This is a genomic window from bacterium, from assembly GCA_029210965.1.
GTDB lineage: Bacteria > BMS3Abin14 > BMS3Abin14 > BMS3Abin14 > BMS3Abin14 > JALHUC01.
This window is the reverse complement of sequence record JARGFZ010000023.1, coordinates 1-44,098: the sequence shown is the minus strand read 5'-3', so window position 1 is coordinate 44,098 and position 44,098 is coordinate 1. Positions and strand designations below refer to the sequence as shown.

The following is a 44,098-nucleotide window of genomic DNA, read 5'->3' as shown; positions in this document are numbered from 1 at the left end:
AACGAAGCTACGATTCGAAACTATGTTCGCATGCAAGGTGAAGAAGACAGCGGGCAAGCGAAGCTTGGCCTTTAAGGGTGCCACGGGCGTAAGCCCGTGGTAGTTCACCAAAAACCCCCCTGAAAAATCCTTCCAGTCCAATTTCAGACCGCTAGTGAGAACTCGGGCCATATAAACTGACTAAACTGATATAAAAGTCGGTTTTTAAGCAAAATTGGATTACATTTTTGTGCTTAGCGTATGAACTTTTTTCCCCTTTTCCCTTCGCAAATATATTGAATCCTTATTTATCAAACAGTTACAGAGTCAAAAATCAGGCATTGTTCTTGCTTATCTAATCCCGTGAAGATGTTTAATTAAATAAATTAACCGGTTAACCTGATTCGGGAGGGAAATGAGATGAAAAGCTTATCGAGTAGGATGAAGGTTTTGTTGGTACTGGCGATTTGTGCGGCGTTTATTGTGCCGTCGGTAGTATCAGCCGGAGAAGTGGAGAATCCTCTTTTAAAAGGACTGACGTTTGAAAAGGGGGATTATTCGGTACCCGCCCCATATGCCAGATCTGCTGCAAGTCTGGTGCTTAATAAGAAAACCAGCAAAATTGAATTCATGGTTGAAAACGGAGACAGCAATGGTAAAAACAGGGTTTCAAGTGTGAAGATCGTCCTGCTGGATGAAAACGGTAAAGAAAGAGCGGTGGCCATCACTCCGGACCAGTTCAACCAGAAAGTCGGCAGTGCGGTAGGAACCCTCGGTAAAGAGGCGATAGAGGGCCTGACAAACCTGAACCTTGATATCAAGGTGAGAGGCCCCAAGGGTGGTTTCATGGTACTGGATGTAACAGAGTACTATGAAGCTGACGTTGTATGCCCATGGTATAGTCCTTTCTGCAACGATTAATTTTGCATATTTCCGGGTTTTAGATCCGGTCAGGTTTAAATAGAAAATACAACGTTAAGGGGCGCTCTTCAGGGCGCCCCTTACTGTTGAAAAAAGAAGAGGAGCAGCTGAATAAGACAGGTTACAGCTTTTAGTTGATCCCGCCATCGGCGGAACTGACAGCTGCTTTTAAACGGGAGCATTCAATGGCTAGAAAAGTCATAAATACCGACCGTGCGCCGGCCGCCATCGGGCCCTACAGCCAGGGTATATCGTGGAATAATACCATATTTTGCGCCGGGCAGATCCCACTGGATCCGTCAACCGGGAAACTGGTTGACGGGGACATTGGAAAACAGGTTAACAGAATCCTGGATAACCTCATAGCGGTCCTCGAGGAAGGGGGGAGCAGTCTGGAAAGTATCCTTCGCCTGGATGTTTACCTGACAGACCTGTCACTATTTCCTGAGGTAAACGAGTGTCTAGCCCAGGTGTTCAACAACAACCCCCCTGCCAGGGTAACAGTGGAAGTTTCGGGACTGCCCATGGGGGCACAGATCGAGATGGCGGCAATAGCCGCCATCGAGTGACAAGTAGAAGGTGGCAAGTAGAAAGGGTAAATCAAATCTGCTTTTAGAATATCCATCTTTCTACTTTCAACATGTTACTTTCTACCAGCTCAAAAAAACAGGCCCCCCATAGGGGGCCTAAAAAACCTCCGGAATCTTTATCAGGGAAGATGTATTAAGACCTCCCGGAGGATATAGCTTATAATCAGTGTCTAGTGTCTAGTGTCTAGTGTCTAGTGTCTGGGACTTCTTCTGCGTTCCCGATTTCAGGGTCTAGGATCTGGTCTCAAGCACATAACACCTGATTTATACCGCCTTCTCGAATTTGCCGGTTCGGATGCAGCGAGTGCAGACAGTAGCTTTTTTCACGCCTCCGCCTTCCTTGATCCTGACGGTTTGCAGGTTCGGAAGGTATCGGCGTTTGGTTTTGTTGTGGGCGTGGCTGACATTGTTCCCCACCATGGGGCCTTTTCCACATAATTCGCATGTGCGGGACATATTTGCCTCCTGGTTGATTTTGGTCTGGCCCGCTTCACGGCTTTTGTGTTGCGGTAAAAGACTTGGATTGCTAACATAAACACGGACAAAATGCAAGTGGACCAGTTCAGTGCTGAGGTAAACCGGGTTTGTAGTTTGAGGTTTTAAGTTTGATGGACTCGCAAAAAGTCCATCAATGCGCCCCGCGCGGGGCGCCCAAATCAATGACTCTCACTGTAAGTCATTGATTTGTAAGGAAAGGGAAAACGACGCTTTTCCCTTTCCGTGGAGCGAAAAGTCCCGGATTGGATTTTTTGCGACTTTATCAAGTTTGGAATCTGCACTCTACACTTTGCACTCTACACTCATCTATAAGGAAACCCCATGGCTAAAATAAACAAGGATATGATTTTTAATGAAGTTCTCAGAAAATATCCGGATTCCGTCAAGGTTTTTAAGAAATTCGGCATGAACTGTTTCGGGTGCCTGGGCGCCGAGGCTGAGTCCCTGGAGTACGGGGCGATTGCACACGGTGTTGACCTGGATTCTCTTCTCAAGGACCTCAACGAGGCCCTGAAGCGCTGATTGAATTGGGTGGCATCTAAGGTGGAAGCTGGTAAATCCGAAGGGATGCAGCTGACTGAACTGCCGGGTATCGGGAACAGGATTGCTGCCAGGTTCGAGAGCCTTGGTATTTACAACGCTCGGGATCTGATCTTTCTCTTACCGAGGGCCTATCAGGACCGAACTCATCCCCAGCTTATACCCGCCGTTAATGAAGGGCAGTTCGCTACTATACGCGGACAGATAATGTCCATCAGCGAAAGAGGGTACCGGTCCAGAAAGACCCTGGAGGTTATGATATCCGACGGACACGGTGTTATTTTGTTGAAGTGGTTCAGGTTCGGCCGATGGCTAAAAGCAAACATTGAAAAAAAATATCCTCCCGGCACCCAGGTGTTGGCCAGCGGAAGAGTTAGCAGTTTCTCAGGCAGCCTGGAAATGCATCATCCGGATCTTAGCGAGGCATCCAAAAACTCTGGTGGGGGGATCGTCCCTGTTTATCCGTTGGCTGATGGTATTTCCCAGCAGACTGTTCGAAAGGCGGTCCAGACAGCGGTATCGCAGCTTTTAAACACTGTCAGTGACGAAATCCCGGAAAATATTCGCAAAGAATACAATCTTCCCGATCTGAAAGAGTCTCTTGCCGGCCTGCATGAACCACCGGATACTGACGATGTCCAGGCTTTGAACCTGGGGGCAAGCTGTTGGCACAGACGCCTTAAGTTTGGTGAACTGCTTACCTTCCAGTTGGGGCTTCTCACAAGGAGGAGAGCCCTGGACAGCAGGAGAAGCCATCCAGTAACTCCGGTGAGTTCCCTTGAGAAAAAGTTGATCCGGGTTCTTCCCTTTGACCTGACAAGATCCCAGCTCGATGCTCTCCAGGATGTGGGCAGGGATATGGCGGCGAAGGTTCCCATGCACCGTCTCCTTCAGGGAGATGTTGGCTGCGGCAAGACCCTGGTGGCTTTCATCTCCATGCTGAGGGTTTGCGAGGCAGGCTACCAGGCCGTCCTTATGGCTCCTACAGAGGTTCTGGCCGAGCAGCACTACAGGACCATATCAAAGTGGTGCGAGCTACTAGGTGTACCTGTGGCCCTTTTAACAGGAAACGTTGACGGCAAACAGCGGAAAGAAGTGCTGATGAAAGCCATCAGCGGTGAGACGAAACTTTTCATAGGTACCCACGCTCTCATTCAGGAAGGCGTCCAATTCAAGAACCTTAACCTGGCGATTGTTGATGAACAGCATCGTTTCGGTGTCCTTCAGCGTCTGGCACTGGGCAGGAAAGGGGCCAGCCCTCATTTCCTGGTGATGACAGCCACGCCCATTCCACGTAGTCTGTCCATGGTTATATATGGAGATCTGGATATTACCACTATCAATGAAATGCCAGCTGGCCGTACTCCGGTGGAAACCGTTATCTTCAAGGAATCGGATCGCTCCAGGATGCACCTTTCCGTAGCGAGGGAAGTTGAAGCCGGCCGACAGGTCTATATTGTCTATCCTCTGGTAGAAGAGACTGAAAAGTTGGAGCTCCTCGCTGCCAGGGAAATGGCCGAAAATTACAGACAAAGGATCTTCCCACATCTCAGCATTGGCCTTCTCACCGGCAGGATGACCTCCCGTGAAAAGGATTCCGTCATGGAGCAGTTCAGAGCGGGGGATTACCAGGTCCTCGTTTCAACAACAGTTATCGAGGTGGGTGTTGATGTCCCCAATGCAAACCTCATGGTCATAGAGCACGCCGAGCGCTTCGGTTTGTTCCAGCTGCACCAGTTAAGAGGCCGCGTGGGAAGGGGTACAAACAGATCCACATGCATCCTTATGGAGGGGGCCAAAAGTTCCGATGAAGCCAGACAGAGGCTTCAGATCATTTCGAAGACCAATTCAGGGTTTGAGATAGCTGAGGCGGACCTGGACATCCGGGGGCCGGGGGATTTCCTCGGAGTCAGACAGGCCGGTATGCCTGAATTTCGCTTTGCTCATCCTTTCAGGGAAGGAGAATTGATGTCAGGAGCAAGGGAAGCGGCGTTTAAAATGCTTCCTGAGGGTGCCCAACTACCCACCGGTATGCTTGAGGAGGTTCGCAGGATGTGGTCGGAGGAGGTTTCCACAACAACTTCTGGTTAAAGCTTTATCAACAGGCGTTTTTGTGGAATATTTGGATTTATGCTTCCTTTTTTGTAGTTCTACCGGAAGTTTACTTCGAATCAATGAGTTTGGGTAAAAAGCCTGTAAGTGTTTGTAAAATGAACAAAATATCTTATGATTAAAATTTATGCAGATAGGAAAAACCCCTTTTAGGCCGTTCATGAAGTAAGGTTGTGCACAGGGTATTCCACCACCTTTCCACATTTTCTGTGGAAAAGGATGATCAACCATTATTTTTCGGTAGTTTATGGTGCCGGTCAGCGGTGCCAGACTCCCGACAAAGGAGTGAAAGAGAGGTTCTTACATGGCACGGATCGAACAAACACTTTCCATCATCAAGCCCGACGGTGTTAAAAAAAATGTCATCGGCGATGTGCTGTCCAGATTTGAGTCTGCAGGGCTCAGGGTCGCAGCTATAAAAATGGTACACATGACACCGGAACAGGCAGGTGGATTCTACATCGTACATAAGGAAAGGCCTTTCTATGGGGAGTTAATGGAGTACATGTCCTCCGGACCAGTCGTGGTCCTGGTGCTCGAGGGTAACGATGCCATTTCCAGGAACCGTGATATTATGGGTGCTACCAACCCGAAAGAGGCTGTACCCGGGACCATCAGGGCCGATCATGCCGAGAGCATTGAAAAAAACATTGTTCACGGTTCCGATTCTCCGGAATCGGCTGTTGTTGAGATCGCCTGTTTTTTCGATGATGAGGAAATATTTTAGAACGACACGTGCTTGCGTGACTGCGCGGGGCGTGCGTGCGTAACAACATACGCACATACGCACGTACGCTATACGCACATACGGATATATATACCCATGGTTAATTTTTTTGATCTGTCATTTGAGGAACTCGAGGAGCTATTAGCTGGTCTCGATCCCCGTCCTTTTCGAACGGCCCAGGTGCTGCGCTGGGTTTACACGCTGGGCGCAGCTGATTTCAGGAATATGACCGATATGCCGGTATCAATGAGGAAATCACTTGCCGGTCTTTGCGATCTATTGCCTCTGAGGGAGATCGAGAGGAGCGAAACCTGCGACCAAACAGTGAAGTTCCTCCATATGCTGGAGGACGGAGAGATGATAGAATCCGTTCTCATCCCGGAGGACGGTCACAATACATTGTGTATATCCACCCAGTCCGGATGCAACATGTCATGCGCCTTTTGTGAGACGGGCAGGAACCCTGGCGGCAGGAACCTCACTACAGGGGAGATCCTGGCTCAGATCGTGTACGCCATACGGTTTACCGGTGACAGGCTGAATGTGAGAAATCTTGTGTTTATGGGAATGGGAGAGCCCCTTCTTAATCTCGAGTCCCTGCAGCCGGCCCTGGAGGTGATCCTTTCGGACAGGGGGTTGAATTTCAGCCCGCGGAGGGTAACAGTCTCCACCTGTGGTTGGGTTCCCGGTATCATACGGCTGGCAACAGAGGGACCGGAAATCAATCTGGCCGTATCTCTTAATGCCACCGATGACAAAACCAGATCAAGGATAATGCCGGTTAACAGGCAATATCCCATTGGATCTCTAATGGAAGCCGTCGGCAGGTTCCCGCTGAAGGCCAGGAGCAGGATAACATTCGAGTATGTGCTCATTGAGGGTGTCAACGATACACAAGAGGATGTCCGGCGTTTACAGAAGCTCCTCAAGGGGCTTCCCGCCAAGGTCAATCTAATCCCGTGCAACGAGAACTTTTCAGGCCTCAGGGCGCCTTCTGAGGACAAAACCAGGGCTTTTCAGGACAGTCTATTTGATCACGGTGTTCTGGCAACGATGAGAAGGAGCCGAGGGCAGGAGATCGGCGCTGCATGTGGTCAATTAAAGGCGGGATCCGCCGGGAATCAACATGACTGATAAGAAGAAAACCACAGTCCAAACCAGGTCCGGGTCCAAATTGGCGCCGGAGGCCAGGCCCAAGGCTAGGGACAGTACCAGTACTAAGATTAAGGCCAGGATTAAGCCTAAGCCTAAGACCCGGATAAAGTCTAAAGCCGATCCTGCTCCCCGAGATAAAGCCAGCCAGCAAACTCCGGAAGAGGTGGTTTCCCCCGATGAGATCATCCTTTCGGAGTCAGAAATTCTCCCTGAAAATGAACCGGCGGATCTCAAAGGAACAAATGTTGTAAGTGATTCCTCCTCCAGACCGGCCATATACGATCCGGTCTCCGCCTATTATCAGACACTTCGCCATTACCCTGTCCTGACTCGGGAGGAGGAAAAGGAAGTGGCTATCAGGTACCTGGAAACAGAGGATATCGATTCTGCTTATACCCTCGTAACGTCGAACCTCAAACTTGTCATAAAGATCGCTCTTGAGTACAGGCGCCTGTGGAGGGAGATTGTAGACCTTATTCAGGAAGGGAATGTGGGGCTGATGCAGGCAGTCAAAAAATATGACCCCTATCGAGGTGTACGCTTTTCTTCCTATGCCGCCTGGTGGGTCAGAGCCTATATCATACGTTACATCATGAATAACACGAGGATGGTGAAGATAGGGACGACCCAGGCCCAGAGGACCCTCTATTTCCAGCTGGGGAAAGAGCGTGAACGGCTAAGACGGATGGGGATCGAACCTGATTCCAAGGCTATCGCAAAATCCCTCAAGGTAAAAAAATCGGAAGTGGATGAGATGACCATGCGCCTGAGCACAGGAGATCTTTCCCTGGAGGCCAAGCGCGGACATGATGGAGATTTCTCCCTTTACGATACGATCCCCGCTCTTGAACCGGATACAGAGACCAGGGTTGCGGATGCCGAAACAAGGTTAATTTATCTTGAAAAGTTGTCCGAATTTGTGGCGACACTTGCTGACCGGGATCGGAAGATCTTTACAATGAGATGGATGAGAGATGATCCATATACGCTGCAGGTCGTTGGTGAAAAGCTGGGGATAACCAGAGAAAGGGTCAGGCAGCTGGAGGCCAGGATCATCAAAAACCTGAGGGAGTATCTTGAAAAAGAGGGACTCAGTGCCTCGGATTTTTTCAGCTAGCTTCCGCCTGTTCCAGGTCGCCACAGCAGCGGCGATATTTTTTTTAGCTGGTTTCGCCTGTTTGGCTGTGGCCGACTCCGTGGACAGTGAACTGTTTGCCCTTAAGAGTACGGGCCGGGCTTTTGTCCGCATCAGTCGTGACGTCACCCCCTCTGTCGTGAACATAAGGACCTTTCGGCGTTCTTCATCCAGAAGATTCGGGCCCTCGGACCGGTTCTTCGGTGAGATGTTCGAGCCGTTCAGAGAGTTCTTTGGACAGGACTTCGGAAGAGAGTATTTCGGCCCGTCTGATGAAAAAATGCTCCAGGTCGGGTTGGGCTCAGGGGTCATCGTTAAAAAAGAGGGCATTATCCTGACCAACAACCATGTCATCGAAGGTGCAGAGGAGATCAGAGTCACTTTAAGCGACAGGGCGGAGGTTTCCGCTACGGTAATCGGCAGCGATCCGCGGACCGATATCGCCGTGCTCAAGCTGCCGGAGGGAAACTACCCGGTCGCCACGATGGGGGATTCCGACAATATCGAAGTGGGAGAATGGGCCATAGCAATAGGCAACCCCTTTGGACTTGGACAGAGTGTAACGGTGGGGATCGTAAGCGCCAAAGGGAGGGCTGATGTGGGGTTGGCCGACCTGGAGGATTTTATTCAGACCGATGCGGCTATCAATCCAGGTAACAGCGGAGGCCCGCTCATCGATCTGGACGGTAAGGTGATCGGCATCAATACCGCTATTTTCAGCCGAAGCGGCGGCTACCAGGGGATCGGGTTTGCTATTCCTTCCAACATGGCCTCCACTATCATGGAAAATCTTCTTCGAACCGGCCGGGTGGTCCGATCGGATCTGGGTTTGAGGGTTCAGGAGGTCACAGACGCCATCCTGGAAGCTTTTGGAGCCGGTGTGAGCCAAGGGGTGATCGTCAGTGAAGTTCTTGAAGGGGGAGTGGCAAAAGACACCGGTATTAAACGGGGGGACATCATTACACGGGTCAAGGGGAGGATCGTGGAAAATGTGGATTCCTTTTACAGGATATCAAGTGTCCTTCCTGTTGGTCATGAAGTTCCGGTAGTCCTGATCAGGGATGGTCTGCCGAGCACCTTCATGGTCAAGGTGGGAGAACTGCCCGCCCGGCCCCGTGATGGGGGTGTGCGCCTGCAGACAGCTCTTGGTTTCTCGGTGGATGAACTGACAGAAAAACTGGCGGAGCAACTCGGCTACAGGTACGAAAGAGGAGTCCTGATCACACGCATCGCCAGGATGAGCCAGGCCGACAAGGCCGGGCTTCGGCCGGGGGACCTCATTGTCAAGATCAACGGATCTCCCACCCCTGACCTTGAAACATTCAAATCCAAATTCGAGGCCGTCGAGTGGGGAGAGAATGTTAAGGTAAGTATCATTCGGGAGGGGAGTGAATTAACAGCGAAGATGGTTTTGAAACAATAAAGGCGAAGAGGGAAGGATGAATAGGGAATAGGGAAGAATGATAAGTGCATTAGTGCAATGGTGCAAGGAGTGCACTCATGCACCTCATTTACTGCGCTTGTGCACCGGTTATATCTTCCACCTTCCATATTCCGGGCGCGACAGCGAGCCTGGATAGCAGGTAGAATAAAGGCGCGCCATTCATGATTTCCATAAACAACCTCACAAAACGTTACGGTGATTTCGAGGCGGTACACGACCTGAACCTGCAGGTTCCTGCAGGAGAGGTGTTTGGTTTCCTGGGCCCCAACGGTGCAGGAAAAACGACCACTATAAAGGTGTTATCGGGACTTTTGCTCCCCACAAGGGGCCATGTCTCGGTGGGGGGTTATGACGTGGTCACAGAACCGCTCAAGGCCAAAGCTGTTACGGGGTTTATTCCCGATACACCCTTTCTTTTTGAGCGGTTGACCGGGAGTGAATTCCTGCGGTTTGCAGGAAAGCTTTACGGTATGAGCAATAGTGCCGCAGGTGAGGCGGCTGCCGGACAACTCGGATTTTTCGATCTTACCCAATGGTCTGACCAACTGATTGAAAGCTATTCCCACGGTATGAAAAAACGGTTGGCCATGGCGGCAGCTCTGCTCCACAGCCCCAAAGTCCTTATCGTTGATGAACCCATGGTGGGACTGGACCCCAGGGGAGCCCGGAAGGTAAGGAAGTTGTTCAGGGATCTGGCTCGGGAAGGAATGACCATTTTTTTAACGACCCACGAGCTTTCCACAGCAGAGGCGGTTTGCGACCGGATCGGGATCATTCATCACGGGAGGGTAACCGCCCTGGGAAGTGTGGAGGAACTTGGGCAGCAGATCCGCGTTCCCGGATCTCATCTGGAAGAGATCTTTCTGCGGCTTACAATTGAGAGTGAAGGGGAAAATCAGGCTTTTTTTGGAATAGGGAATGAGGAATAGAGAATGAGGGAGAACGAAAAGTGCATTAGTGCAATAGTGCAGGGAGTGCACTCACGCACCTGTTTATTGCACTGCTGCACCAGTTATTTATTCCACCTTCCACCTTCTACCTTCCTTCTTCAAGGTTTTCCATGGGTTCAGTAGTAGGCTTCACAAGATCTTCCGGCCTTCTGGCTGGATACAGGTTGAGACAATTCGTCAACCACTTTCGTTTCGGCAAAGGGAAGGATCTGCTTTGGTTCCTTGGTGTCCTGCTGCTGGGTCTGGTGTTCATCAAGCTTGACAATATTTTTTTCTCCCGTCTCATCGCCGCCATCCAGGAGAAACTGGAGTTTCTGGCCCCCTTCCTGCTCCAGCAGCTCATCCATACGCTGTTTTTATCCTTTTTTGGTCTCCTTACCCTGTCCAGCATGTCTTCGGCCATCTCAGGCTTTTATATGAGCCGTGAGATACCTTTCCTTGTGACCTCCCCCGTTTCACCCACAGCTTTCATTTATCAGCGGCTCACTCTGGTATTTGTTCAAAGTTCATGGATGATCCTCATCTTCGGATCACCACCATTCTTTGCCTATGCCGGCAGGTTGGGGTTGGGATGGAGTTTCATCGCAGGGTGGGTACCGGCGTTTTTCCTGCTGGTGACGATTCCCGTAGTTCTGGGCTCCACACTGGCGATGCTTCTGATGAAACTGTTGCCAGCGTCCCGGGTCAACCAGGCGGTGAGCTTCATCAGTCTGGCAGTGGCGGCAATGATCATCATGCTTTTTCGGATGAGCCGCCCCGAACGCCTTTTTATGGACGTTCCCACAGAGCAGGTCATGGATTTTGTAAAGGCCATGACTGTCCCTGAATTTTCTTTCATGCCTACCAGCTGGGCCACCAGGGCGGTGGTCAGTCTCAGTACGGAAGGCGCAGGGAAGGTTTACTGGAACAACATCCTGGCCCTCTTCGCCACCTCCGCTTTTATGCTCTTCCTTTTTTACTCAGTATTCAGGTGTTTCTATCGCAGCAGCCTGGCAAGCGTGGACGAGGGGCGAGTTAAAAAAAGGAGGAAGAGTATTACCCTGGTGGAGCGGATCATGAACCGGTATCACCCGGTCACCGGGTCCTACATAACAAAGGATATCCTGCTTTTTGCGCGCGATCCTTCCCGCTGGACTCAGCTTTTTCTACTGGGTGCCCTTGTTGTACTTTACGTTTACAATGCCTGCACTTTTCCAATGGGGGGGATGTTTTACAAGAATTTGGTAGCTTTCCTTAACCTTGCCATAAGCGGGTTTGTCTTATCAGCCCTTTGCGTACGTTTTGTTTTTCCCTCCGTCAGCCTCGAAGGACAGGCTTTATGGATAACACTTTCCTCTCCGGTCTCCATGAAACGGTTTTTTATGGCCAAGTATCTTTTCGCGGCCCTGCCTTTATGCCTGTTGGCCCTGATACTCACAATTACTACAAACCTGGTGATGGGGGTGCGAGGCGGTATGATGATACTGAGTTCAGTCGCCTCATTGGCCATGGCGCTGGCCTTGACCGGATTGAGTCTGGGCATGGGGGCCCTGTACCCAAGGTTCGATTTCGAGAACGAGGCTCAGATCCCGGCTTCACCTGCTGGAGTTGCATCGATGATCCTGAGTCTCGGTTATATCGGGTTCATGGTGGTTTTCCTGGCTGCCCCGGTTTACAGACTTTTCGCCGGCCGGATGGGTCTTTCAGCACTGACAAGCGGTGATGCCATTTTCGGGTTGATAGGGGCCGGTGTTCTTTCCCTCCTTGTGGGAGTGATACCTCTGGGAGCCGGGCTGCGCAAGGTCGGTGATTGGTCGGGTTCAAGGTGAAGCCTGGTTAAGTGCAGAGTGAATGATTTAAAGTATTGAGGATTCAGAATTACTGATTGTGAATTCAAACTCGAAGGGACTTTTATGAGTTACCCTGACCTGGAAAAGGTCTTCAAAAAGAACGGTTTCGACAGGTTCAAGTGGATCAAACCCTCGGATATCGTTGTCGCTCAGTGGGTCAGGATGAAGTGCATGTACGGGTGCGGTTCCTATGGGAAGAAAGGCACCTGTCCGCCCAATACCCCATCCATCGAAGAGTGCAGGGAGTTTTTTAGCGAGTACAGCCATGGGGTAGTTTTCCATATAAGGGCCAGTCTCGAAGATCCAGCAACCAGGGACGTGTTCAGCCGGGAGATCAACACCAGACTTCTGAAGGTTGAACGCGAGGTTTTCCTGAGGGATTTCAGGAAGGCGTTCCTCCTGTTCATGGACGAATGTCATTTGTGCGCCCGGTGTCGTGGTACACGTCACGATTGCACTAACCTGGCCATGGCAAGGCCGTGCCCGGAATCCATGGGAGTGGATGTGTATGAGACTGTGAGAAAGTACAGTTTACCCATTCAGGTGCTGAAGGACTATGATGAAGAGATGAACAGGTATGCGTTTTTGATGATCGATTGAAAAGCCGAAGAGGGAATGAGGAATAGGGAATAAGGAAGAAAACAGCGTTTGTGCCATAACTCCTCCTCCCATATTCCCTATTCTTTTACAGCCACTTTGGGGTATGGCATTCAGAACCAGGCCTTTCCGAGCCTGAATCACAAACGGACACCGAAAGTGTAACTATTCCATGCATTTATCCGACGAAAAAATAGCGGAACTTTTTGGGCTCCTTGATCGTCTCGGCCAGTTTGAGACAGAGGAGCTTCTTGGGCACTTCACAAGTGATAACATCGAGGCAATAAGGCAGGTTTCCTGGGTGCTTAAGGAGGGGATGAACTTTGAGAGAGTGTTGTCCGAAAACCGATTTGTGAAGGTGGTTCAGGAGTTGTACGAGACGAAGCTGATCTGGGCTGAGAGGCTGGAGGTGACCCTCATCACCGCTGCTTCCGAGATGGATCAGGGAAACCGCGGCCAGGCGCTTTGGATCCTTAGCGGGTTCATCCGTTTCTGTCCATCACCTTACTTCCGGGAGATCGCTGAAGATGTGATGGGGGAGTATGAAAAGAGCAGTGAACAGTGAACAGTTTACGGTGAACAGTAGACTGCACAATCTCCGATCTCAGATCTCAGATCTCAGATCTTAAATTTGAACCAGGACCCAGGATACAGGAGCCAGTAGAAAAGATGTATCGGCATAAAGGCGTATCGGTGTGTCGGAGTGGAATAACAGTTCCTTCGGAATGAAACGGAGAAACCCTTCGACAGGCTCAGGGCAGGCGGTGAACCGGAGAATCGGGGTGGAGACTGAGTGTCGGAGTATCGGGGATAAACATCTGCATTATACGGTTTGAAACGGTGAAATCACGCCTTTGGCGTAACAGGCCTGGTATCTGTGTGTTGGCTTATAGGGGAAAAAGCAGACAGCTGTTAGTCTTCAGTTAATGATCCGATATCCGGAAACTAGCCCGCATTATTCATGATGGTGATGAGATGTCAGCTAACTGTGCGGCAAATATGGATAAATGGGAATGGCACGATAAACATCATGAATAATGCGGGCTAGACATATAGTAGGATAAGTCGTGTTTACCCTGATATTTGTGTTTTTGGCTTCGACCGCTTTCTAAGAAATATGGGTTTTCTCCTGGCTCCCGGCTCCTGGGTACTGGCTCCTGCTCCCTAATCCTCTTGAAGCCTCCTGCTTTCCGCCATGATGACCTCATAGATCCTCACCAGTGCGCCCGTTTCCATAGGACCTTGAGTGCCGCTTGCAAGTTTCTTCCTGATCTTGCCCTCCCGTGAGGGATCCAGGATCTCCATCCCGATCTCTTTTTTCACATTACCGATCTCTCTGGCCAGGGAAGATCGTTCCTGCAGCAGCTCGATGATCCTGCTGTCCACGGTGTCGATGGCGTTTCGAAGGTTGAGAATGCGCTGGTCGGGCTTTTCGATCATATTAAAATTCCTTGTTGGTATCTCAAATCTCAGATAGGACTCACAATCCAGAATCCCGGAAGTTGGTGTTATTCTGCGTCCTGCGTTCTGCGTTCTGCATTCTGCTTCTTCATATACTGCCTTCGATTTATCACCGTATCTTTCCGGTACGCCTCGTCCTGCTCGGGGTAGTCCAGGGTATAGTGAAGACCGCGGCTCTCTTTCCTGGCCATGGCGCAACGGATGATGAGCAGGGAGACAGAAACGAGGTTCCTCAGTTCGATGAGTTCTCTTGTTATCTTGAAATCCCAGTAATATTCTTCCACTTCCTTCTTGAGCAGCAAGATCCTGTCAAGAGCCCTTTGAAGCCTTCTGTCGGTGCGCACGATCCCCACGTAGTTCCACATGGTTCTTCGGATCTCGTCCCAGTTATGGGTAATGACAACGTTCTCATCCGAGTCCACCGAATCCCCTGGGTCCCAGGGGGGGATCCCGTCACCCGATGGCGGCAACAAAGTGTCCCAATCTTTCCGGAAAGAGCTGGCGATCCTGTCCGCCATGACAAGGGCCTCGAGAAGGGAGTTGCTGGCAAGGCGGTTGGCGCCGTGGAGACCGGTGCAAGCTGTCTCGCCGCAAGCGTAAAGCCTCGGGATGGTGGTTTTCCCATCCAGGTCGGTAAGAACCCCACCGCATAGGTAGTGGGCAGCAGGAACTACAGGAAGAGGATCCTTGGTCATATCAAAACCGTACTCCAGACATTGTTGATAGATGTTTGGGAACCGATCAATGATCTCTCTGGCTGGTTTGTGAGTAATATCCAGATGAACGAAATCGTCTCCTTTCTTCTTAAGTTCGCTGTCGATAGCTCTGGCTACGATGTCCCTCGGGGCCAGATCTTTCATGGGGTGGTAATCCTCCATGAAAGCCCGGCCATCCAGGGTCCTCAGTATGGCCCCTTCACCGCGGACAGCTTCGCTTATCAGAAACGATTTAGCCTCTGGATGGAACAGGCATGTGGGATGAAACTGAATAAACTCCATGTTGGCTATATCAGCACCTACCCGATAAGCTAACGCTACGCCGGCACCGGAAGCTACATCGGGGTTGCTGGTGTAAAGGTAGGCCTTCCCGGCTCCGCCGGTTGCCAGCACGACAGCGCGAGCCAGAAAATGTATGATCTCGCCCGTTTTGGTATCGTGAACATAGCAGCCTACACATCTATCTTCGGACGAGTTTTCAGGCAAAATTCCGCTGATGGTACCGGAAGTGACAAGGTTAAGCGCCGTGTGGTGCTCAAGGAGGCGTATTTTGTCTGATCGCCGCACTGTTTCCAGCAGGACTCTCTGTATCTCGCGCCCTGTCATGTCCTGTGAGTGGACAATACGCCGGTGGCTGTGGCCGCCCTCCCGCCCGAGATCAAGATCACCGTTCTTGGATACGGTAAAGTGTGCACCCATGTCTATGAGTTCACGAATGGCCTGGGGACCATCGGTAACAATAACCTCCACCACATCCTCATGGCACAGTCCGGCACCAGCGTTCAGGGTGTCACGGATGTGGTATTCAAACCTGTCGACATCGTCCAGGACAGTGGCGATCCCACCCTGCGCCTTGCTGGTGGAGGTGTCCTCAGCTTCTTTTTTTGTGACGATGGTGACGTTGGCGAAGCTGGAGGATTTGAGGGCGGTCATGAGACCTGCCACACCGCTACCAATGATAAGAATGTCAGTTTCCATGTTAACTAAATAACAGATATGCAAGACAGACGGTAGCTTTAAAGAGAGGTGAAAAGTGAATAGTGAATTGTGAATGGGTTAAAGAAATGAAATTTCATGGAATAGTGCATTTTCTCAACAGTACCCTGTTCACCGCTCACCATTCACCGCTCACCATTCACTGTTCACAGTTCTTCTCCTTGCGCCAAACCCCTTATAAATGGTACAAAAATCAGATAATTCAGGTCAGTGAGGTGAGGGTATGTTTGAACTCCTTTCTAACGTGCAATCGGTACCTATAGATCAGAACTCTCTTGCCATGGTTCACCGCGGCATGAACAAGGTTCGTGTCTCCGTTGGGGAACACAGCTCGGAACCGTCTGAGGTGTACATCATTACCGGCCACTCCAGTGGGAATCTGGAATCCTACATTATCTTCTACATGCTGGAACCAGGGATACACGTGGTCTATGGGTGTGATGAGAACCCTTATTCCCTTGACCGGAAGGAGGAGGTTCTTGAGGAGGCAATTGTTTTCGTTGAAGAAATGGGGTCGATCCTTGAAGAGGTCCCGTGGGAGACGATGACTCCTGACCAGAGGTCTGCCTGGGTTGAAAAAGAGATCCTATATGCGGCGCCGGTAATTGCGGAGTTGGAGAAACTGGATGAGACGGAGGCGTTGGCGGAAGTAGATGAGATCGAAGGGGTGGAATATGTGGGGATCGACGATGATGAACCGGAGGAGTTGGCGGATGAAGATGAGATCGAAGCGGGGGAATACGAAGAGATCGATGAAGAGGAACCTGAGGGTTTTGATGAAGAAGATATTGATGGTACCGAATCTTCCGGCATGAAAGGTGTTGTCATAGCAGAGGGGGATTTTGATGAACTTCTGAAGCAGGCTTTTTTAAAACCTGATGTTGCTGATAAAACCAAGTTAAATAAGAGCAAAAGGGAGTCGGTAAAGATCGAGGAAGAGTTCTCTGTTCCTGAAGAACCAGCCGATGTCCAGGATGACGAGGAGATGGTTGAGGAGGAATCGGAACGGTTCGAGGCCGTTGAGAACACTGAATTGGATGAGGAAAAGGAAATACCCGAGGAGCCTGAAGCAGTTGTGCAGGAAGTGGTCGAATGGTCCAGTGAAGAGTTGGCTCTTGGCAATGTAGAAGTTCCTGCAGGGCTTAACGAAAGCTTCCTGCCTGTGAAAAAGAACAGGATGGAAGTAATAAGGTTTCTCTCAAGGTTTTAGAAATTATTAAGTGTATCGGGAGGTTGGGAGATTTGAAAACAAATATGAAAATCGTGGTCTTGCTGTTTGCCATGCTATTATCCTTATTGAGCCTTTCCTGTGCGGGAACCTCCCAGATGAAGGCAACCGATCAGAGAGAAGGCGAGATTCACATGAAGTTAGGCTCTAATTATCTGAGTAAGGGTAATGTGGAACTGGCATTGTTCGAGCTTACGAAGGCATCGAGACTGATCCCCAAGGAGCCGGATGTCCATTTCGCTCTCGGTACAGTGCATCTTCTTCGTGAGGAACCCGAGTTGGCTATGGAGGAGTTTAAAAGGACAATTGAACTTAACAAAAAACACGCTGATGCCTACAACAACCTTGGTTACGCCTATTTGAAGCTGGGGCGGTGGGATGAGGCCATTGAATCCTGTCAGAAGGCCCTGGAGGAAGTAAATTACGACACGCCTGAGAGGGCTATGACCATCATCGGTTGGGCATACTACAAAAAGGGAGAGTCAGCCAGAGCTCTGGAGATGTTGAAAAGGGCTCTCAACATCAAGGACAATCAGCCTGATACCGAGAACCGGATCGCAACGATCTATCTGGATGAGGGCAGGTACGACAAAGCCAAGATAATCCTGCAGGACATAGTGCAGAGATTACCAAAATTTGCAAGCGCAAGGCTTAATCTGGGTATCGTATATTACAAAGAGAAAGATTTTGTTGCCGCAAGACGGGAATTCAATGTGGTCGTGGATCTTGTTGACCGAAACAGTGAGGAGGCCAGACTTGCAAGAGGCTACCTGGACCTCATCGAATGAGGCACTCCTCCTTGCCGGGGAGCTGGGGGGAAGGATCAGAAGCTGCAGGACCGATGCGGGCATGGAAGTCAACGATCTGGCCACCCGAACAAGGATTGGAGCCAGATATCTGCACTCCATAGAAGATGGCAATTTGGATGATCTGCCTGGACCGGTTTTTATCAAAGGCTTCATAAGGGCAATCTGTGCCGAGCTTGAAAGCGATCCCTTGCCTCTCATGGATCTCGTAGACCAGATCTATTCCGAAGAACCTGCAGAGGAGGGTAATGGAACCAGCGGTTCCAAAAGGATAACGCCCCTCATCCTGTCTGGATTCCTTTTGGCGGCCCTTGTCACCGGCGGCATTCTTCTTCATGGGGGGGATAAAAAAGGTGAGGATGGGGTACAGGAAAAGGGAACAGTTCAGACTGAAGCCACGGGACTGGTAGCTCCGGAGGTCGCCCAGGAAGGGTTTGCCAGGGAAGAGCCGATAATAGAGTTGGACCTTCTCCTGAGAGCAACTGAAAAAACATGGTTGAGAATCCAGGCGGATTCATCCGAACCGTGGGAAACTACCATGAAATCGGGAGATGAGATCAGACTCAAGGCTGTGGACAGGGTAACCCTTTATATAGGTAATGCCGGTGGTATAATGTTCGAGTTAAACGGAAAACGGTTCGGGCCGCTGGGAACTTCCGGACAGGTCATTTCCAATTATGTGATCACGAAAGATAATCTATAGAGAATGCAAAGTGTAAAGTGCAGAGGGTTGGATACGTAGAAGTATAAGTATAAGTATAAGTTAAGGGCATCGACAATATTTCAGCTTCTACTTCTACTTCTACTTCTACTGTTATTCCTATCCCTGCTACCTCATTCAATTTTATCACTTTTTAATATTTACAGGTCAGCCTGCTGGTTTACCTGGAATTTGGAACCTGGAACTCCGAGCCTGGGAGACTATCGGAGAACCTCACCAGACCCCTAGCGAGGCCCCGATGCCCATCAGCCAAATGCGAAATATTGGTGTTATTGCCCACATTGATGCGGGCAAAACCACTACTACAGAGAGAATCCTCTTCTACACCGGGAAGATTCACCGCATGGGGGAGGTGGATCAGGGATCGGCACAGATGGACTGGATGCCCCAGGAGCAGCTGCGGGGGATAACCATCACTTCTGCTGCCACTACCTGTATCTGGAAAGATCACACAATCAACATTATAGACACTCCTGGACACGTGGATTTTACTGCCGAGGTAGAGCGTTCCCTTAGAGTACTCGACGGAGCTGTTGCTGTTTTCTGTGCAGTAGCTGGCGTCCAGCCCCAGTCAGAAAAGGTGTGGAGGCAGGCTGAGAAATATCTTGTACCAAGGTTGGTTTTTATCAATAAAATGGATAGGATAGGAGCAGACCATCATAAAGTACTCGAGGGTTTACGAGCGGTTCTGGGGGCCGTTCCTCTGCCGGTTCAGATGCCTGTAGGGAGCGAATCCAACTTCGCGGGGATTATAGATCTCGTAAACATGGTGAACCTGTACTGGGCAGATCCTGAGGGAGAAAAGATTGAAAAAACAGAAATTCCCGACGAGTACCTTGATGCGGCCCTTAGATCGAGAGACAAGCTGCTTGAGACCCTGTCAGAGCATGACGACCGGATAATGGCTCTCTATCTCGAGGAGAAAGAGGTGCCTGCGGTTCTTGTTCAGGAGGCTATCAGAAAGGGAACGATAAATGGCAGCTTCGTGCCCGTATTATGCGGCTCTTCTTTAAAAAAGAAGGGTGTGCAGCCTCTGCTTGACGCCATTGTCGGTTATCTTCCTTCACCTGAGGATCTGCCGCCGGTGAAGGGAAAATGGAAGGATCAACCTGAAGTCAGACTGCCGGAAGTGGACCAGCCGTTCTCAGCCCTGCTGTTCAAGGTTATGGCTTATGCAGGAAGACCAACCCTTTATTATCTGAGGATATATTCGGGGCGTTGCGCACTGGGTGACAGAATGCTTAATACCAGAACCCAAAAGGCTGAGCGCGCCATGAAAATAATGCGGATGCACGCCAATCGGCGGGAAGAGATCAGGGAAATGGCCGCCGGAGACATCCTGGCTCTTGTGGGCCTGAAGAATGCAAAGACCGGTGATACTTTTTGCGATCCTGAAAGCCCCATAAGCTTTGAGGAGCCCGTCTTCCCGCAACCGGTGATTTTTGTGTCCATTGAACCTAAAAGCGTAAGGGATCAGGAAAAGCTAATGAGCGTTCTGGATGTTCTTGCTGAAGAGGATCCTACATTTCAGGTTCGTGTGGATGAGGAAACGGGGCAGGTTATTTTAAGTGGAATGGGTGAGCTTCACCTGGATGTTCTTTCAGAACGATTATTTACAGAATTTAACGTTCAGGGCAAGGTAGGAAATCCCCAGGTGTCTTATCGGGAAACAGTAACAAAAACTGTTTCGGTAACAGAAAGGTTCGCAAGAGAGATAGCAGGAAAGGACCAGGAGGCCACAGTCACCCTCCAGGTCCAGCCTTTGCTAATGGGTGGTGCCGTACAGTTCGAAGATCAGGTCGCTGATGGAAAGATCCCGCCTGAAATGAAGCGTATTATAGAGCAAGCGGCTTTGGAGGCCGCATCCAGTGGCGTCAAGGCAGGATACCCTGTTATCGATATGAAAATCCTCCTGCTTGATGGCGAGTATCATCCTGATCGGTCAACCGATGTGGCCTTTAAAGCGGCAACATCCAACGCCCTGAACCAGTGCTTGCGAGATGCTGGTCCGGTCCTGCTGGAGCCGGTCATGGCTGTGCAGGTTGAGACTCCGGATGATTTTACAGGAGATGTCATGGGAAGCCTGACCCACCGCCGCGGCATTATCGAGGGGGTAGAAAATCAGGGTCACGTAGAGGTGATCAGCGGGAAGGTTCCTCTCCTCGAGATGTTTGGTTATACGACCAGCCTGCGCTCCATGACTCAAGGCCGGGGGAGTTTCACCATGGAACTGGCGCATTACAGAGAGGTGGAAGGTTGATGGACTTTTTTCAAGTCCATCAACCGGTCCCGGTATGAACGGGACCGGGGTGGGGGAGGTACCAGGCGGATTCACTTCGCTCCCTCGATTCCGCCAAGGCGGGACAAGTGGGGGATCACGCCAAGGCGTGACCTCCTCGCAAAATGTTTTGAAGAAGAGTTTGCGAGGTTTTCCAGGTTGATGGACCTGGAAAAAAGTCCATCCAAGCCTGTACTGAGCGTGTCGAAGGTTTGGCGTGACCGCCAATCAGAAAGTGGAAGAAATACTTTATGAGGATAAAAAACGATGGCTGAAGTAATCGTCTTCACCGATCTGGACGGCACTCTTCTGGACCATAAGTCCTATGGTGTTAGAGCAGCACTGCCGGCAATTGACCTGCTGGTCCGGAGAGGAATTCCCATAATACCTGTTACCAGCAAAACAGCAGCAGAGACGCGGCGCTGGGTTAAGCTGCTCATTCTGGAAGGGCCGTTTATTTGTGAAAACGGGTGCGGTGTCGTTATTCCCGCAGGTTCCCTTAAAGTCAGACCGGCTGGGGCGGTGGAAAAGGATGGAGAATGGAGGATATCACTGGGCGCTGGCATTGAAGAAGTCAGGCGTGGCCTGGAGGAACTGTCTGAATCGGCAGGATTTTCATACAGAGCCTTTGGTCAGATGTCGGCTGATGAGCTGTCCTCTCTCACGGGCCTGGCCGGAAAAGAGCTGGATCAGTGCCTGGTCAGGGAGCACGAGGAGCTATTTATCATACTTGAAGAACACGACGCTGACTCCATTGGAAAAAAAGCCGCTGAAAAGGGGTTACACTTTACACAGGGTGGGCGCTTCTATCACCTGACTTCCGGTGTCCATAAGGGCGACGCTGTAAAAATATTGGCGAACCTTTATAGGGAAGAACTGCCTGATCCGCTCTTCGTGGGTATCGGCGACAGTTTCAACGATCTGCCTATGTTCACTTCTGTAGACATGCCTTTCCTTGTCCAGAAGCCGGACGGCACCTACGATCCTCTCGTCCCTGAAGATGCTGCATGCAGAGTCAGCGGGGTTGGGCCCAGAGGATGGCGAATCGCTGTAGAAAGGGTGATGATCCTTGGATAGTACTGAATCCAGATCGCTGATGGTGGCCGAGAGGATGGGGTACAGATTCCAGAGCGAGGAGCTTCTCACCGAGGCCATGACCCATCCGTCAGCAGTGAAGGAGGGTAGATGTTCGGGCCCTGATAATCAGCGGTTGGAATACCTGGGGGACGCGGTCCTGCAACTGGCAGTCTCCCACCTTCTCATGATGCGTTATCCCCTCGCGGAAGAAGGGGATCTCAGCTTCCTGAGGGCCGAAATGGTCAGGAGAGAGAACCTTGCCCATGTGGCAGGCGAGATCGAGCTTATGGAGATGATGGAGGTTGGACCGAGCCTGGAGTCTGCTCCGACGGTGGCCTGGAGAACCGTGGCAGCAGATGCATTAGAAGCCCTGATCGGAGCCGTTTATCTGGACGGTGGATGGGACCATGCCTATGAACTGGTGACAACTCTCTTCACTGAGGTGCCGGAGCCGGGCGATCAGTTAAAAGGTTCCAAATCCTCCCTGCAGGAACTCCTCCAGGCAAGGTTTAACGGTGAGGTTCCGAGGTACGAGGTTACGGAAAACGATCTGGCGTCAGGCGAGATGAGGTTCTCGGCCAAGGTCTATCACAGGGAACATTACCTCGGTTTCGGTATTGGCAGGAGTAAAAAACGTGCCGAGGAAGCGGCTGCCTTGATAGCCCTTGAACTGTTCAGGGAGGATGTGTGAGCGGATTCAGATCAGGGTTTGTGGGCATACTAGGGCGGCCCAATGTTGGGAAATCCACACTGCTTAATTGGCTGTGTGGTGAGAAACTGGCTATCACCTCTTCCAAACCACAGACGACAAGGAACCGCATTTTAGGTGTTCTTCATCATCCTGGTTCGCAAATAGTGTTTCTTGATACACCCGGGATGCACGAAACAGATCGTGCCATCAACAGGTATATGCAGCAGGTTATTGCCAAGGTGGCTGCTGATGTAGATATCGTGGTGTATATGGCAGATGTCACAAGAGCCCACGGGCGGGAGGATGGGTTAACGCTTTCCATGCTGCCGGTGGATGCCCGGGTACCGGTCCTGCTCGTTGTAAACAAGGCTGACCTGGTTGGTCCCGAGGAGGTGGCTGAACGGGTAGAACTCCTTGAACGGTTGTTTAATTTTTCGGGTACCTTCATCACCAGCGCCATTACCGGAGCCGGGACAGATCAATTGGTAGAAAAAATCTCCCTCATGCTGCCAGAGGGGGTTCCCTATTTCCCTGAGGACATGGTTACCGATCAGCCTCTGGGTTTCAGGCTGGCGGAAATCGTTCGTGAAAAGCTATTCGACCTGACCAAGGATGAGATACCCTATTCTACTGCCGTCGTTGTGGAACATATGGCGACAAGGGAAGACGGTCTTATGGAGTTGAGTGCCACCGTTTTCATTGAAAAAGAGTCCCAGAAGGGAATTATTATCGGGAAAAAGGGGAGCATGCTCCAGAAAGTCGGTACTGCGGCCCGTCTCGAAATGGAGAGCCAGCTCGGGAGAAAGGTTTACCTGGAACTGTGGGTCAAGGTCAAAAAAGGGTGGACTGATCGTGAAGGGTTATTAAGACAAATGGGATACGAATAAAGGGCCGTGACTGGAGACTCGTTACTTGTGATTGGAAAAATCACGAATCACGAATCACAAATCGCGGCTTCAATGCGAATAACGAATCACGGAATTTAGAGGTACACGTTATGTTTATAAGCAAAGTCGACACCCTGCTCGAAAGCATAAGGAAGCTTACCAGGCGGGGTGCCTACCACAATGTAAAAAATATCCTGGAAAAACTCCATGCGGCCGACGTTGCCTACCTTTTCCGGTACCTCAACGAGGGGGAACAACATAAAGTCTTCGGTCTCATCGCGGATAGTGAGATGGCCTCCGAGATCCTGAGCCAGGTCGATTCACCCACCAGTGCCCGTATCCTCACCAAGCTGGAACGCGAAAAGGCAGCCGAGATCCTCCATGGGATGGACCCGGATGACAAGGTCAGCATCCTTGAGGGTATTACGGAGGAGGTCCGGGACGATATCCTGGCCCACCTTTCGGAGTCGGATGCCGAGAGCATCGAGGAGATGTTTCAGTATCCGGAGGACAGCGCCGGGCGGATCATGAACACCAACTATTTCGCACTTCAGGAGGATGTAACGGTCTCCGATGCTATCAGTGAGCTCCAGAAAAAGGGAGCAGACGCTACAGAGATGGTCTTTTACATCTATGTGGTGGATTCGAGAAACCACCTGATCGGAGTTTGTTCCCTCAGGCAGCTTCTCCTGGTGCCGCCATCCAGCACAGTCATGAGCGTTATGGCCCACGATGTGGTCAGCGTCAGCGCGGAAACAGACCAGGAGGACGTCGCCAGGCTTGTGGAGAAGTACGATTTCCTGGCTGTCCCGGTGACCGACGATGAGAACAAGCTTTTAGGTATCGTCACCGTTGACGATGTTATTGACGTCATCAGGCACGAGGCCACCGAGGACATCATGAAGATGGTGGGTACTGGCGACGAGTACCTTAACCGGTCCGTTTTTAGAAGGGCGCGCATGAGGATGCCGTGGATGCTGGCTGCCTTTGTTGGAGAGATCATAGGTATCCAGTTCCTCAACATATACAACGTGACCCTGGAAAAGATCGTAGCGCTGGCGCTTTTCCTGCCCATCATTATTGCCATGGGCGGCAATATCGGCGCCACCTCCATGACAATCGTGGTCCGGGGTCTGGCCACCGGAAGGATCGCCGTCAAGGAGCTCCGGGTCGTTATCCTTAAAGAGCTCTATGTTGCGTTGATCCTGGGAGTCCTGTACGGGCTCATGCTCGCGGCATTGGCATATTTCCAGTTCGGAGAAGTGAACTATCTCGGCTTCGTGGTGGGAATGAGCCTGCTCATCTCCATGCTCATGGCGGCTGCCATCGGAACTCTGGTGCCCATCCTGCTCCATCTTATGAAGATCGATCCGGCCGTGGCCACCGGGCCCTTTGTCACCAGCACTGTGGACAGTCTCGGGATCCTCATCTACATGGCGCTGGCTACCGCTATCCTTTTATAGGGCGCAATGAGGTCCAGCATTACTACGGAGGCCGTGGTCCTTGCGGCAACGGATGTTGGAGAGGAGGACAGGATCCTCACCTTTCTGACGCCGGAGATCGGGCTTCTAAATGCGGCAGCCACCTCTGCCAGGAACCTGAAAAAAGGCAGGGCTGCTCCGCTGGATCTCTTCGTTCAGACAAGACTCCTCGTCAATATTCCCGGGAAAGAAGGGAAACTCAAGCGCATCGGATCTGCCGAGGTGATCGATCCGTTCCTGGGCATAAGGGCCGATTATGGCCGACTTTGCGCCGCATCCTACATGGGTCAGACTGCCGCTCATTGTATCCAGGAAGATGATCCGTCATCAGGGGCTTACGATCTTATGCTCTACTGTCTGCGTCGCCTTGATAATGCGGCGGCCCCGTTCGGGGTGATACTTCTGTTTGAGGTAAAACTTCTCGGGGAAATGGGGATACTTCCGGAAATTACCCATTGCATTAAATGCATGGAAAAGGTGGCTGGAGAAGCCTATCTGGATGCAGGGGGAGGAGGGATCCTTCACCGGAAATGTTCTGCCGGGGAGTACAAAGGGATCCTTTCCGGGGGAGACCTGGCGGTACTTCGATATCTCTCGCAGCGAAGCCTTTCGGCCGTTTCCAGACTTTCCGTAAAGGAGGAGGACGCCATGCGGATCTTTGATATTTTGCATCCCTTCTCGGCCCACCACCTGGGCTATGAATCAAAAGCTCTGAAAATGATTCAGAGATGATTTAACCGCAGAGGACGCAGGGACGCGGAGTAAAGCTTAAATCCAGGGGAAGGCCCGGTGGTTACTATGAAAGGCGATGTTTTTCACCACTGAGTTCACTGAACACAGAGGAAGGCTGAAATCAGGGAAAAATTGCTTTTTTGCCACGGTGGGCTGTTAAGGCGAGGCGATTTTAATGTATTGGGTTGTACTGGGAGCTGTTCGCATGCACTTTGTTTTGTTGATAGACCGTAACCCTAAAACCCCAAAATTTTACACAGCTTATCTAGCCCGCATAATTCCTTTCCTTTGGATCTTGGACTTTGGACATTGGACCGTATTTTCACCCTGTACCTTGACATCAAAGCGGTTTCCCTGTTTATATTCAAGTTTCGTGAAAAACTTGAATATATATATTTCCAGGCACTCAATTTGACGTGAACATGAAGAGCTTTTCCGGGTGGGAAGAGCTAAAGGAAAGTGCAGCTTGCCGGATAAATTACCAGGGACGAAATGCCGTGATAATTTATAAGGGAGACAATCCGATATGAAGAAAAAATCCTATCAGCAGGTAGTTCTGGATCTGGAACGGTTCTGGGCTGAAAAGGGGTGTGTCATCCAGCAGCCCTACGATCTGGAAGTGGGAGCCGGTACACTGAACCCGGCAACCCTTCTCAGGGCTCTGGGCCCGGAGCCGTGGAACGTGGCCTACGTAGAGCCCTCCAGAAGGCCCACGGATGGCCGGTATGGTGAGAATCCCAACAGGCTCCAGCATTATTACCAGTATCAGGTCATTCTCAAGCCGTCCCCTGACAACATTCAGGACTTGTATCTGGAGAGCCTTTACGCATTGGGGATAGATCCCGGAAGGCATGACATACGTTTTGTGGAAGACGACTGGGAGAACCCCACCGTCGGAGCATGGGGCCTGGGCTGGGAGGTTTGGCTGGATGGCATGGAGATCACGCAGTTCACCTATTTCCAGCAGGCCGGCACCGTCGAGTGCAACCCGGTGTGCGCCGAATTGACCTACGGTCTTGAACGCATTGCCATGTATCTCCAGGGGGTAGACAACGTTTACAACCTCATCTGGACCGATAACGTTACCTACGGGGACGTGCATCACCAGGGAGAGGTCGAGCACTCCACCTACAACTTTGAATTGGCGGACACTGCCATGCTTTTCAAACTGTTCGGCATGTACGAGGCTGAATCAAAGCGTATATTGGAAAAGGGTCTGGTTCTGCCGGCTCTCGATTTTTGTCTGAAATGCTCCCACACGTTCAACCTGTTGGATGCCCGAGGCGCCATCAGCGTCACGGAGAGGACCAGCTATATCCACAGGGTCAGGGACCTGTGTAAAGGAAGTGCTGAGGCGTACGTTGCCCAGAGGGAGGCCATGGGCTATCCCCTCATGGGCAAGAACCTTATCGCCGATCAAAAGGGGCTTGTTGGAGGGACCAAGTGATGAGCCAGGATCTGATACTTGAGATAGGAACAGAAGAGATTCCCGCAAGCTACCTGCCGCCGGCCCTTGAACAGATCAAAATACTGGCTGAAAAGGAGCTCGGCGCGCAAAGGATACCCTTTGGAAAGATCCATGCGTACGCGACACCGAGGCGTATCGTACTCCACGTCACGGATGTGGCCCTGGCGCAGGAGACCAGCGTCAAGGAGGTTATGGGTCCCGCAAAATCAGTAGCCTTTGACGATAAGGGCAAGCCCACCAGAGCCGCCGAAGGGTTCGCAAAGGGGCAGGGGATCGCCGTTAAGGACCTGAAGCTCGTTTCCACCCCCAAGGGTGATTACGTGGCCGCTGTCAAGTCCGAGGCAAGCTCTCCCACAGCGAAGATCCTCCCGGCAATTATGCCCAGGATAATCACAACCCTGCATTTTCCAAAAATGCAGAGATGGGGATACATGAGCCTGCGGTTCCCGAGACCTATCCGATGGATCCTGTGCCTTTTCGGCAGCGATGTTGTACCCTTTGAGCTCGAGGGTATAAAGTCAGGTCGCCTGATGCGCGGCCACAGGTTCATGGCTCCCGGGCCCTTCGAAATCAAAGACGTGAAGGACTATTTCAGACAGATCAAAAAAGCCAAGGTGGTCCTTGATCAGGATGAGCGGCGCGCTATTATCGAGGAAGGCGTGATGAAGGCCGCTGAAAAGGTTGGCGGCAAGCCTATCAAGGACCAGTCTCTCATTGACGAGGTGACCTATCTTGTGGAGTACCCGGTCATCGTCACCGGAACCTTCGAGGACAGGTATCTGTCTCTTCCCAGGGAAGTCCTCATAACCTCAATGAGATCTCATCAGCGGTATTTTACCGTAGTTAACAGCCGCAAAAAGCTCATGCACTACTTTATCACTATCAGCAACAACGTCACCCGGGACAAAAGCGTGGTGGCCATGGGCAACGAGAGGGTTTTGAGGGCACGCCTGGAAGACGGTATGTTCTTTTTCCATGAGGACAGCAAGATCCCCCTCAAAACCAGGGTCGAAGAGTTAAAGGATGTGGTTTTCCAGGAAAAGCTGGGCACCTCCTGGGAGAAGATGGAAAGGTTCTCTTCTCTGGGCGCTTATCTTGCGAAAAAAGTGGACCCTGACAGCCTCAAGGAGGTCAAGCGTGTCGCATTCCTGTGCAAGGGGGACCTGGTCACCCAGATGGTAGGTGAATTCGCGGACCTGCAGGGCGTTATGGGCAAGGAATATGCTCTTTTGGAAGGTGAAGACAAGGCTGTCGCTGAGGGTATCCTGGAGCACTACTATCCCCGTTATTCCGGTGACAGGACACCGTCCACCGTAGGTGGAGCCGCTGTGAGCATCGCAGACAGACTGGACACCGTTTGCGGCTGTTTCGGTATCGGGATCTCTCCCACCGGGACTGCAGATCCCTACGGCCTGCGGCGTCACGCCCTTGCCATCATCGCTATCCTCATGGATCGCGGGTGGCGCGTTTCCTTGTCTGACCTGATGGCCCAGTCGTTAAAGCTTCTCCAGGGGAAGATCGACAAGGCGCCCAGGGATGTCCTTCCCGCCCTGGAAGAGTTCTTCAAGGGAAGGCTTCACAACCTCTTTACGGGGCGCGGTTTCAGGCATGATCTGGTAACGGCGGTTTTGGAAGACCATTGGACCGACCCCGTGGACGCGGCAGGCAGGCTGGAGGCTCTTACCAGTTTCAGCAAAAAAGCCGGCTTTGCGGATCTCATGCTCTCCTTCAAAAGGGTAATGAACATTATTCCGGAAGGTTTTAGTGGGAAGGTCGATCCCAGGAAGGCGTTGGAAGCTGTGGAAAAGGGTCTCCTGGATTCAGCGGGCTCTTTGGGCAAGGAGGCAGCCGCCATGCTGGAAAAAGGGGACTACCTGAAAGTCCTCAATATCCTCTCGGGGATGAAAAAGCCTGTGGACGCCTTCTTTGACGGCGTTATGGTCATGGACAAGGATGCGTCCGTCCAGAAGAACAGACTGGCGATCCTGGGCACGGTATCCGGCCTGTTCGCCCAGGTGGCGGATTTCAGGAAGATCGTTACAGAGTAATTTCAAATTTCACATTTGACAGGGTCGCAAAAAGTCCGTTATCGGCTTTTTGCTCCTCGGAAAGGGAAAAGCGTGGTTTTCCCTTTCCTCTGCTCTGGATCGTAACTCTTCAATATCGCTCGCTTTTACATGAAGGCAGTATAACCTGTTCCGAAAAATTTTAGCTTGGAGTCTGTGTACACGGACATTGTCGGAAAACCCTCAATTCAGACAAATCTGTACCTTTATACGAGTGCTGACCCGGTTAATCGAGTCGACCCATTAGGCCTTTTCGATCTAAAATCCGATGGTAGACCCCAGGAACCCGAAGTTTTCCTCGTCAACGATATGGTTGACACGGGTCTTACCGAAGGTCATACTGTCGGTATGAAAACTGCCATCTCCATTCCCGACGACCTCTTCCGCAAGGTGGAGGAGTTCTCCAGTGAGCACGGGATTTCCCGAAGCGAGGTCTTTGCCCGCGCAGTTGAAGAGTATTTCGAGAAACGCCGGTCGTGGGAGCTTCTCGAAGCCGTGAACCGTGCCTGTGATCAGGGTGAGACCTCTGAAGAAGTGAAGGTTCGGAAAGGTGCAGGAAAGCGCTACGCGAAGATCCTCTCCGGGGAGCCCTATTGAATATCAGGCAGGGTGAGGTCTACTGGGTCGAGCTCGGTGAGCCCATGGGTTCGGCGCCGGGCTATCGCCACCCCCACATCGTCATCTCCAACGATATCTTCAACCGCAGCAGGCTGCGCACGGTGGTGTTATGCGCATTGACCTCAAATATCACCCGGGCCTCATCCCCCGGCAATGTTCTCCTGCCCAGGGGGGAGGCGAACCTGCCGAAGGATTCCGTCGTCAACGTGACCCAGCTGGTCACGGTTGACAAGGAAGACCTCCTGGAAAAGATCGGCATACTGTCGCCATCCCGGACGGCGGAGGTCATCGAGGGGACCATGTTGGTCATCGAACCACGGAGGATGTAATGAGGGGGGGTGGGGTCTTGGGGTCGTGTCCCTCCTTCCACAGGCTCAGGATCTTCGACTCGCCCGTAGGGCGCTACCAGGGATTACGATCCGGCGACAGGGCACCAATGCTTCCGGTTCCTTTCAAATAACGATCACGATCGCCGGCAGCGCCAGGCACAGGAAGCACAGCAGGGTCCACCGGAACATTGTGCCGGGGGCGATGACCCAGACCATGGCCAGTTTGAAGGCCAGGTTGGCCACGTAGGCGATGAGGATGCTGATGGCGGCTTGGGCGATCCCGAAGCGTCCGGTAAGGGCCAGGCGCGAGTTCGACAGGGTGATGGCATCGACGTCGGTGAGGCCCGAGATAAGGGAAACGATGTAAACACCCTTGTTCCCAAAGAGGAGCTTGCCGCCGGACACCGCCAGAAGGACGACAGCGTAGATGAGACCGAAGATGATAGCCGGTTTCAGCGCCGCCGGGTTGCTTGCTTCCGGGACAGGGGCTTCCTGCCTGGCTGTCACCTTCCACACGATCACGGCCGGGATCAGTCCTGCAAGGAACATCGCTGTCAGCGGCACCGCAAGCTCCAGGAGCAGGTCGAAATGGATGATCCCCACCAGAAACGCGATACGCACCAGGACCACGGTCGAAGCAAGGGATACGACAACCGCCCCAAGCATGGACGAATCGGAGCTGTCCCTTGCATGTCGGCTGAAGGTCAGGGTCGTGGCTGTGCTGGACACCAGGCCCCCGAGGATGCCCAGGACCGGGCCGCCCCACCGGTGCCCCACCAGCTTCAAGGTCACGTAGCCGCACAGGTTCAGTGCGCTGATGATCACCACCATGAGCCAGATGTTGTAGGGGTTGAGCGCCTCGTAGGGGCCGTAGCCGCGGTTTGGCAGGACGGGCAGGATGATAAAAGCGATGAGGCCGAACTGGAACATGGCGTAGATGTCGTGCTGGGACAGCTTGCGGGAGAACTCGTGCATCTGGAGCTTGAAATAGAGGACGACGGCTGTTGCCAGGCTCAGGGCCACAGCGGCCGCTGTCTGTTTCATGGCCAACAGGACTCCGACACCGAAGGCCATCAGCAGTGCGATGGAGGTGGTGATCCCAATCTCCATGTCTTCCCTTGCGCGAAGGAAATACACGAGTGCGATCTGAACCGTCACGGCAGCCATGCCGGCCAGAAGGATCAGGCTATCACCGGCCAGGGTAAAGATATGTCCGCAGATGCAGCCGAAAAGGGTGACCAGGATAAAGGTGCGCAGGCCTGCCAGGCGGGGTTCCCGCAACTCCCGTTCGAGACCCATCAGGGCGCCGAGCAGGATCGCCAGGAGATAATTCTGGAAAGCAAGCAGGGCAGCTGTGTTTTCCATGGACCAAAGTATAGCACCATAAGCTGCGAAAAAAGGGATATTCGTGGTAAATGGCAAACTTCAGGCCATATCCTGTCGTGGAATTTCAACCCCGCGGCGTGGTAACCTTGTACGCCGCATATCCCGTAAACTTTGCCAGGGGTTAAAACACATGCTGAGAGTCGAGAGGGAACAAAAGGAGAGAAATGAGCTTTCCGATATCGGGGCCCTGAACTCCCTGTCCAGGGGACGGCAGTATTCCGAGGAGGAGCATCGGTACCGGCTCGCCTTTGAAAGGGACAGGGACAGGATCATCCATTGCAGCGCCTTCAGGCGGATGGAGTACAAGACCCAGGTCTTCTTCTACCACGAGGGTGACTATTTCCGGACACGTTTGACCCACTCCCTGGAAGTCGCCCAGATCAGCAGGTCGGCAGCCCTGGCCCTGGACCTCAACGAAACCCTCGCCGAAGCGGTGGCCCTTGCCCACGATCTGGGACACACGCCCTTCGGACATGCGGGGGAGCGGGTTATGGACGATCTCATGGCCGATGACGGGGGGTTCGAACATAACACCCAGACCCTTCGGGTAGTGGATCTTCTGGAGGACCGGTACCCCCATTTCCCGGGGCTCAACCTGACCTGGGAGGTCAGGGAGGGGATCGCCAAACACAGTACAGACTACGATCAGCCTGGAATAGCTGCTTTTGGCAAAAACCAGCCATCCCTGGAAGCACAGATCGTGGAACTGGCCGATGAGATCGCCTACAACAACCATGACCTGGATGACGGTCTTACTTCAGGAATGCTCGAACAGGATGAACTCTCTGACGTAACGCTCTGGAGAACCGTCACCGAGTCCGTAAGGTCCGAGATGCCAAACATTTCGCCCACCATGCTTAAGCACGAGGGTATCCGGAGGATCATCAATTTGCAGGTTAGTGATCTTATTTCTACTATCGGAAGAAAGATCGGGGAGATGGGCATCAGCAACAGAGAGGAACTGTCACGGGCGCCGGAGAGAGTGGCTGCCTTCGGACCTGAAATGGAAGTTATGAACAGGGAGTTGAAAGCCTTTCTGCGAGAGAACCTTTACGCGCATTACCGTGTGACCCGCATGGCGGAGAAAGCCCAGCGGATTCTGACAGATCTGTTTAACGCCTATCTGGATAAACCGAAACAGCTGCCCCCAACAACCTTTCGCAAACTTCAGGGGAACGGCAGCGTCAAGAGGGTGATATGTGATTATATGGCCGGGATGACTGACAAGTTTGCACTGGAGGAGCACCGGAAACTGTTCGATCCTCATGAGAAAGTGTAGAAAGCAGAATGTAGAATGCAGAACGTAGAACACAGGAGAGAACCAAAACAAGATAGCATTATTGATTTTTGTGATAGCGTTGTTAAATTTAGGGGATATCGTTATGTGGAAAATGGAATTTGGAATCTTAAAAAAAAGGAGAGTCAAATGAACAGAGTATTGCCCATAGCACTGTCGATCTTTATCCTGTTGGCTGTTTCCATGACAATTGTAGCGGTGGATTCATCTACTGCCACTGCTGATGAGGCCAAGAGCATGGCTGCCGCGGAGGTCGACCTGGATGCGGCCAAAGTGACCTTTGAAGAAATCTGCTCCAAGTGCCACGCCACCAGTAGAACTCTTGGCAAGAAGAAAGACCAGGATGGATGGGAGAAAACAGTCACAAGAATGTCCTCCTACCACGAGCGTCAGAAGGGCGGCGCCATTTCCGAGGAAGACCAGAACGCCATCGTACAATACCTGGGCAGTGTGGCGGGGAAGTAAAGAGCAGGAGCCAGAATCCAGTATTCAGAAGCCAGTAGATAAAACCTAAAAGGCTCCCATATGGGAGCCTTTTTTATTGGACAGATATGCAGGTGAAATATATTTTTTCCTGAATCCTGAATCCTGAATCCTGAATCCTGAATCCTGAATTTTAGACACTATTCTTTATCCCCTTCGGTCTCCAGGAAGGTGGAATCACCTTTTGTGTGCGAAGATCAGGCACGGTTTCGGCATAGGCCAGGGTGAATTCACCGAAGCGGTCGTTTATTCCATCCAGGGCCTTTTGAACCTCCTCTTGGCGGATCTCCTCCGGGAGCAGGCTGGCTGTTTGGGCCTCGAAATTCAAATGTGAAAGGGATATTCCAAGAAGCCGGACTGGTCGTACAATTTCGATCTTTTCCAGGAGCCAAATGGAGTACCTGTAAATCTCTTCAGTTCTGCATATGGGAGTGGAGAGGGTAGTACTGCGTGTTCGATTTGAAAAATCGTCGTACCGCCAGATAAGGGTGATGCTCTTACCACCGCATTTATGACGGCGCGCCCTTCTGCCAACCATCTCTGACAGGGTCTGGAGGATCTTGCCCATGGATTGACGATCGGACAGATCTCTGGATAAAGTTACCGAGTGCCCTATGCTCTTGACGGAGGGATTCGCTTCACTACCATAACCTTCATGGTGGTCATCCTCACCGCGGCCCATTTCTGACAGTCTGACTCCATAAGATCCGAAACGTCTCATAAGCAGATCAACAGGGTAGCTGCCCAATTGGCCGCATGTTTTCAAACCCATCTCGTTGAGGGCCTTTGTGGTCACCGGACCGATCCCGCAGATTTTCCCCACCGGCGTCTGTTCGAGAAGGGCCTTTACCTTCCCTGGCTCCAGAATTGTCAGCCCGTCCGGCTTGTTCATGTCGCTGGCAAGTTTGGCCATGAGCCTGTTCTGGGCGATCCCCACCGAACAGGTCAGGCCGGTATCTTTCTTGATCCTTCTTTTTATCTCCGTTCCCAGGGTCCGGGGTGTGTCCCCGGCTCGTATTATGGAAGTTATATCAAGGAAGGCTTCATCTATTGAAGTTATGTCGATATCTGGGGTGATCGATTCCAGAGCGGTCATGACTTTTTTTGATGCGTCGGTATATTTCCTGTGATCGGAATGGACCACAACGATATCCCGCCAGAGGGCTTTGGCCTGCCTGATCGTCATACCTGTCTTTATGCCGTGTTTCCTTGCCGGGTAGGAGGCCGTGGTGATAATGCTTCTTTCACCAGGACCGGCAACCACAAGCGCCTTTCCCCGAAGGGAGGGGTTAGCCAGCTCCTCCACCGAGGCGAAAAACGCGTCCATGTCCACATGCATGATCGTCCGGTTCATTGTGAAAGGGTTACCTCTTCCAGATACCAGGTTTGAGTTTCGCTGTTCATGAGGAGGTGAAAAATGTCGGTACCGTCGGTGACGGAAAAATGGTAAAGAGTTGCGATACCTTCACGCTCGGACCAGACGCTGTTGGTTCTCACGACCTTCACCTTGCGTCCACTCCAGATGAACCAGGCCGGTCGCAGCCTTACGGCAGGATCGAAAATTACACCAACGGTGATCTGTTCATGAAATTTCTCGCTGCTCATTTGCAATCATCTCTCCAAAAGTCTCTTCGAGTTTTTTGCGGGACGGTCATCACGCCTGGGGCGTGACCCCACCCCGGTCCCTCCATCGGCGGGACTGTCTGATGGACTTTTTGCAAGTCCATCAATTCTATTCTCCCTATCTGTCGGTGATCCTGATCACAGCCTTGACCTTGCCGATAATACTGATGGCACGGGAGGTCCCATCGAAGATCATCGGCTGATAATCAGGGTTGGAGGGGAGGAGGGTGACCTTCTTCCCGTCGCGCCGGTACCGCTTCAAAGTGGCCTCTTCTTCGATGAGGGCCACCACCAGGTCCCCGTCATCAGCAGTATCCTGTTTCTTTATCAGGACCATGTCTCCGGGCAAAATGTGATCTCCTGTCATGCTGTCGCCCTTGACCTGGAGGAGGAAGGTTCCTTCGCCTGCCATGGACGGATCGAGGAGAAGGGTGTTCCCATTCTCCTGGACAGCCAGGTCCATGGGACCTGCCGGAACGGTTCCCAGAACAGGGACCAGAATGCCAGGGCCTGTATTCTTCTCAGGCTGGGGAGGGGACGGTTTCCAGTGGAGGACTTCAATTCCTCTGGACGTCCCTGTGTTTCTTCTGATATGACCTTTGCGCTGGAGTGCGTCCAGATGTTTGACGGCGGCCCTGGGGCCCGAGAGGTGGAACTGCCCCGCGATCTCCCTGAGGGTAGGGGGGTAGCCGTTGCCGGAGATGTGCTCCAGGATGAAATCCAGGACCTGCTCCTGGCGGAAAGTTAATGTCTTCAATAATGTTTTTCCTTAAAGATAAGTTCCAAGAGATAAGAGATAAGGTTTAAGACTTAGAACTTATCCTTCAGCACTTGGAACTGATTAAAGGTATACTTTAGTATACCTGTTTGCACCTGTCAACAGAACCAAACATCCCTTTACAAGGTTCATGCCCCATGGTACATTTTTTAAGGACAAAAGCGTCAAGTGCGAATCAACAGTTACACATATCCCAGCCCACTCTAGCAGTGGGCAGGTGGGTTTGTAACGAAACCGAACGGGAGGCAGATCGTTTGATTGGATTTCATCAGTACTTAAATTCTGCGCTCTGCGTTCTGCGCTCTGCCTTCTGGAATTCATATGCGCCTTAAACGTCTCGAAATACATGGTTTCAAATCCTTCCCGGACAGGACCGTCTTCAAGTTCCAGGAGGACGGCCTCACTGTCGTGGTTGGCCCCAACGGGTGCGGGAAGAGTAATATCGTTGATGCCGTACGGTGGGCTTTGGGAGAGCAGAGCGCCAAACTTCTCCGCGGGCAGATGATGGAAGATGTCATCTTTAACGGGAGTGATAAGAGAAAGCCGGCCGGCAGGGCAGAGGTCACCCTTGTTTTCGATAACCAGGGGAAGCTGGAGAACCAGTGGAGAGACTATTCGGAGATATCTATCAGCCGTCAACTCTTCAGGACAGGGGAGAGCGAATATCTCATTAACGGTGTTTCCTGCAGGCTGAAGGATATCCGTGAACTCATCGCCGACGCCGGTGGCAGCAGCCGGGGTTATTCCATTGTTGAACAGGGGAGGATATCTCTTCTGATCAACTCTAAACCGGAAGAAAAACGAGCTCACATCGAAGAGGCTGCGGGTGTTCTGAAGTACAGGATGCGGCGCCTCGAAGCTGAAAGGAAGATGGAACGAACCCGGCAGAACCTGCTGCGCGTCTCAGATGTGATCCGCGAGATCCAGCGCCAGCTGAACTCCATGAAAAGATCGGCGGCCAAAGCAAGGCGGTATCGTTTGTTCCGGGACGAACTTTCATCCCTTGATCTCAGGTTGAGGTTCGAGGATTTCACCTCCGTTGAGACCAGCCTCGCCGAAAAGGTGAAAGAACTGACCAGTAAAAAGGAAAATCTTACTGATCTTGAGAACCACCTTTCAGTTCTGGAGTCAAAAGAGGAGACTATCAGGGGCGAGCTGGTAACCGGCGAGGGAAAGATAACGGAAGGATTTGAGGCGGTCAGGGCGGTGGAGTCAGAGATCGCCCGTATCGAGGGAGAGGTTTCCATCGGTGAGGCGTCTGTCCGGTCCCTTACCGAACGGCTGGAGCGGCTTAATGAAGACGAGTCCGACCTCAGCAGACAGACAGAGTCTGACCGAACCCAGTTGCAGCAGCTGGAATTAGAACTGGCCGCCATTGAGGGCGAGCATGAAAAGTTTGCTGCTGAGCTGACAGACGCACAGGAAACCTTTAATGGGGCCGAGTCGAAGCTGGCCATGGTCAGAGGAGAGCTGGAGATAGGGAGAAACAAGCTTTTCGCACTTGGAAACGATCGGAACCGGCTTGAAATGGAAATGGACTCCAGTATTCGATCCAGGGGAAGCCTTGAAAGGCGACGGGTGGAATCTGCCCAGAGGTCTTCTGACCTTCAGGCCAGGATGGAGGGTTTTCAAAAGGACATACTTGCCAGGGAAGAGGAGTGTAAAAAGACCGGAGAGGATGCCCGGACCAAAGCCTCTGAACTGGCTGCTTTAAGGGAGGGCATCAGGGAGTCCAAGGTGACCATTTCTGAAGCCCAATCGGCTCTGTCGATTCTTTATGAGAAGCAGGCAGAGACCAGAGGTCTCCAGAAGACTCTGGTGGCCCTTGAGGAACAGATGGAGGGGCTTCCCGAAGGAGTTCGGCATGTCATGAGAGGCTACGCCGAGACAGGCCAGGCCGGTATTCTTGGAGTGGTGGCTGACCATATCGATGTACCCCAGCAGTATGAAAAGGCGGTCATGGCCGTGCTGGGTGAGAGGTTGGACCACGTTATTGTGGAGGGGCCTGACATCGGTCGTTCGGCGGTGGATTACCTCAAGCAGCAAGCTGGCGGACGGGGAAGCTTTATCCCGAAAACACCACGTGCCAACGGGAACGGGAATGGTAGCCTGAAGCAGGTCCAGGGAACCGGGGTTATCGGCCCTCTGACTGACATTGTCAAATTCTCCTCATCCCTCAACGGTGTCGGAGATTTCCTTCTGGGTGATGCTCTGCTTGTTGAAGATCTGAAGCTTGCCATGGACCTGTGGCGCCGGAACGGGATCACAGCCACCCTGGTAACCCTGGATGGTGACGTTGTTGAGCCTACGGGGATCATCACCGGCGGGAATCAGGATGTTGAAGAAACACCTCTGGCAAGGAAGAGGAAGATACGCGAACTGGATCTGGAAGGTAAAAAAATAGAGACCGATCTGGAACGGGTGAGAAGAACCAGGACCGACCTGCAAGAAAAGATTGCCGTGGACGAGAAGACGCTGGCTGAACTGGAGGAGAGGGCCCGTGAAACAGAGCGCGCACTGCTCTCTGCCCAAAGTTCCTTATCCATGGCCGTTAGAGAGTTAGAGCAGCTCAACGGTACCCATGGAGACCTTCGATCGGAGATAGAGCTTGCTGACCTCGAGGATAGGGAGCTGGGCGAGACCATTGATCGGTGTGTGGCCAGGCTTAGCCAGTTGGATACGGAAGAAGAGGCCGCACGACTTGGGTTAACTGCACTGGAGGAACAGATTCCCGGACTCAACGTGGAACTGGAAGATAGCAGAGGGGCCCTTGAGAAGGTTCGAATAAGAGTGAACACCGTTGGACTGAGGCGTGAAAACTCCCAGCGGGCCCTTCAGACGGCCGAAGATCGCAACCGGGAGATCGAGGATAGAAAGGTGCGCATATCCAGAGAAATGGCTGATGCCAGTTCCCGGATGGAAATGTACAGAGCTGAAATTGAAAAGGGCAGAGCTAAAGTAATGGGCTCCGTAAGTGTACTTGAGGAAAAAAAGGAATCCCTCCGGATACTGCGCAAGAATCAGGACGAAGCCCGGCTTCAGGCAGATGAACTTGCGGCGGATGCCAGGGATCACAGGACAAAGGTAAGTATTTTACGAGAGGAAGCCTCCGGGATCGACATTCGGATCCATGAACTGAGAACCGAGAGGCAGCACATCGTGGAAAGGGTCCTGGAAGAGCATCGGCAGGATGTGATGGAACTTACCTGTGACAGCTTTGAGGAGTCGGAGTTCGATCACAAGGCTGCCGAAGAGAGGATATCTTTCCTTCGTGAAAAGATATCCCAGATGGGTGAAGTCAACCCGGGAGCCGTGGAGGAGTTCGAGGAACTCAGTGAACGGTTTGAATTCCTCAGTTCCCAGAAGGCGGACCTTGAGACCTCCATCGAATCACTCCAGAAAGCCATCCGGAAGATCAACCGCACAAGCAGGGAAAGGTTCCTGGAAACCTTCACCCAGGTATCAGATAACTTTTCCACCCTCTTTCCAAGGCTGTTTAACGGGGGCAGTGCCGAAATGATCCTCATGGATGAATCTGACCCTCTCAATACCGGTGTAGAGATACAGGTTCGCCTGCCGGGCAAGCGCCTCAAGAACATGCAGCTTCTTTCCGGGGGAGAGAAAGCCCTCGTAAGCCTCACAATGATACTATCCATGTTCCTTGCCAAACCCAGCCCGGTTTGCATTCTGGATGAGGTGGATGCCCCGCTGGACGATGAGAACCTGGGCAACTTTGCCAGGATCATCCGCGAGATGTCCGAAAAGTACCAGTTCATGGTCATCAGTCACAACAAACTTACGATGGAGGCAGCGGACGTTCTGTACGGGATCACCATGAGAGAGCCGGGTTCCTCCCAGGTGGTTTCCGTCCGTCTCAAGGATGTGGCCTGATGCCGTTCAAGGAAGTTCTCGGGCAGGTAGTTGGATCGGTCAGGGGTGGTATCGGAGCCATCCTCGTTGATGATGAGGGAGAGGCTGTGGATGTTTTCACCCGGGGAGACGGTTATGAGATCCGCCTGGCTGGAGCCCACCACAGCATTATCATTGCCCTTCTCGATGAGGCCATGAAAAGTGTTGAAAGCGGGGACAGCCTCCAAGGTTTATCCGTTAAGTCTGAACAAATCACCTACACAATGCTGCCTGTGCAGGTGGGGCTGTTCGTTGTACTGATGCAGGACGACACCGGAATCCCTTCCCAGGGTATGAAGGTGCTGAAAGATGCTGTTCGTGATATCGCAGCCCTCATATGAGGGCTGATCTCAAATTTCAGATCTCAAATCTCAAAAACAATCAAAACATTTAACGCAGAGTACGCAAAGGGACGCTGAGGGAGGCTGGAATCTGGTGAATGGCGAACCACACCTCCTTACTCCGGTCATTCCGGACACGGTAGCGCCGTGAGCCGGAATCCAGAAAAAAGGGTTCCTGTAAAAGTAGTAAAAACGGTCTCAAACAGAGAACCCGGAGAAGTTCCATAGTCGGAGTAAAACATAAAATTCATGGGGGTGAATAATGCTGCAACTCACAAAAAACCAAAAATCAACTATAGATAATATAGCCACATTGAAAAACTCAAGAGCTAAAATGAGTTAAATTATTGATGGAAAACGATTATGTCGTTCAGCAGCGAGCCCTGCGGCTCTGCGTGAGGCTGCCCTTTTTGATATTTGAGATTTGAGATCTGAGATATATTCATCCGACAATTGAAAATCGATCGGAGCGTTCATGAGCACTGAAAAGGATCAGGATCTTTACCGACGCGGCCTCGAGAAGACCCGTGGATCACTTTGGGGCCGTATAAAGACCGTTTTCGGAGGAAAATCCTCCATCGGTGAGGATGAACTCGAGCAGTTGGAGGAGATCCTCATCACCGGCGATGTGGGGATGCAGTACACCATGAAGCTGGTGAAGGACCTTCGTCGTTCTGTTACCCAGGATCTGTCCGACTCTCAACTGCAATCCTATCTCAGGGGCTGGATCGAGGGAGTTGTAAAGACAAAACCACCTGCCGGGGAACTCCGGGACTTATCTTCTCCAGCCAGCGGGCCGAGGGTCACTTTGATCGTGGGGGTAAACGGTACCGGCAAGACGACTACTATCGGAAAGCTGGCCCACAGATTAAAGCAGGCTGGTAAGTCCTGCATGGTGGTTGGAGCGGACACCTACCGGGCAGCTGCGATGAAGCAGCTGCAGATATGGTCTGAACGGTCAGGAGCCACGTTCCTTGGAGGGCAGGAAGGCGGTGATCCGGCGGCAGTGGTTCACGATGCCCTTACAAGTGCCTTAAAATCTAAAGTGAGCAATATACTCATTGATACCGCAGGCAGGCTCCACACGAAAGAGCCCCTCATGAGGGAACTCGAGAAGATACGGAACGTAGCCGAAAGGATCATTGAAGGTGCTCCCCATGAGGTCCTTCTTATCCTGGACGCGACCACTGGACAGAACGCGCTGGTTCAGGCAAAACAGTTCGTCCAGGCCGTTGGAGTTACAGGAATAGTCATGACCAAGATGGACGGTTCAGCAAGGGGCGGGATCCTCATCCCCGTTGCGGGGGAGTTGGGCCTCCCTGTGCTCTTTGTCGGGCTGGGAGAGGGGCTGGAAGACCTGGTGCCCTTCGATGCCGGAAAGTACGCGAAAGGCCTCATTGGTTAATGAATCAGCAATGAGGCCAGTGTCTGGAGTCTGGGGTCTAGTGTCTGGGAAAACCGGAACGCAGAATAAAATCAAAGGCTGATTTACCTCAAAATTAGGCATTCTTACAAAATATAAAACACAGTAAGTATGCATAAAAACATAAATATAATAGATATTTATGTGGATAATATAAAGTAATTAATGAAGCCAGTGACTGTGAGTTTGGAAACTTGACTGGATCCTCACCGTATTCATCGCTGCCATGGCGTGGCTGGTTTTTTACATGATCTATTGAATTGATCAAACAAATTACTGATCACCAATCACCATTTATGAACCACTAATCACGACTCTTCTCGAGTACCAGTCACAAATCACGGTTTTTACTCTACACCCTGCACCCTACACTCTACACTCAGCCGACACCGATAACGTAGTACTATGAAACCAATCCCAGTGTCGGCTATACTATCCACTATGGTACGGAGGGTTTTTCGAAAGAGCCTGGTTAAAGTGCGCGGTGTGCATATGCACCAGCACGTCTATCTTTCCATTGTTGCCATCATCATCGGCATCCTGGGTGGTTACGGGGCCCTTCTTTTCCGCTACGCCATTAAAGCGACTCAGTACATTTTTTACCAGAACACTCGTGATTTCCTGACCTTCGCCAATACTCTGCCATTTTATCTCAAGATAGCCCTGCCGGCCCTGGGCGGGCTTATCGTGGGGCCTTTGGTCTATTTCGGGGCACGGGAGGCCAAGGGACATGGGGTGCCTGTGGTGATGGAGGCTGTGGCCCTCAGGGATGGGCACATCCGTCCCAGGGTGGCACTCGTGACGATCCTTGCATCCGGGATCACCATCGGCTCGGGAGGTTCTGTAGGCCGGGAAGGACCCATCGTCCAGATCGGTTCATCCATCGGTTCAACCATCGGTCAGCTATTGAAAGCACCGCCGCTCAGGCAGAGAACTCTGGTCGGCTGCGGCGCTGCAGCGGGTTTAGCGGCCACCTTCAACGCTCCTATTGCCGGGGCGCTCTTTGCGGCGGAGGTCATCCTGGGTGAGTTCGGTCTGGCCACTTTTTCCCCGGTGGTCCTCTCTTCCGTTACCGCAACGACGATCTCGCGGCACTACTTCGGTGATTTCCCTGCCTTTATCATCCCGACATACAAACTGGTTTCTTTGTGGGAATTTCTTTTCTACCCGGTTCTGGGCGTTATCGTGGGGTTTGTGTCGCTCCTGTTCATCCTGACGGTCAACAAGAGCGAAGATCTGTTTGATGCCCTGAAGATGCCCGAGTATCTCAAACCTGCACTGGGCGGACTCATGCTGGGGTGTCTGCTTATCGTCTGGCCCAATGTCTTCGGCGTGGGCTATGGTAGCATCAACCTTTCCCTTACGAACCAGCTTCCCTTTATAATTCTGCTGACTCTTGTTTTCGTCAAGATCCTGGCCACCTCAATCACGGTCGGCAGCGGCGGGTCAGGGGGGATCTTCGCGCCCTCTCTCTTCATAGGGGCCATGACTGGCGGGTTTTTCGGCTGGACAGTCCACGAGTCCTTTCCGCTGATCACAGCCGATTCCGGAGCCTACGCCATGGTGGCCATGGGCGCTCTGGTGGCCGGCACGACCCATGCGCCCATAACAGCCATGATCATCATCTTCGAGCTCACCTCTACATACGAGATCATCCTGCCCCTGATGATCACCTGCATGCTGAGTACCCTCATCACGACCTCCCTGAAGCGTGATTCCATCTATACCAGCAAGCTGGCCAGGAAAGGTGTTGAGATCACCCAGGGTTGGGAGCAGAGCGTCCTGCGATCCCTCAAGGTAAGGGATGTCGCAAGCGATCAGGTCGTTACCGTACCGGAGGGTATGAACCTGATTGATATCGTAGAAATGCTGAAAGAGGAAAACGTGTCGTACCTGCATATGGTAGGGGATGACGGGCGTCTGAAGGGGATTATTTCCTTCACTGATATACGGTCAGCGCTTCAGGAGGAGGGACTGGAGTATCTGGTTATCGCAAGGGATGTGGCCACAACCAATGTCATTACGATCACCCCTTCCGACAGTATTCAGGACGCCCTTTATAAGATGGGCAGGAACGGGATATCCCATCTGCCGGTGGTGGAGGAGGATGACCGCGAGAAAGTCATCGGCACTTTGAACAAGAAGGATGTTATGGATATCTATAACAGGGCTGTTATAAACAGGGAGGAAATGTAGTCAGGGGAAGAGCAGTGAAAAGTGAAAGGTTCATGGGAATTGCTGAGGTAATGACAATTCACCTTTTTTTATTGAAATATTTTCCCGCACCTGGACACGAGAACGGCACCCATGATGAGGAAGCAGATCACGTAAAGAGAGCATCCCAGCGCCTCGAGGGCCTTTCTTTTTCCGGTGCTGTGATTCCTCTCTTTCATGGCGTCGACATCCTAACAGATAGTCTTCAGGTGAACAACAATATCACCCGTCGGCGGGCAGGAAAAAATCTGAAAGACACCTGTTTGCTCCCGTGTTTGTTGACTTTTTAACTGAATCAGGTTACTTATCCATGCTTCCGGAAACCAAACAAAAGGCGGAGTAGCTCAGGTGGTTAGAGCATACGGCTCATATCCGTAGTGTCCGGGGTTCAAGTCCCTGCTCCGCCACCAAAAAAACAAGCCCCCATTTCGGGGGCTTCCTATTTCCGGTGGCGTGGTTCCAGGTTCCAAATTACAGGTTCCAGGTTTCGGGTTTAAATCATTTGCATCCTTCGACTAAGATCGGGATAATAATCTTGTCCCCTTCCCCGTAAAGCCAGTCATTTAAATTCGTAAAACCCCTGTAGTAAATGCCTCCTCCATGGCAGCGGAA

39 protein-coding genes and 1 tRNA gene are annotated in these 44,098 nt (G+C 51.9%); 32 read left to right on the top strand and 8 right to left on the bottom strand.

The genetic code is table 11. The features are described from left to right. The first annotated feature begins 399 nt into the window (after positions 1–399). Together P1S59_09695 and P1S59_09690 are read left to right on the top strand one after the other, a co-directional pair. Positions 400–900, top strand: a complete 501-nt coding sequence (locus tag P1S59_09695; protein MDF1526523.1) for a hypothetical protein — start codon at positions 400–402, stop codon at positions 898–900. A 185-nt stretch (positions 901–1,085) separates the two neighbouring features. Continuing rightward, entirely contained in the window at positions 1,086–1,469 is a 384-nt protein-coding gene (locus P1S59_09690) for a Rid family detoxifying hydrolase (GenBank protein MDF1526522.1), read from the top strand. Between the two features lie 285 nt (positions 1,470–1,754). Here the strand turns inward: P1S59_09690 and rpmB are convergent, their stop codons facing one another. After that, complete coding sequence (rpmB, locus tag P1S59_09685) at positions 1,755–1,946, bottom strand: 50S ribosomal protein L28 (GenBank protein MDF1526521.1); 192 nt, start codon at positions 1,944–1,946, stop codon at positions 1,755–1,757. 363 nt (positions 1,947–2,309) lie between these two features. On the opposite strand from rpmB, the gene P1S59_09680 reads away from it, so the two are divergent. The 10 genes from P1S59_09680 to P1S59_09635 all read left to right on the top strand — a co-directional run bounded on the left by P1S59_09680 (position 2,310) and on the right by P1S59_09635 (position 13,042). After that, on the top strand, positions 2,310–2,510 hold the full coding sequence (locus P1S59_09680; protein ID MDF1526520.1) for a DUF1858 domain-containing protein: 201 nt from the start codon (positions 2,310–2,312) through the stop codon (positions 2,508–2,510). Positions 2,511–2,531: 21 nt separating this feature from the next. Then, positions 2,532–4,619, top strand: a complete 2,088-nt coding sequence (gene recG / locus P1S59_09675) for an ATP-dependent DNA helicase RecG (protein ID MDF1526519.1) — start codon at positions 2,532–2,534, stop codon at positions 4,617–4,619. Positions 4,620–4,944: 325 nt separating this feature from the next. After that, positions 4,945–5,367 (top strand): nucleoside-diphosphate kinase, encoded by a 423-nt coding sequence (gene ndk / locus P1S59_09670; protein ID MDF1526518.1) that lies wholly within the window; start codon positions 4,945–4,947, stop codon positions 5,365–5,367. Positions 5,368–5,463: 96 nt separating this feature from the next. Then, entirely contained in the window at positions 5,464–6,501 is a 1,038-nt protein-coding gene (rlmN, locus tag P1S59_09665; GenBank protein ID MDF1526517.1) for a 23S rRNA (adenine(2503)-C(2))-methyltransferase RlmN, read from the top strand. After that, positions 6,494–7,639, top strand: a complete 1,146-nt coding sequence (locus P1S59_09660; GenBank protein MDF1526516.1) for an RNA polymerase factor sigma-32 — start codon at positions 6,494–6,496, stop codon at positions 7,637–7,639. Before rlmN ends, P1S59_09660 begins: the two co-directional genes overlap by 8 nt. Then, positions 7,617–9,080 carry a trypsin-like peptidase domain-containing protein gene (locus tag P1S59_09655; GenBank protein ID MDF1526515.1) on the top strand — a complete coding sequence of 488 codons (1,464 nt, stop codon included), beginning with the start codon at positions 7,617–7,619 and terminating at the stop codon, positions 9,078–9,080. Before P1S59_09660 ends, P1S59_09655 begins: the two co-directional genes overlap by 23 nt. A 182-nt stretch (positions 9,081–9,262) precedes the next feature. Continuing rightward, positions 9,263–10,030 (top strand): ABC transporter ATP-binding protein, encoded by a 768-nt coding sequence (locus tag P1S59_09650; GenBank protein MDF1526514.1) that lies wholly within the window; start codon positions 9,263–9,265, stop codon positions 10,028–10,030. A gap of 185 nt (positions 10,031–10,215) precedes the next feature. After that, a complete protein-coding gene (locus P1S59_09645) occupies positions 10,216–11,859 on the top strand; it encodes a hypothetical protein (protein MDF1526513.1) in 1,644 nt (547 codons plus the stop codon). Positions 11,860–11,943: 84 nt separating this feature from the next. After that, a complete protein-coding gene (locus tag P1S59_09640; GenBank protein MDF1526512.1) occupies positions 11,944–12,480 on the top strand; it encodes a DUF2284 domain-containing protein in 537 nt (178 codons plus the stop codon). A gap of 169 nt (positions 12,481–12,649) precedes the next feature. Next, positions 12,650–13,042: a hypothetical protein gene (locus P1S59_09635; GenBank protein MDF1526511.1), complete on the top strand. Its 393-nt coding sequence runs from the start codon at positions 12,650–12,652 to the stop codon at positions 13,040–13,042. A gap of 599 nt (positions 13,043–13,641) precedes the next feature. Here the strand turns inward: P1S59_09635 and P1S59_09630 are convergent. After that, a complete protein-coding gene (locus P1S59_09630) occupies positions 13,642–13,917 on the bottom strand; it encodes a chorismate mutase (protein MDF1526510.1) in 276 nt (91 codons plus the stop codon). 68 nt (positions 13,918–13,985) lie between these two features. Beyond that, positions 13,986–15,632 carry an L-aspartate oxidase gene (gene nadB, locus P1S59_09625; GenBank protein ID MDF1526509.1) on the bottom strand — a complete coding sequence of 549 codons (1,647 nt, stop codon included), beginning with the start codon at positions 15,630–15,632 and terminating at the stop codon, positions 13,986–13,988. A gap of 241 nt (positions 15,633–15,873) precedes the next feature. Between nadB and P1S59_09620 the strand changes: the two genes are divergently transcribed. The 13 genes from P1S59_09620 to P1S59_09560 all read left to right on the top strand — a co-directional run bounded on the left by P1S59_09620 (position 15,874) and on the right by P1S59_09560 (position 30,032). Then, positions 15,874–16,860: a hypothetical protein gene (locus tag P1S59_09620; protein MDF1526508.1), complete on the top strand. Its 987-nt coding sequence runs from the start codon at positions 15,874–15,876 to the stop codon at positions 16,858–16,860. A gap of 44 nt (positions 16,861–16,904) precedes the next feature. Next, a complete protein-coding gene (locus tag P1S59_09615; GenBank protein ID MDF1526507.1) occupies positions 16,905–17,666 on the top strand; it encodes a tetratricopeptide repeat protein in 762 nt (253 codons plus the stop codon). Beyond that, a complete protein-coding gene (locus P1S59_09610) occupies positions 17,635–18,387 on the top strand; it encodes a DUF4115 domain-containing protein (protein MDF1526506.1) in 753 nt (250 codons plus the stop codon). Before P1S59_09615 ends, P1S59_09610 begins: the two co-directional genes overlap by 32 nt. A 256-nt stretch (positions 18,388–18,643) precedes the next feature. Further along, a complete protein-coding gene (fusA, locus tag P1S59_09605; GenBank protein MDF1526505.1) occupies positions 18,644–20,665 on the top strand; it encodes an elongation factor G in 2,022 nt (673 codons plus the stop codon). 285 nt (positions 20,666–20,950) lie between these two features. Then, positions 20,951–21,760, top strand: coding sequence for an HAD-IIB family hydrolase (locus tag P1S59_09600; protein ID MDF1526504.1), 810 nt, complete (start codon positions 20,951–20,953; stop codon positions 21,758–21,760). Then, positions 21,753–22,451: a ribonuclease III gene (rnc, locus tag P1S59_09595; protein ID MDF1526503.1), complete on the top strand. Its 699-nt coding sequence runs from the start codon at positions 21,753–21,755 to the stop codon at positions 22,449–22,451. The genes P1S59_09600 and rnc overlap by 8 nt, the downstream gene beginning before the upstream one ends. Continuing rightward, positions 22,448–23,338, top strand: coding sequence for a GTPase Era (era, locus tag P1S59_09590; protein ID MDF1526502.1), 891 nt, complete (start codon positions 22,448–22,450; stop codon positions 23,336–23,338). Before rnc ends, era begins: the two co-directional genes overlap by 4 nt. A gap of 110 nt (positions 23,339–23,448) precedes the next feature. Then, entirely contained in the window at positions 23,449–24,801 is a 1,353-nt protein-coding gene (mgtE, locus tag P1S59_09585) for a magnesium transporter (GenBank protein MDF1526501.1), read from the top strand. A gap of 6 nt (positions 24,802–24,807) precedes the next feature. Then, complete coding sequence (gene recO / locus P1S59_09580; GenBank protein MDF1526500.1) at positions 24,808–25,551, top strand: DNA repair protein RecO; 744 nt, start codon at positions 24,808–24,810, stop codon at positions 25,549–25,551. A gap of 526 nt (positions 25,552–26,077) precedes the next feature. Continuing rightward, positions 26,078–26,998, top strand: coding sequence for a glycine--tRNA ligase subunit alpha (gene glyQ, locus P1S59_09575; protein MDF1526499.1), 921 nt, complete (start codon positions 26,078–26,080; stop codon positions 26,996–26,998). Further along, the gene (gene glyS, locus P1S59_09570; GenBank protein ID MDF1526498.1) at positions 26,998–29,067 is read left to right on the top strand and encodes a glycine--tRNA ligase subunit beta; all 2,070 of its coding nucleotides are present in this window, start codon (positions 26,998–27,000) and stop codon (positions 29,065–29,067) included. The genes glyQ and glyS overlap by 1 nt, the downstream gene beginning before the upstream one ends. Positions 29,068–29,433: 366 nt before the next feature. Continuing rightward, positions 29,434–29,682, top strand: coding sequence for a CopG family transcriptional regulator (locus P1S59_09565; protein MDF1526497.1), 249 nt, complete (start codon positions 29,434–29,436; stop codon positions 29,680–29,682). Then, positions 29,679–30,032, top strand: coding sequence for a type II toxin-antitoxin system PemK/MazF family toxin (locus tag P1S59_09560; protein ID MDF1526496.1), 354 nt, complete (start codon positions 29,679–29,681; stop codon positions 30,030–30,032). The genes P1S59_09565 and P1S59_09560 overlap by 4 nt, the downstream gene beginning before the upstream one ends. Positions 30,033–30,155: 123 nt before the next feature. Here the strand turns inward: P1S59_09560 and P1S59_09555 are convergent, their stop codons facing one another. Continuing rightward, positions 30,156–31,397 (bottom strand): MgtC/SapB family protein, encoded by a 1,242-nt coding sequence (locus P1S59_09555; GenBank protein ID MDF1526495.1) that lies wholly within the window; start codon positions 31,395–31,397, stop codon positions 30,156–30,158. A gap of 151 nt (positions 31,398–31,548) precedes the next feature. Between P1S59_09555 and P1S59_09550 the strand changes: the two genes are divergently transcribed. Beyond that, on the top strand, positions 31,549–32,697 hold the full coding sequence (locus P1S59_09550; protein MDF1526494.1) for a deoxyguanosinetriphosphate triphosphohydrolase: 1,149 nt from the start codon (positions 31,549–31,551) through the stop codon (positions 32,695–32,697). Positions 32,698–32,844: 147 nt separating this feature from the next. Beyond that, a complete protein-coding gene (locus P1S59_09545; protein MDF1526493.1) occupies positions 32,845–33,180 on the top strand; it encodes a hypothetical protein in 336 nt (111 codons plus the stop codon). 151 nt (positions 33,181–33,331) lie between these two features. Here P1S59_09545 and dinB read toward each other — a convergent pair whose 3' ends face one another. The 3 genes from dinB to lexA all read right to left on the bottom strand — a co-directional run bounded on the left by dinB (position 33,332) and on the right by lexA (position 35,578). After that, complete coding sequence (dinB, locus tag P1S59_09540) at positions 33,332–34,552, bottom strand: DNA polymerase IV (protein MDF1526492.1); 1,221 nt, start codon at positions 34,550–34,552, stop codon at positions 33,332–33,334. After that, positions 34,549–34,803, bottom strand: coding sequence for a hypothetical protein (locus P1S59_09535; protein ID MDF1526491.1), 255 nt, complete (start codon positions 34,801–34,803; stop codon positions 34,549–34,551). Before P1S59_09535 ends, dinB begins: the two co-directional genes overlap by 4 nt. Before the next feature lie 136 nt (positions 34,804–34,939). Beyond that, positions 34,940–35,578 (bottom strand): transcriptional repressor LexA, encoded by a 639-nt coding sequence (gene lexA, locus P1S59_09530; protein ID MDF1526490.1) that lies wholly within the window; start codon positions 35,576–35,578, stop codon positions 34,940–34,942. A 342-nt stretch (positions 35,579–35,920) separates the two neighbouring features. Between lexA and smc the strand changes: the two genes are divergently transcribed. From smc to P1S59_09510, 4 genes are all read left to right on the top strand, one after another. Continuing rightward, positions 35,921–39,490 (top strand): chromosome segregation protein SMC, encoded by a 3,570-nt coding sequence (smc, locus tag P1S59_09525; protein ID MDF1526489.1) that lies wholly within the window; start codon positions 35,921–35,923, stop codon positions 39,488–39,490. Beyond that, on the top strand, positions 39,490–39,849 hold the full coding sequence (locus P1S59_09520; GenBank protein ID MDF1526488.1) for a roadblock/LC7 domain-containing protein: 360 nt from the start codon (positions 39,490–39,492) through the stop codon (positions 39,847–39,849). The genes smc and P1S59_09520 overlap by 1 nt, the downstream gene beginning before the upstream one ends. Before the next feature lie 475 nt (positions 39,850–40,324). Continuing rightward, entirely contained in the window at positions 40,325–41,254 is a 930-nt protein-coding gene (ftsY, locus tag P1S59_09515; GenBank protein ID MDF1526487.1) for a signal recognition particle-docking protein FtsY, read from the top strand. A 438-nt stretch (positions 41,255–41,692) separates the two neighbouring features. Beyond that, positions 41,693–43,468, top strand: coding sequence for a chloride channel protein (locus P1S59_09510; protein ID MDF1526486.1), 1,776 nt, complete (start codon positions 41,693–41,695; stop codon positions 43,466–43,468). A 68-nt stretch (positions 43,469–43,536) separates the two neighbouring features. On the opposite strand, the gene P1S59_09505 is transcribed toward P1S59_09510, so the two are convergent. Beyond that, entirely contained in the window at positions 43,537–43,665 is a 129-nt protein-coding gene (locus P1S59_09505; protein MDF1526485.1) for a hypothetical protein, read from the bottom strand. A gap of 154 nt (positions 43,666–43,819) precedes the next feature. Here P1S59_09505 and P1S59_09500 point away from each other — a divergent pair. Beyond that, a tRNA-Met gene (locus P1S59_09500) sits at positions 43,820–43,896 on the top strand. Positions 43,897–44,098 lie beyond the last annotated feature (202 nt).

What these genes read in the sequence shown, in the direction of transcription:
- P1S59_09695 (MDF1526523.1), top strand. Translation starts at nt 400, where the DNA reads ATGAAAAGCTTATCGAGTAGGATGAAGGTTTTGTTGGTACTGGCGATT.
- P1S59_09690 (MDF1526522.1), top strand. Translation starts at nt 1,086, where the DNA reads ATGGCTAGAAAAGTCATAAATACCGACCGTGCGCCGGCCGCCATCGGG.
- rpmB (MDF1526521.1), bottom strand. Translation starts at nt 1,946, where the DNA reads ATGTCCCGCACATGCGAATTATGTGGAAAAGGCCCCATGGTGGGGAAC.
- P1S59_09680 (MDF1526520.1), top strand. Translation starts at nt 2,310, where the DNA reads ATGGCTAAAATAAACAAGGATATGATTTTTAATGAAGTTCTCAGAAAA.
- ndk (MDF1526518.1), top strand. Translation starts at nt 4,945, where the DNA reads ATGGCACGGATCGAACAAACACTTTCCATCATCAAGCCCGACGGTGTT.
- rlmN (MDF1526517.1), top strand. Translation starts at nt 5,464, where the DNA reads ATGGTTAATTTTTTTGATCTGTCATTTGAGGAACTCGAGGAGCTATTA.
- P1S59_09660 (MDF1526516.1), top strand. Translation starts at nt 6,494, where the DNA reads ATGACTGATAAGAAGAAAACCACAGTCCAAACCAGGTCCGGGTCCAAA.
- P1S59_09650 (MDF1526514.1), top strand. Translation starts at nt 9,263, where the DNA reads ATGATTTCCATAAACAACCTCACAAAACGTTACGGTGATTTCGAGGCG.
- P1S59_09640 (MDF1526512.1), top strand. Translation starts at nt 11,944, where the DNA reads ATGAGTTACCCTGACCTGGAAAAGGTCTTCAAAAAGAACGGTTTCGAC.
- P1S59_09635 (MDF1526511.1), top strand. Translation starts at nt 12,650, where the DNA reads ATGCATTTATCCGACGAAAAAATAGCGGAACTTTTTGGGCTCCTTGAT.
- P1S59_09630 (MDF1526510.1), bottom strand. Translation starts at nt 13,917, where the DNA reads ATGATCGAAAAGCCCGACCAGCGCATTCTCAACCTTCGAAACGCCATC.
- nadB (MDF1526509.1), bottom strand. Translation starts at nt 15,632, where the DNA reads ATGGAAACTGACATTCTTATCATTGGTAGCGGTGTGGCAGGTCTCATG.
- P1S59_09620 (MDF1526508.1), top strand. Translation starts at nt 15,874, where the DNA reads ATGTTTGAACTCCTTTCTAACGTGCAATCGGTACCTATAGATCAGAAC.
- P1S59_09615 (MDF1526507.1), top strand. Translation starts at nt 16,905, where the DNA reads ATGAAAATCGTGGTCTTGCTGTTTGCCATGCTATTATCCTTATTGAGC.
- fusA (MDF1526505.1), top strand. Translation starts at nt 18,644, where the DNA reads ATGCCCATCAGCCAAATGCGAAATATTGGTGTTATTGCCCACATTGAT.
- P1S59_09600 (MDF1526504.1), top strand. Translation starts at nt 20,951, where the DNA reads ATGGCTGAAGTAATCGTCTTCACCGATCTGGACGGCACTCTTCTGGAC.
- mgtE (MDF1526501.1), top strand. Translation starts at nt 23,449, where the DNA reads ATGTTTATAAGCAAAGTCGACACCCTGCTCGAAAGCATAAGGAAGCTT.
- recO (MDF1526500.1), top strand. Translation starts at nt 24,808, where the DNA reads ATGAGGTCCAGCATTACTACGGAGGCCGTGGTCCTTGCGGCAACGGAT.
- glyQ (MDF1526499.1), top strand. Translation starts at nt 26,078, where the DNA reads ATGAAGAAAAAATCCTATCAGCAGGTAGTTCTGGATCTGGAACGGTTC.
- glyS (MDF1526498.1), top strand. Translation starts at nt 26,998, where the DNA reads ATGAGCCAGGATCTGATACTTGAGATAGGAACAGAAGAGATTCCCGCA.
- P1S59_09565 (MDF1526497.1), top strand. Translation starts at nt 29,434, where the DNA reads ATGAAAACTGCCATCTCCATTCCCGACGACCTCTTCCGCAAGGTGGAG.
- P1S59_09555 (MDF1526495.1), bottom strand. Translation starts at nt 31,397, where the DNA reads ATGGAAAACACAGCTGCCCTGCTTGCTTTCCAGAATTATCTCCTGGCG.
- P1S59_09550 (MDF1526494.1), top strand. Translation starts at nt 31,549, where the DNA reads ATGCTGAGAGTCGAGAGGGAACAAAAGGAGAGAAATGAGCTTTCCGAT.
- P1S59_09545 (MDF1526493.1), top strand. Translation starts at nt 32,845, where the DNA reads ATGAACAGAGTATTGCCCATAGCACTGTCGATCTTTATCCTGTTGGCT.
- dinB (MDF1526492.1), bottom strand. Translation starts at nt 34,552, where the DNA reads ATGAACCGGACGATCATGCATGTGGACATGGACGCGTTTTTCGCCTCG.
- P1S59_09535 (MDF1526491.1), bottom strand. Translation starts at nt 34,803, where the DNA reads ATGAGCAGCGAGAAATTTCATGAACAGATCACCGTTGGTGTAATTTTC.
- smc (MDF1526489.1), top strand. Translation starts at nt 35,921, where the DNA reads ATGCGCCTTAAACGTCTCGAAATACATGGTTTCAAATCCTTCCCGGAC.
- P1S59_09520 (MDF1526488.1), top strand. Translation starts at nt 39,490, where the DNA reads ATGCCGTTCAAGGAAGTTCTCGGGCAGGTAGTTGGATCGGTCAGGGGT.
- ftsY (MDF1526487.1), top strand. Translation starts at nt 40,325, where the DNA reads ATGAGCACTGAAAAGGATCAGGATCTTTACCGACGCGGCCTCGAGAAG.
- P1S59_09505 (MDF1526485.1), bottom strand. Translation starts at nt 43,665, where the DNA reads ATGAAAGAGAGGAATCACAGCACCGGAAAAAGAAAGGCCCTCGAGGCG.